The sequence below is a fragment of the Rhodovulum iodosum genome, from assembly GCF_041020385.1.
Lineage (GTDB): Bacteria > Pseudomonadota > Alphaproteobacteria > Rhodobacterales > Rhodobacteraceae > Rhodovulum > Rhodovulum iodosum.
This window is the reverse complement of the sequence record NZ_JBEHHI010000003.1, coordinates 1-53764: the sequence shown is the minus strand read 5'-3', so window position 1 is coordinate 53764 and position 53764 is coordinate 1. Positions and strand designations below refer to the sequence as shown.

Below are 53764 nucleotides of genomic sequence, written 5' to 3'. Positions count from 1 at the left end.
CTGATCCGGCATTTCAGGGGCGAGATCGAAGATCGCATCAAGGCCCGCAAGACCGGCCGCCCCAGCGCGGTGGCGGCTGAATAAAAATGCGTCTGCTGGGGCACATATCGGCCGCGGCGGCGCTGGCCGGGGCGCTGACGCTGGGCACCGGCCCCGCGGCGGCGGCCGAGGGCCTGCCGCCCCTGCGCGAAAACGCCCATGTGTGGAATTCGCTCTTCGCCGCGGCGGTGGGCGACGAGATACGCAAGAACTGTCCCACAATGTCGGCCCGCATCTTTCGGGCATTGCGGGGCGCCCATGAGTTGGAGGAACATGCGCTGTCGCTCGGCTACACCGAAGAACAGATCGAGGCGTTTCTCGACTCCGACGACGAACAGGATCGCATGCGCGCCCAGCGCGACGCCTACCTCGCCCGCCACGGCGTGAAAGAGGGCGATGCCGAGAGCTATTGCCGCCTGGGCCGCGAGGAAATCGCCAGGGGCAGCCTGACGGGCTGGCTGTTGCGCGAAAAACGATAGGGATGCCCGCCCGACCGGGCCGGCACAGCAAGGTAAGATCATGGCAGAGCTACGCAAGATCATCATCGACGGCCAGGAGATCGAGGTCGAACCGGCCATGACTCTGCTCCAGGCGTGCGAGGCGGCGGGCATCGAAGTGCCGCGGTTTTGCTATCACGAGCGGCTGTCGATCGCCGGCAACTGCCGGATGTGCCTGGTCGAGGTGGTGGGCGGCCCGCCCAAGCCCGCGGCATCCTGCGCGATGCAAGTCAAGGATCTGCGCCCGGGCCCCGAGGGCGCACCGCCGGTGGTGAAAACCAACTCGCCCATGGTCAAGAAGGCGCGCGAGGGGGTGATGGAGTTCCTGCTCATCAACCATCCGCTCGACTGCCCGATCTGCGACCAGGGCGGCGAATGCGACCTTCAGGACCAGGCCATGGCCTATGGCGTCGATTTCAGCCGCTACCGCGAACCCAAGCGCGCCGTGGTCGACATGGATCTCGGGCCGCTGGTTGGCACCTGCATGACGCGCTGCATTTCCTGCACCCGCTGCGTGCGCTTCATCACCGAGGTCGCGGGGATGCCCGAGCTGGGCCAGACCGGGCGCGGCGAGGATGCCGAGATCACCGCCTATCTGGGCCAGACGCTCGACAGCGAGATGCAGGGCAACATCATCGATCTTTGCCCGGTCGGCGCGCTGACCTCGAAACCCTACGCCTTCACCGCCCGCCCGTGGGAGCTGACCAAGACCGAGACCATCGACGTGATGGACGCCCTGGGCAGCAGCATCCGGGTCGACACCAAGGGCCGAGAAGTGATGCGCATCCTGCCGCGCAACCATGACGGCGTAAACGAGGAATGGATTTCCGACAAGACCCGCTTTGTCTGGGACGGGCTGCGGCGTCAGCGGCTGGACAAGCCCTATCTGCGCGAAAACGGCAAGCTCAGGCCCGCCAGCTGGCCCGAGGCGCTGGCCGCCGCGGCCAAGGCGCTGAAAGGCAAGAAGGCAGCCGGGCTGGTGGGCGACCTGGCCCCGGTCGAGGCGGCCTTTGCCCTGAAACAGCTGATCGAGGGGCAGGGCGGCCAGGTGGAATGCCGCACCGACGGGGCCAGGCTGCCCGCCGGCAACCGCTCGGCCTATGTCGGCACCGCGGCCATCGAGGATATCGACGCGGCGGGCGACATCTGGCTGATCGGCACCAACCCGCGCGCCGAGGCGCCGGTTCTCAACGCGCGCATCCGCAAGGCGTGGATACGCGGCGCAGAGGTGCACCGGGTCGGACCGGTGGTCGATCTGACCTATGACGTGCACGAAGCGGGCACCGACCGCGCCGCGCTGAGCGCGCTGGTCTCGGCCGCCGCACCGACCGAGCGGCCCGGCGTGGTGATCGTCGGCCAAGGCGCGCTCACCGAGGCCGATGGCGCGGCGGTGCTGTCCCAGGCGATGGCGCTGGCCGACAAGACCGGCGCAAAGCTTTTGGTGCTGCACACCGCCGCGGCGCGGGTCGGCGCGATGGATGCCGGCTGCACCGCCGAGGGCGGCATGGAAAAGGCCATCGAGGGCGCCGAGGTGATCTACAACCTGGGCGCCGACGAGGTGGACATCGCCGAGGGGCCGTTTGTCATCTACCAGGGCAGCCATGGCGACCGCGGTGCGCACCGGGCCGACATCATCCTGCCCGGCGCCGCCTATACCGAGGAACAGGGGCTTTTCGTCAATACCGAGGGCCGGCCGCAGCTTGCCCTGCGCGCGGGCTTTCCGCCCGGCGAGGCGAAGGAAAACTGGGCGATCCTGCGCGCGCTCTCGGGCGAGATGGGCGCGGTGCTGCCCTATGACAGCCTGGCCCAGCTTCGCCAAGCGCTGGTGGCCGCCGCGCCGCATCTGAAAGAGATCGACCAGGTGCCGGAAAACGAGTGGCAACCGCTCACGCCGGCCGCGCCGGCCAAGGCCGAGTTCCGCTATTCGCTCGCCGATTTCTACCTGGCCAACCCGATCGCGCGCGCCTCGGCCCTGATGGCCGAGCTTTCGGCCAATGCCCGCGCGCGCCGCGCCGCGCCGCTGGCGGCGGAATAGGCCCGGCGATGATCCGTCTTCGTTCTCTCGTCGCGCCGCTCGCCGCGCTCGCCCTGACCGGCGGGGCGGCGGGCTGCACCCCCACCGAGGGGCCGGACGACCGGGCCGCGGCGCCGGTCTATCTGGGCGTCGAGACGCGGCTTTTGCAGGACGACCTGGTCAATTTCGTCGTGGCGCTCGAACGCGCCGACGGCCCCGAAGCGGTGGATGACTACGCCCGCTGCGCGGCGGCGCAATACGCGCTGATCCGCGGCTACGGCTTTGCCCGCCACGTCCGCACGCGGCTGGCCCAAGAGGGTGGCATTTGGAAGGCGGATGCTGTTTACACGATTTCACCCGCGCTGCCGAGGGGCGCGCTGACCATCGACGCCGAAGTGGTGGTGGATCAATGCCGCCGGGACGGAATACCGACGGTTTGAGGAACAAGGGGCGACATGGCTGATTTTCTGGACACAGGCTTGGGAACCGCGCTGCTGATCATGACGCAGGGCGTGATGCTGATCGCCTTCGTGATGATCTCGCTGTTGTTCCTGGTCTATGGCGACCGCAAGATCTGGGCGGCGGTGCAGATGCGCAGGGGGCCCAACGTCGTGGGCGCCTTCGGCCTGCTGCAGACGGTGGCCGACGCGCTGAAATACGTGGTCAAGGAAATCGTCGTGCCCTCGGGCAGCGACAAGATCGTGTTCCTGCTGGCGCCGCTGATCTCGTTCGTCATGGCGATGGCGGCCTGGGCGGTCATTCCGTTTTCCGACAGGCTGGTGCTGGCCGATCTCAACGTGGCGCTTCTCTATGTCTTCGCGATTTCATCGCTCGAGGTCTACGGCGTGATCATGGGCGGTTGGGCGTCGAACTCGAAATACCCCTTTCTGGGCAGCCTGCGCTCGGCCGCGCAGATGATCTCTTACGAGGTGTCGATCGGCCTGATCATCATCGGGGTGATCCTGTCCACCGGCTCGTTGAATTTCGGCGACATCGTGCATGCGCAGGATGGCCGGTTCGGGCTGTTTTCCTGGTACTGGCTGCCGCATCTGCCGATGGTGGTGCTGTTTTTCGTCTCGGCGCTGGCCGAGACCAACCGCCCGCCCTTCGACCTGCCCGAGGCGGAGTCGGAACTCGTGGCCGGATACCAGGTGGAATATTCCTCCACGCCGTTCCTGTTGTTCATGGCCGGCGAATACATCGCCATCTTCCTGATGTGCGCGCTGATGAGCCTCTTGTTCTTCGGCGGCTGGCTGTCGCCCATTCCGGGCCTGCCCGACGGCGCGGTCTGGATGGTCGGCAAGATGGCGGTGTTCTTCTTCCTCTTCGCGATGGTCAAGGCCATCGTGCCCCGTTACCGCTACGACCAGCTGATGCGGCTGGGCTGGAAGGTGTTCCTGCCGCTCAGCCTGCTGTGGGTCGTCGTTGTGGCCTTTTTTGCCCAGTATGATCTTTTCGGCGGCGCCTATGCGCGCTGGCCTGTTGGAGGCTGACATGAACGAATTGTCCCGCGCCATTCTCGACGTGAAATACCTCGACCTGATGGATCTTTCGAGCACGGTCCTGGCCGAGCTGGACAAGCGCCTCGCCCAGGGCGGCACGGTGCGCGAGATGACCCAGGAGGATCTCGCGGCCTGTATCTTCGCCTGGGCGGCGCGCAATATCGACGAGGGCAAGACATGACCGCGATCGACTGGAAACGCGCCGGAAAATACTTTCTGATGGTCGATTTCATCGACGGTTTCCGGCTGGGGATGAAGTATTTCTTCGCCCCCAAGGCGACGTTGAACTACCCGCACGAAAAGGGCCCGCTGAGCCCGCGTTTTCGTGGCGAGCACGCGCTCAGGCGCTATCCCAACGGCGAGGAACGCTGCATCGCCTGCAAGCTGTGCGAGGCGATCTGCCCCGCGCAGGCGATCACCATCGACGCCGAGCCGCGCGCCGACGGCAGCCGCCGCACCACGCGCTACGACATCGACATGACGAAGTGCATCTACTGTGGCTTTTGCGAGGAGTCCTGCCCGGTGGACGCCATCGTCGAGGGACCGAATTTCGAGTTCGCCACCGAGACGCGGGAAGAGCTGTTCTACGACAAGGACAAGCTGTTGGCCAACGGCGAACGCTGGGAGGCCGAGATCGCCCGCAACCTGGAACTGGACGCGCCGTACCGATGAGCGATTTCGCAAAACTCTTCGAGCAGATGCTGGAGCAGAGCCACCGCATGGCCCGCACCTTCAACCCCGCACTGGAGACCTTCCAGGCGCAGGGCTTCGACAAGCTGATGCCGACCATGCCCAAGGATTTCATGGACATGATGTGGGGCAACGCCTTCAACCCCGAGGGGCTGGACGCCAAGACCCGTCTCCTGGTTGTTATCGCGGGGCTGACGGTGCTGGGCGCGCAGGCGGATGCGCAGTTCAAGCTGACCGTGCGCCACGCGCTGGAGGCGGGCGCCAGCGAGAAGGAAATCGGCGAGGTGATCTACCAGATGGCGATGCTGGGCGGCATCCCGGCGATGAGCCGGGCGCTGGGCCTGGCTCAGGCCGTCTTCGACGAGACCGAGGAGAGTGACGGATGACCGTGGCCGATATCGCATTCTACAGCTTTGCCACCGTGGTGGTCGCGTCGGGCCTTTTCGTGGTGCTGGCGCGCAACCCGGTGCATTCGGTGCTGTGGCTGATCCTCGCCTTCATCTCGTCGGCGGGGCTCTTCGTGCTGCTTGGCGCCGAATTCGTGGCGATGCTGCTGGTCATCGTCTACGTGGGCGCGGTGGCGGTGCTGTTTCTCTTCGTCGTGATGATGCTCGACGTCGATTTCACCGAACTGAGGGCCGAGATGGTCAGCTACCTGCCGGTGGCCGCGCTGATCGGGGTGATCTTCCTGATCCAGCTCGCCATGGTTTTCGGCGTCTGGCAAAGCGCGGACGGCGCGATGGCGCTCAGGGGCGCGGTGGCCCCGTCCCCGGACGAGGCGCATAACACCGCCGCGCTGGGTGCTCTGATCTACGACGATTACCTGCACCTCTTCCAGACGGCGGGCCTGATCCTGCTGGTCGCCATGATCGGCGCCATCGTTCTGACGTTGCGCCACCGGCCCAACATCAAGCGCCAGGACATCCTGGCCCAGATGTACCGCGACCCGGCCAAGGCGATGGAACTGAAGGATGTGAAGCCGGGGCAGGGGCTGTGAGCACGGACGCCGCGAGTTGGACAGCGGTCGCCATCGGCATCGTGGCCGCCTTGCCGGTGGCCATGGGGATAACTGACTGAGGCCCCGCCGGGGTCGAGAGGGACGGAATGATCGGACTTGAACATTACCTGACGGTGGCCGCAGCGCTCTTCGTCATCGGCATTTTCGGGATCTTCCTGAACCGCAAGAACGTGATCGTCATCCTGATGTCGATCGAGCTGATGCTCTTGGCGGTCAACATCAATCTCGTCGCCTTCTCGGCCTTCCTGGGCGATCTGGTGGGGCAGGTCTTTACCATGTTCGTCCTCACCGTCGCCGCCGCCGAGGCGGCCATCGGCCTGGCGATCCTGGTCTGCTTCTACCGCAACCGCGGGTCGATCGCGGTCAAGGACATCAACATCCTGAAAGGGTAAAGAGCCATGGAAAAGATCATCCTCTTTGCCCCGCTTCTGGGCGCGCTTCTGTGCGGGTTCACCTGGCGGCTGATCGGCGAAAAGGCGGCGATGTGGACGGCGACCGTGCTGGTCTTCGTCTCGATGGTGCTGTCCTGGGTCGTGTTCTTCGGCTTCGACGGCGAGATGCGCCAGGTCGAGGTCTTTCGCTTTATCGAAAGCGGCACCTTCACCGCCGACTGGGCGATCCGCATCGACCGGCTGACCGCGATCATGCTGATCGTCGTGACCACGGTCTCGGCCTTCGTCCATCTCTACAGCTTTGGCTACATGGACCATGACCCCCAGTGGCAGGAAGAGGAACATTACAAGGCGCGGTTCTTCGCGTACCTGTCGATCTTCACCTTCGCGATGCTGGCGCTGGTCACCGCCGACAACCTGATCCAGATGTTCTTCGGCTGGGAGGGGGTGGGCCTCGCGTCTTACCTGCTGATCGGCTTTTACTTCAAGAAACCCTCGGCCAACGCGGCGGCGATGAAGGCGTTCATTGTCAACCGGGTGGGCGATTTCGGCTTTGCGCTGGGCATCTTCGCGCTCTACTTCCTGGTCGACAGCGTGAACTTCACCGATGTCTTCGCCGCCGCTCCCGAGATCGCCGAGACCGAGCTGAGCTTCCTGAACGGAAGCTGGAACGCCGCCAACCTGATCGGGATCCTGCTGTTCATCGGGGCGATGGGCAAGTCGGCGCAGCTCTTGCTGCACACCTGGCTGCCGGACGCGATGGAGGGCCCGACGCCGGTGTCGGCGCTGATCCACGCGGCGACCATGGTGACGGCGGGGGTGTTCCTGATCTGCCGGATGTCGCCGCTGATCGAATTCGCGCCGCAGGCCCAGACGATGATCGTGGTCGTCGGCGCGGCCACGGCGTTTTTCGCCGCCACGGTGGGGCTGGTGCAGAACGACATCAAGCGGGTCATCGCCTATTCGACCTGTTCGCAGCTGGGCTACATGTTCGTCGCAGCGGGCGTCGGCGTTTACTCGGCGGCGATGTTCCACCTGCTGACCCACGCCTTTTTCAAGGCGCTGCTGTTTCTCGGGGCGGGCTCGGTCATCCACGCGATGCATCACGAGCAGGACATGCGAAATTACGGCGGGCTGAAGGACAAGATCCCCTACACCTTCTACGCCATGCTGATCGGCACGCTGGCGATCACCGGGGTGGGCATTCCGCTGACCTCGATCGGATTTGCCGGGTTCCTGTCGAAGGACGCGATCATCGAAAGCGCGTTCGGATCGGGCGATACCTGGGCCTTCTGGACGCTGGTGATCGCGGCCGCGATGACCAGTTTCTATTCCTGGCGGCTGATGTTCATGACCTTCTGGGGCACGCCGCGGGGCGACAAGCACACCCACGAACACGCCCATGAAAGCCCGCGCAGCATGCTGATTCCGCTGGGCGTGCTGGCCTTTGGCGCGGTCTTTGCGGGCATGGCCTGGTACGGCAGCTTTTTCGGCGACCATGACCGGGTGAACCGCTTCTACGGTATCCCCAGCCACGAGGTCGCGGCGACGGCAGAGGCCGGCCACGGCGAAGAGGCCGCGGCGACCGACGAGGCGGGTGACGGCGAAGAGGCCGCCCACGACACCGCGGCGGCCGGTTATGCCCTGCCGGGCGAAGGGGCGATCTACATGGCCCCCGACAACCACGTGATGGACGAGGCGCACCACGCCCCCCAATGGGTCAAGGCGGCGCCGTTCCTGGCGATGCTGCTCGGGCTGGGCCTGGCCTACCAGTTCTACCTCGTCAGCCCGTCGGTGCCCGGTCAACTCGCGCGGCAGTTCCGGCCTGTCTACCTGTTCCTCCTGAACAAGTGGTATTTCGATGAGCTTTACGACGCGATCTTCGTGAACCCGGCGCGCAATATCGGCCGCGCGCTGTGGAAGGGGGGCGATGGCAGCCTGATCGACGGGGCGATCAACGGGCTGTCCATGGGTTTCGTGCCGTTCCTGACGCGGCTGTCGGGGCGGATGCAATCGGGCTACCTGTTCCACTACGCCTTCGCCATGGTGCTGGGGATCGCGCTCCTGGTCACGTGGATGTCGCTGGGCGGGGGAGCGAACTGATGGACAACCTGCTTTCCATTGTCACCTTCATCCCGCTGATCGCGGCCTTCATCCTGATGGCCTTTCTGCGCGGCGACGACGCGGCGGCACGGCGCAACGCAAAGTGGCTGGCGCTGATCGCCACCACCGCCACCTTCCTGGTGTCTCTTTTCGTCCTGGCCGAGTTCAACCCGGCCGATCCGGGCTTTCAGCTTGTCGAGGAGCGCGACTGGCTCTTGGGGCTGAAATACAAGATGGGGGTCGACGGCATCTCGGTGCTGTTCGTGATGCTGACCACCTTCCTGATGCCGCTGACCATCGCCGCCTGCTGGGACGTCGAACACCGGGTCAAGGAATACATGGCCGCCTTCCTGGTGCTCGAGACGCTGATGCTGGGTGTCTTCACCGCGCTCGACCTGGTGCTCTTTTACCTGTTCTTCGAGGGCGGGCTGATCCCGATGTTCCTGATCATCGGCATCTGGGGCGGCAAGGAGCGGATCTACGCGACCTTCAAGTTCTTCCTCTACACCTTCCTCGGTTCAGTGCTGATGCTGGTGGCGATGCTGGCGATGTATGTCGACGCGGGCACCACGGACATCCCGACCCTTCTGAACCACGAGTTCAGCGCGGCCAGCATGACGTTTGCGGGCCGCGAGATCATGGGGGGCATGCAGACGCTCTTGTGGTTTGCCTTCTTCGCCAGCTTCGCGGTCAAGATGCCGATGTGGCCGGTGCATACCTGGCTGCCCGACGCCCACGTGCAGGCGCCCACCGCGGGGTCCGTGGTGCTGGCGGCGATCCTGCTGAAGATGGGCGGCTACGGCTTCCTGCGCTTCAGCCTGCCGATGTTCCCGGTGGCCTCGGACCTTTGGGCGCCGCTGATCCTGTGGCTGTCGGCCATCGCCATCGTCTACACCTCGCTGGTGGCGCTTGCGCAATCGGACATGAAAAAGCTGATCGCCTATTCCTCGGTTGCGCATATGGGATACGTGACCATGGGCATCTTCGCGGCCAACCAGCAGGGCGTCGAGGGCGCGATCTTCCAGATGCTGAGCCACGGCTTCGTCTCGGGCGCGCTGTTTCTGATCGTCGGCGTTATCTACGACCGGATGCACACCCGCGAGATCGACGCCTATGGCGGGCTGGTCAACCGGATGCCGGCCTATGCGCTGATCTTCATGCTGTTCACCATGGCCAATGTGGGCCTGCCCGGCACCAGCGGATTCATCGGCGAATTCCTGACGCTCGTCGGCGTGTTCCAGGTCAATACCTGGGTGGCCGTCGTGGCCACCACCGGTATCGTCCTTTCGGCGTCCTATGCGCTGTGGCTCTACCGCCGGGTGGTCCTGGGCGACCTGATCAAGGAATCCCTGCGCTCGATCACCGACATGACCGCGCGCGAGCGGGCGATCTTTGCGCCGCTGGTGGCGATGACGCTGGCGCTGGGCGTCTACCCGGCGCTGGTCACCGACATCACCGGGCCGTCGGTCGCCGCGCTCGTCGCCGGCTATGAGACGGCCCTGGCCGAGGTCGATACCGCGCTCCGGCTGGCGCAGAACTGAAGGGACCCGCGATGAACCTTGCCGAACTTTCCGTTCTGATCCCCGAGATCGCGCTGGCGGCCTATGCCATGGTCGCGCTGCTGGTGGCCGTCTACACCGGCAAGGACCGGATGGCGCCGCTTCTGGTGTGGACCACGGCGCTTGTGATGTTCGCGCTGGCCTTCTGGGTAGGCGCCTCGGCGGGCGGCGTGGACACCGCGTTCAAGGGCGCGGTGATCGACGACGGCTTTGCCCGCTTTGCCAAGGTGGTGATCCTGCTCTCGGCGGGCGCGGTACTGCTGATGGGCAAGGACTACATGAAGCGCGCCAACGTGCTGCGCTTCGAGTTTCCGGTGCTGGTGGCGCTGTCGGTCGTGGGCATGATGCTGATGGTGTCGTCGGGCGATCTGATGACGCTTTACATGGGGCTGGAGCTGCAATCGCTGGCGCTTTACGTGGTCGCAGCGCTCAGGCGCGACAGCTTGCGCTCGACCGAGGCGGGGCTGAAATACTTCGTCCTCGGCGCGCTGTCGTCGGGCCTGCTGCTTTACGGCGCGTCGCTGATCTACGGTTATGCGGGCACGACGCTGTTCTCGGGCATCCTGTCGACGCTGGGCGAGGGCGACATGCCGCTGGGCCTTCTCTTCGGGCTCGTCTTCCTGATCACCGGCCTTGCCTTCAAGGTCTCGGCGGTGCCGTTCCACATGTGGACGCCGGATGTCTACGAAGGCTCGCCGACCCCGGTGACCGCGTTTTTCGCCACCGCGCCCAAGATGGCGGCGATGGCCCTTTTCGCGCGGGTGCTGCATGACGGGTTCGGCACGGTGCCGGGCGACTGGGGGCAGGTGCTGGCGGTGCTGGCGCTCTTGTCGATGGCGCTGGGCGCGGTCGCGGGGATCGGCCAGCGCAACATCAAGCGGCTGATGGCCTATTCCTCGATCGCCCATATGGGCTTTGCGCTGATGGGGCTGGCCGCGGGCACCGCGGGCGGCGTGCAGGCCATGCTGATCTACATGACCATCTACACGGTGATGAACGTGGGCACCTTCGCCTTCATCCTGTCGATGGAAAAGGACGGCCAGCCGGTCACAGACATCAACAGCCTCAACATGTTCTCGCAGCGCGAACCGATGAAGGCGCTGGCGATGATGGTGCTGTTGTTCAGCCTGGCGGGCGTGCCGCCCTTCGTGGGCTTCTTCGGCAAGTTCTACGTGATCAAGGCGGCGGTCGACGGCGGGCTGGTGTGGCTGGCGGTCGGCGGCGTGATCGCCTCGGTGATCAGCGCCTTCTATTACCTGCGCATCGTCTACTACATGTATTTCGGCGAAGAGACCGACACCGCCATCGACGGGACGATGCCGCGGGTGCTGTGGGTCTTCATGATGGTCTCGGCCTTCGCGATGGTCGGGGGCGTGGTCAACCTCTTCGGGGTCGAGGGGCTGGCGCTGGCTGCGGCAGAAACCCTTGTCAACTGACGCTTCGGGCTGGCACTGGCCGACCGGGCACGACCTGATCCTGCTCGACGAGGTCGACAGCACGATGGCCGAGGCGCGCCGCCATGCGCCTCTCGTCCGCCCGACCTGGTTCGCCGCGCGGCGCCAGACGGCGGCGGTGGGTCGGCGTGGCAGGGCCTGGGCCGCGCCCGAGGGCAACCTGTCGGCGACGCTGGCGATGGTGCCAGATTGCCCGCCGGCCAAGGCCGCGCTCTATTCCTTCGTCGCGTCCTATGCGCTTTACGCCACGCTGCTGGCCTATGTGGACGACCGCGCTGCGATCGCCCTGAAATGGCCCAACGACGTGCTGCTCGACGGGCGTAAGCTGGCCGGCATCCTGCTGGAATCCTCGGGGCAGGGCAAACGCATCGACCGGCTGTCGATCGGCATCGGCGTCAACCTCAACACCGCGCCCGCCGACGCGGCGATCGAGCCCGGGCGGATCGCGCCCGTCACCCTCGCCGAGGTCACGGGCGAGGCCGTCGATCCGCTGGAATTCCTCGCCTTCCTGGCCGAACACATGGCCCACCAGGACCAGTTCTTTCGTATCCACGGCTTTGGCCCGCTGCGCCGCGCCTGGCTGGAGCGCGCGGCGAGGCTGGGCGAGACGATCACCGCGCGAACCGGCGCCGACGAGGTGACCGGACGCTTCGAGACAGTGGACGAGGACGGCCAGCTTGTCCTAGAGACGCCGGGCGGGCGGCGTGCCATAGCCGCGGCGGACGTGTTTTTCTAAGGGAGGCGGCCATGCTTCTGTGCATCGACTGCGGCAACACCAATACCGTCTTTTCCATCTGGGACGGGCAGAGGTTTCTCTGCACCTTGAGGACGGCGACCGAACATCAGCGCACCGCCGACCAGTATTACGTCTGGTACTCGACCCTGATCGAGCATCACGGCATCGACGCCGAGATCACCGACGTGATCGTGTCGTCCACCGTGCCGCGGGTTGTGTTCAACCTGCGCGTCTTTTCCGACCGCTATTTCAAGACGCGCCCGCTGGTCGTCGGCCGGCCCGATTGCGTGCTGCCCCACAACCCCCGCGTCGATTTCGGCACCCATGTCGGGCCGGACCGGCTGGTCAACACCGCCGGCGCCTATGACCGGCATGGCGGCGACCTGATCGTCGTGGATTTCGGCACCGCCACCACCTTCGACGTGGTCGCCCATGACGGCGCCTATGTGGGCGGCGTGATCGCGCCGGGGGTCAATCTCAGCCTGGAGGCGCTGCACTCGGCGGCCGCGGCGCTGCCCCATGTGGATGTGACGATGCCGCAGAAGGTTATTGGCACCAATACGGTTGCCTGTATGCAGTCGGGTGTGTTCTGGGGCTACGTAGGGCTGGTGCGCGGCATTACCGAGCAGATTCGCGCCGAATACGAAACCCCCATGAAGATCATCGGCACCGGCGGGCTGGCGTCGCTCTTTGCCCAGGGCGACGTGCTGTTCGACACGATCGAGGACGACCTGACGATGCACGGCCTGACCGTTATCCATGCCTATAACACACAAAACGAGGCGACATGAGCAGCGACAACCGACTGATCTACCTCCCCCTCGGCGGCGCCGGGGAAATCGGCATGAACGCCTATGTCTACGGCTATGGCCCGGCCGGCCGCGAGCGGCTGATCCTGGTCGATCTGGGCGTGACCTTTCCCAACATGGATGGCACGCCGGGGGTCGATCTGATTTTTGCCGACATCGCGTGGCTTGAGCAACGCCGCGACCGGCTGGAGGCCATCTTCATCACCCACGCCCACGAGGACCATGTCGGCGCACTGGGCCATCTGTGGCGTCGGCTGAAGGCGCCGGTCTACGCGCGCGCCTTTACCGCCAACCACGCCGCCCGAAAGATGGACGAACAGGGCAACGACCCTGAAGAGGTGCGCGTGACCGGCCCCTGGCCGCACCAGGTCGAGGCCGGGCCGTTCAAGGTGGGCTTCCTGCCGGTCTCGCACTCGATCCCCGAAAGCTCGTCGATGGTGATCGACAGCCCGGCGGGGCGTATCGTGCATACCGGCGATTTCAAGCTGGATGTCACGCCCGTGCTGGGCGAGCCCTTCGACCGCGCGCTCTGGGCCGAGGTGGCCGCGCCGGGCGTCAAGGTGCTGACCTGCGATTCCACCAACGTCTTCTCGCCCCAACCGGGCCGGTCCGAGGCGACGGTGGGCCCGGCCATTACCCAGCTCGTGCAAAGGGCCGAGGCGATGGTGGTGGCCACGACATTCGCCTCGAACATCGCGCGGGTGAAGACGCTGGCCGAGGCCGGTCATGCCGCGGGCCGGTCGGTCTGCCTGCTGGGCCGGGCGATGCGACGGATGATCGAGGCGGGGGTCGAGTCTGGCATCCTGACCGATTTCCCCACGACGGTGCCGCCCGAAGAGGCCGCCGAGATCCCACGCGAGCATCTGATGCTGATCGTCACCGGCAGCCAGGGCGAACGCCGCGCGGCCTCGGGGCAGCTGTCGCGCGGGCGCTACATGGGGCTGGAGCTGAAGGCGGGCGATCTGTTCCTGTTCTCGTCGAAAACCATCCCCGGCAACGAGCGCGAGGTGCTGCGCGTCGTCAACGCCCTGTCCGAGATTGGTGTCGACGTGGTCGACGACGCGGCCGATCTCTACCATGTCTCGGGCCACGCCAACCGGCCCGACCTCTCCGAGGTGCACCGGCTGATCAACCCCGAGGTGGTGGTGCCGATGCACGGCGAACACCGGCACCTGCGCGAACATGTGAAACTGGCGGCCGAGAATGCGCTGCCGGCGGTTCTGGCGCCCAATGGCAGCATGGTCGAGCTTTCGCACACCCCGCCCCGCGTGGTCGACGTGATCGAGGCCGGCCGCACCTATCTGGATGGTGCCGTGCAGATCGGCGCGCTGGACGGTGTGGTGCGCGATCGGATGCGCATGGCGCTGAACGGCCACGCGATGGTGACGCTGATCCTCGATGAGGAGGGCGAGCCGCTGGGCGAGCCCTGGGTCGAGTTGATGGGCCTGCCTGAAACGGGGCGCTCGAATGCGGCGCTGGCCGAAGTGCTGGAGGCCGATCTCGACCAGTTCATGCGGCGGGCCGAGGACAAGACGCTGGCCGATGACGACAAGCTTGAGGATGCGCTGCGCCGGATCGTGCGGCAAGGCGCGCAGAACGAGATCGGCAAGAAACCCGAGGTGACGGTGGTGATCAGCCGGCTGAGCGCCTAGCGGCAGCGACGGCCGGCGGCGGCGCGCCTTGAGGGGCAGGCCGCTGCCTGCCGCCCGCCCGGATCAAATCGGGGCCGCGGTGTTCGGCTTGGGGGAGAGGCGCAACGCCGCCCCGCGCTGCGTCAGTGACAATGAGGGGCGCCCGGCAGTGGTCTGCCCGAGCGCCCGTTCCTGTCCAGCGCTCAGTCGGCGTCGGCGGTTTGCGATTCGGGCGCCGGTTCGGCCTCGGGCTCGCTGCGGGTGTCGGTTTTCGGCTTGAACGACCGGGTGAGGAAGGCGGGCATATGATCGCCCATGCCGACCACCGGCTCGTCGCGCCCGCCGCCGCCGCCGCGCCCGCCGCGTTTGCCGCGGCCCGACTTGCGCTCGCCCCGGTCGCTGCGGTCGCCACGCTCGGCCCGATCACTGCGTTCGGGCTTCGGCTCGGCCGTGTCACGGGCGGGGGCAGGGGCAGGGGAAGACGCTGCCTCGGCCGCTTCCGTCTTGGGCTGGCGCCCGCGCGGACTGCTGTTCGGCTTGTCTTCGTCGGACAGGCCCTTGAGCGGGCTTTCGACCCGCGGAATTCCCTTTTCCACCAGGGCCTCGATCGCGCTGAGCCATTTCTCGTCATGCGGCACGCAGATTGTCAGCGCCTTGCCCAGGCGCCCGGCGCGGCCGGTGCGGCCGATGCGGTGGACGTAATCCTCGGCATGGCTCGGAACGTCGTAGTTGAACACGTGGCTGACCGCGGGGATGTCGAGCCCGCGCGCGGCCACGTCCGAGGCCACCAGAAGCCGCAGCCGCCCGTCGCGGAAGGATTCCAGCGTTCGCGTTCGCTGGCTCTGGTCCAGGTCGCCGTGGATCGGTGCCGCGTCGTAGCCGTGTTTCTGCAGCGACTTGGCGACGGTATCGACCTCGGTCTTGCGGTTGCAGAAGATGATGGCGTTCTTGCAAGCCTCGCCCTCGCTGTCGATCAGCGCGCGCAGCAACTCGCGCTTTTCCTTGGCCTGGCGGTCCTTGCGGGTGGCGGTGTAGCGCACCACGCCCTGTTCGATGCTTTCGGCGGCGCTGGCGCGCCGGGCGACCTCGATCTTGGCGGGCGCCGAAAGGAAGGTCGAGGTGATGCGCTCGATCTCGGGGGCCATGGTGGCGCTGAAAAACAGCGTCTGCCGGGTGAAGGGGGTCAGCTGGAAGATGCGCTCGATATCGGGGATGAAACCCATGTCGAGCATCCGGTCGGCCTCGTCCACCACCATGATCTGCACGCCGGTCAAAAGCAGCTTGCCGCGCTCGAAATGGTCCAGCAGGCGGCCGGGGGTGGCGATCAGCACGTCCACGCCCTTGTCGATCAGCGCGTCCTGTTCCTTGAACGACACGCCGCCGATCAGCAGGGCCTTCGTCAGCTTGGTCTTCTTGGAATAGGTGTCGAAGTTCTCGGCCACTTGGGCGGCCAGTTCCCGCGTGGGGGCCAGCACCAGGCTGCGCGGCATGCGCGCCCGGGCGCGTCCACGCCCCAAGAGCGTGATCATCGGCAGCACGAAGCCGGCCGTCTTGCCGGTACCGGTCTGGGCGATGCCCAGAACGTCGCGCCCTTCGAGAGCCGGGGGAATCGCCCCGGCCTGAATCGGCGTCGGCGTTTCGTAGCCGGCGTCGGCGATAGCGGAAAGCACCTTGGGGTCCAGCCCCAAATCGGCGAATGTCGTCATGAAGACCCTTGCTTTTGCGGCTTCTGTTCGGCCGCATGTCCCGCGCGGCCCGACCGGCCGGATTGCCGATCATGATGTCGATCGCGCGTTTCCTTACGGGATGCCGGGGCCTGCGTCAAGCTGACGGGGCGGCGACCGAACAGCGCGGTCAGGTCAGCAGCCGCCAGATGATCACCAGTTCGGGCAGCAACAAGGCGTAGCCCACCAGCCCGAGCACCCCGTCGCGCGACGACACCGCGATGCCCAGCACCAGCACATGCATCGACATCAGGAAGGGCAGGCCGGGGATGAATCCGATCAGGATGTTCACCGCGCCGGTGGCCATCAGGATGATCGCGATCACCCTGAGCATCACGTCGCTTTCCACAAGATAGGGCAGGCGCGGGGCCACCAGCGGGCGCAGCCACAGCACCGCGGGCTGGGCACGGGCGACCGACGAGACCAGCAGGCGCGCGGGCAGGGTCACCCGGCGCAGCCTTTCGGGCAGCCAAAGCTGCGTGCTGCCCACCGCCATGCGCGACCCGATAAGGATGAGGAAGAGCCCGACAATGCCGGGCATGCCCGGAACCATGCCTACCGGCAGGATGAGAAAGGCAGACAGCACCACCAGCAGCGGCCCGAATCCGCGCGCTCCCAGCGTGTCGACAAGCTCGCCCAGGCTGACCTTGTCGCGGGCCACGGCCAGCGCCGACACGTCATCCAGAAGCGTGGCGATCACCCAATCGTCACGATGTTCGCTCATCGCTACGGCCAGTCCCGCGGGGCGCCGGCGGCCCCGACGCAGTTGGCGGTCGCGCCGGGGCGCGACCCTTGCCTTGCATTACTTGTCAGGGGGCGGCGCGATTGCAAGGGTTACGCGCGCCGAAGGCCCGGCGCGCGGCCTCACCCCTCGGGGCTGAAATCGCCGTAGGCGCCGCCGGCAAAGACCAGCGGCGGCCCCTCGCGGCGCGCGACCTCTTCGACGTGGCCCACCACGATGGCGTGGTCGCCCGCCTCGTGCACCGCGGCCCGCGTGCACAGGAACCGCGCGATCCATCCCTCGTCGATCAGCGGCGGATCATTCGCGCCCTCCATCGCCAGCCCCTCGAACGCGCCGCCGGACCGGGCAAAGCGGTTTGCCAGGGCGTGCTCGCCCGCGCCGAGCACATGCACGGCAAATCGGCCGGCCCCGGCCATCGCGGCGTAGCGGCTCGATGCGCGCGCCGGCGACCACAGGATCAGCGGCGGGTCGAGAGAGACCGAGGCGAAGCTGTTGGCGGTCATTCCCACCGGCCCCAACGGGCTGGCGGCCGTCACCACCGTCACCCCTGTGGCGAAACAGCCGAGCGCATCGCGATAGGCGCGCTGGGTTTCGGCTGTCGGTCTGAAACGGTGCATCTTGCGCCTTTCTCTCGCTTCGGGCGGGCGCAGAATGCGCCAGATGGCCGGCGGCGGCAACCGCCCCGCGCGGCCCGGCCCACGGGCCGGCGACCGTCACAAAAGCTTCGGCAAAATGCAACAAACCCGTCGCGCGCCGCCGATACGAGGCGTGGAAACCGGCAACAGGGGGCGAAATGTCGCTAGAGGTCGAAAAGGTGACCAAGGTGTTCGGCCAGAACACCGCCGTCGACAATGTCAGCTTTGCCGTGGACCGCCCCGGATTCATCGGGATCATCGGGCGGTCCGGCGCGGGCAAATCGACCTTTCTGCGCATGATCAACAGGCTGACCGATGCCAGCATGGGCGCGATCCGGTTCGAGGGGCGCAACGTGCTGGAGCTGCGGGGCAGCGCCAAGCGCGCGTGGCAATCCGACTGCGCGATGATCTTTCAGCAGTTCAACCTTGTGCCCCGGCTCGATGTCGTCTCGAACGTGCTGCACGGCACGCTCAACCGCCATTCGGCGCTGACCACGTTCTTCAATCTCTACCCGAGCGCCGACATCCACCGCGCCATCGACATCCTCGACCGGCTGGGCATCGCCGAGCAGGCGCCCAAGCGCGCCGAGGCGCTGTCGGGCGGGCAGCAACAGCGCGTGGCCATTGCCCGCGCACTGATGCAGGACCCCAGGATCATCCTCGCCGACGAACCTATCGCCAGCCTCGACCCGATGAACGCCCAGGTGGTGATGGACGCCCTGCGCCGCATCCACGAGGAAGACGGCCGCATGGTGATCGCCAACCTGCACACGCTGGATACCGCCCGGCGCTATTGCGACCGGGTGATCGGGATGCGCGACGGCCGCGTGGTGTTCGACGGCACCCCCGACCAACTGACCACCGGCGCGGCGCGCGACATCTACGGCGCCGACGCCTCTTTTTCCGAGGCGTCGACCTCCACGTCCATCAATGCGCTGGACGAAACCTCCCGCGCAATGATGGAGGAGGCCGAGCTGCTCTGAGCATCCCGAGAGTTTTCATCTGCACTCCCGGGCGCCTCCCGGGGGGCAAAACCAACCTGGAGAGAAACGATGAAGCATCTGCTGACCGCCCTTGTGGCCACCACCGCCCTTGCCGCCCCGGCCATGGCCCAGAATATCGACGAATTTCGCATCGGCATCCTCGGCGGCGAGAACGCGCAGGACCGCCTGACCAGCCACGAATGCCTGAAGACCTACACCGAAGAGGCGCTGGGCGTCCCGGTCAAGCTGTTTGCGCCCGCCGACTATAACGGTGTGATCCAGGGCCTTTTGGGCGGCACCATCGACATGGCCTGGCTGGGCGCCTCGGGCTACGCCAAGACCTACCTCGAAGACCCCGAAGCGGTCGAGCCGGTGCTGGTCAAGATCAACCTCGACGGCTCCTACGGCTACCACTCGATCGGCTTCGCCCGCAAAGACAGCGGCATCGCCTCGCTGGACGACATGCAGGGCCAGAAATTCGGCTTCGGCGACCCGAACTCGACCTCGGGCTACCTGATCCCCTCGATCGAGATCCCCGAGGCGACCGGCGCCTCCATGGAGTCGGGCGACTACTTCGGTGAGGTCGTCTTTACCGGCGGCCACGAGCAGACCATCGTCGCGGTCAACAACGGCGACGTGGACGGCGGCGTGACCTGGGCCGACGGCCAGGGCGACTGGGAAGACGGCTACAACTCGGGCGCCCTGCGCAAGGCGGTGGATGCCGGCCTGATCGACATGAACGACCTGGTCGAGATCTGGCGTTCCAAGCCGATCCCGGAAGGCCCGATCGTGTTGCGCAAGGCGCTTCCGCAAGAGGTCAAGGCCGAGATGACCGCGCTGATCGACGGCATGTACGATGCCGACAAGGAGTGCACCTACAACATCTCGGCCGGTGAATCGCTGGGCTTCGACCCGATCACCCACGACGCCTACCTGTCGATCATCGAAGCCCGCAGGTCCAAATCGAACTAAGCGCCTATCGGTGCAGGGGCGGGCCCGGACGATCCGGGCCCGCCTTACGTTTCAGGGAAAGCCCAGATGGCAGACACGATTACCGCGGGCCCGGCCACCGGGGCGGGCGACATACGCGGCCACTACATGGCCCTCACACAGCGGCGTCGGCTTTATTCCGGGCTGGCTCTGACGATTTTCGCCGCGCTGATGACCTCGGGCTTCATGGTCTCGAACGCGCGCAACGCTGGCGGCTTCTGGGACGGGCTGCACAACATATTCGATTTCCCCGCGCTGGTGGTGGACGAGGCGGCGGCCAAGGTCGCGCTTTTGCCCGCGCACCTGGTGCATTTCTTCCCCGCGCTGATCGAGACGATCAACATCGCCGCGGTGTCGACCCTGGTGGGCGGCATCCTCGGGCTGGTGCTGTCGCTGCTGTCGACCCGGGGCCTTGCGCGGTTCCCGCGGCTGATCCCGCTCTTTCGGCGCGTCATGGACATCATGCGCGCGGTCCCCGAGATCGTTATCGCGCTGGTGCTGATCTTCGTGCTCGGCGGCGGGCCGGTGCCGGCGATGATCGCCATCGCCTTTCACACCGGCGGCGCGCTGGGCAAGCTCTTTTCCGAGGTGAACGAGAACGCCGACATGAATCCCCTCGACGGGCTCGCCTCGGTCGGCGCCACCTGGATTCAGCGCATGTGGCTGGGGGTGATCCCGCAGGTCGCGCCCAACTATCTCAGCTACGCGCTTCTTCGCTTCGAGATCAATATCCGCGCCTCGGCGATTCTGGGCTTCGTCGGCGCGGGCGGCATCGGCTACGAGCTGAAAAACGCCATGTCCTGGGGGCAGGGCAAGTTCGACGAGGCGGCGGCGATCTTCATCCTGCTGTTCGCCGCCATCGTCTTCTTCGACCAGCTTTCCAGCCATTACCGTAACCGCCTGACCCGCGGGAGGGCCCCGGCATGAGCCTCGCCGCCACCGACATCCAGAAGGCCGCGGCCGAGCGCAGTTTTGTCCGCCGCCGGCTGGTCAGTTTCGGCCTGCCCGCGCTGGTGCTGGTCTATCTCGCCTATATCGCGGTTGCCTTCGGCATTCCCGGCCTGGCCGAACGGGCCCGCTGGGACAACGGTCGCGCGCTGGTCGCCGACAGCTACAGCTACAAGACCCACGTCACCCGCGACAACCGCTCGGGCGAGCTGAGCGTCGCCATCGAGGGCGAGCGCAAGGGCACCTACGCGCCCGACGCTCCGCCCGACTGGGTCACCCGCACCGGCGCCGAAACGGTGATCGACCTCGGCGGCGGCCATGTCGTCACCTATACCGAGAACGGCATGGTGTACGATGTGCCCGGCTACGGTGTGATCGAGGCGATGCCCAGCCGCGCCCGCGGCGTCGAGACCAACCTTGCCGGTGACGTGCCCGATTGGATCAGCGTCTCGAAAAACCGGCTGGCCATCACCACCGAGGCCGGCCGCGTCAGCGTCACCCGCAACCGGACCGAGGTATTTCGCTATTTCCGGGGGTGGGAGCTGTTCTTCTTCACGCTCGACAGCCCCTATCACGGCCATTCCCTGACCGAGATCCTGCTGGGCCCCCGGATCGACCCCGCGCGCGGCAATCTCGCCGGCGCCTGGCACGATTTCTGGACCAACGCCATGTGGCGCCACGCCGAGGTCCTCTGGGCGATCTTCGAGACGATCCTGATGGCGTTTCTCGGCACGATGGGCGCGGCCATGGTGGCGCTGCCGCTGGCCTTCGTGGCGGCCAAGAACTTCACGCCGGTGAGGGGGCTGCGTCTCGGTATCCGCCGTGTCTTCGACTTTCTGCGCGGGGTCGACGCGCTGATCTGGACGATCGTTCTGGCCCGCGCCTTCGGCCCCGGCCCGCTGACGGGGGCGCTGGCGATCCTGTTCACCGATACCGGCAGCTTCGGCAAGATGTTCTCGGAGGCGCTGGAAAACGTTGACGACAAGCAGATCGAGGGGGTGCAATCCACCGGCGCGCCGGTGCTCGGCCGCTACCGCTTCGGCGTGATCCCGCAGATCACCCCGGTGCTCTTGTCCCAGGTCCTCTACTACCTGGAATCCAACACCCGCAGCGCCACCATCATCGGCGCGATCACCGGCGGCGGCATCGGCTTGCTGCTGACCCAGGCGATGATCACCCAGAAGGACTGGGAGGAGGTCAGCTATTACATCGTGTTGATCATCCTCATGGTGATGCTGATGGACTGGATCTCGGGTATCCTGCGCCGCCGCCTGATCAAGGGCGTCTAGCCCGCCATTTCTTCTGGCCTCAAATATCCCCGCCGGAGGCGAAAACTCCGGCACAACGGAGCCGCCCCATGCCACGCCTGAGCGAAGAGCCCGTCGTCCACCCCGATTGCGAGATCGCCGCCTCCTGCTTCGGCCGCTATGTCGAGATCGGCCGCGGCAGCCGGATCGCCGATTCCGAGCTTGGCGATTATTCCTATTGCGACCGCTACGCCGACATCGCCAACACCACCGTGGGCAAGTTCGCCAATATCGCCAGCTTTGCCCGGATCGGCCCGACAGACCACCCGATGCAGCGCGCCAGCCTGCACCATTTCCTCTACCGCTCGGCCGATTACTGGGACGACGCCGAGGCCGACCCCGCGTTCTTCGCCCATCGCAAGAGCCGCCGCACCACGATCGGGCACGACACCTGGATCGGCCATGGCGCGATCATCCGGCCAGAGCTCAGCGTGGGCGATGGCGCGGTGGTGGCCGCCGGTGCCGTCGTCACCCGCGACGTGGCGCCCTACATGATCGTGGCGGGCCTGCCCGCGGTGCCGCTGCGGCCGCGCTTTCCGGCGGAGATTGCCGAGCGGCTCATGGGGCTGGCATGGTGGGACTGGCCGCACGCGGCGCTTCGCGCGGCGCTGGCCGATTTCCGCAGCCTCGATATCGAGGCGTTTCTCGAGAAATACGAGGGCGCCGCGCCGCAGGAATGAGCGCCCGCAAGAATAAGGGATGGCCCATCGGACCATCCCTTTTCTCGCAAAAAAGTACTCGTTTAAAATTCGCGGTCACCTTGCGGCGCTACGGACAATATGTCGCACACGAATGTGTCGAAAGCATATCAATTCGCCGGCATCTCGCAGGAAATGTCGCGGCCTTACTCGGCGGCCATGTCCAGCGCGGCGATGCGATGGGCAAAGCGGTGTGCGGCCTCGCCGGCGAGATAGGTCAGCCGCCCGCCCGCGATCGTCATCTCGACCGTTCGGGTCTCGGCGTTTACCACGCACAGATCCGCCCCGCGCCCGACATCCAGCCGGCCCCGGTCGGGCAGGCGCAGGATCTCGGCCGGTTTTTCGGAAATCATCGCCCAGGCGCGGGGCAGGCCCATCAGCCCCATGTCGACCAACCGCCAGGCGGCACGAGCGAGCGCCGGGTAGTAGTAATCTGACACCAGCGCGTCGCAGAACCCCTGGGCGATCAGGTCGGACGCCGCGACATTGCCCGATTGCGAACCGCCCCTGGCCACGTTGGGCGCCCCCATCAGCACCGGGTCGCCCATCGCCTTGGCCGCGGCGGCGGCCCGGCGAGAGGTGGGGAACTCGGCGATCCGCGCCCCGATCATCGAGTAATGCTCGCGCGTCTCGCCGTCGGGGTCGTCATGGCTGCCGTAAAGCACGCCCATCTCGTCGAACGCGTCGGCCAGGCGGCACAGGTGGCGCGGCACCTCGCGCGACCGGGCCGCGGCCGTCTTGATCTGATCGACATATTGCTCGGGCGTGCGGCCCGCCTGCCGCGCCCAGTGATGGATCACCTCGGACTGTTCGCGGGCATGGTCCACCGCCTCGTCGAGGTGGTTGTTGAACACCACGTAGTCGATCCGGTGCCGGCGCACGGCGTCGAGCAGGCGCGGACCGGTGTCGACCATATGGGTCTCGCAGCGGACCTGGATACGCAGGTCGGTCAGGGCGCGCGGGCGATAGGCGTCGAGCGCGGTCATCAAAGCCTCGGCATGGTCGGGTCCGCGATGCCCGCCCTCCCAAGACCAGCTTTGCGCCAGCCAGGCGGTGGTCACGCCGTTGGCGGCGGCGTCGCGGTCGGTGCCGGCCAGACCGGTTTCCATGTCGAACGGCGCCGAGGGGCGCGGCGCGATGTGCCGCTCGAAAGCGTCGCCGTGCAGATCGACGATGCCGGGCAGGATCAGGTAGCCCGAAAGGTCGACCTCGGGCAGGGGGCCTCTGGTGATGCGCCCGTCCGCAATCGCCAGCGAGCGCTGCTGCATCTCGCCGTCACGAAGGATTGTCGCGCCGGTAAAACGCAAGGGCTGAAGCATCGTGGGCATGGAACCTGCTCGCCAGTGATTTTGAGTTCTGTGGATAACCCGGCTCTGTATCGCCGATATGACAGAAACCGCGTGTTTTATTATTATTCCGGCGCGACGGTGAGGCTGATCCTGTCACCGGCAAACCAGGTATGGCCGTATTCGACAGGCTGGCCGTTTGCGTCGACATTCACGCTGACCGTGCGCAGGATCGGGGCGCCCTCGCCGACCTGCAGGTGCAGCGCCTGCGTGGCGGTTGCGAGCTTGGCGGTGAGCCGGGTGGAGGCGCGCGTGTAATCGGTGACACCCAGGCGGGCCAGGGCCGCGGTGATCGAGCGGGTCTCGTCCAGCACCGGCAGAAGCCCCGCAAAGCGCGCCGCGGGAAAGACGCTGCGGAAAAGACCGAGCGGCACGCCGTCAGCCAGCGATATCCCTTCGAACACGTGCACCTCGGCCCCCGATGGCAGGGCGAGCGCCTCGGCCTCGCGCGCGTCGGCCAGCCGGGTTTCCAGCAAAAGCACCTTTCGCGTGGGGCTTTGCCCGGCGGCCTTGAGGTTTTGGTGAAAGCGCACGCGCCGGCCCAGCGGGTAATCGGTGGGTTTGGCCGCCACGAAAACGCCGGCGCCGCGTCGCGCGTGGACGAGGCCGGCCTCGGCCAGCGCCGCCAGCGCCCGGCGCACGGTGTGCCGGTTGACGCCGAAGCGTTGCGCCAGTTCCGCCTCGGTGGGCAGCTTGTCGCCCGGCCGGTAGCGGCCGGTACCGATCTCGGCGGTCAGGGTCTCGTAGATCGATGTCCAGATCGGGGTGCGGGCCATGTCACTGAAACTTCACGTTGGGGCGGCTTGCGCGACTCGGGGCAAAGGCGTAATGATTTGTCTAGTTGTATAGAAACCTAGACAAATCGGCAAGCTGTCTACATGAGCGAGATCGACACACGAAAGGGCTGGATGGGCCTTCTGGCCAAGGCCCCGGCAGAGCGCCTGGCGGCGCTTTGGGCGGGCTTCGGCCCCGAGCCCGGCTTTTCCTGGCTGCGCGCGCCCGAGGTGGGCGGCGTGATGGTGCGCGGCCGCATGGGCGGCACCGGCGCGCCGTTCAACATAGGCGAGATGACGGTGACGCGCTGTGCGCTGCGGCTGGAGACCGGCGAGGTGGGCCACGGCTACGTGCAGGGCCGCGACAAGGAAAAAGCCCGTCATGCGGCGCTGGTAGATGCGCTGATGCAGACCGGGCAGGCCGACCGGGTGCGCGCCGCGATCCTGGCGCCGCTGGCGCAGGAAATGGCCGCCGCCCGCACCGCCCGCGCGGCCAAGGCTGCGGCGACGAAGGTCGAGTTCTTCACGATGGTCCGCGGAGAGGATTGAGCGATGCAGACAAACGCCCTGACCGGCGGGTTCGCCGACGCCCCCGTCGATGCCGCTCACGCCTTTCGCGCCGCGCTCGAAGCGATGGCCCGGCCCGGGCGGATTTTCCAGATCGCCGGGGCCGCGCCCCCGGCGCCACTGTCCGCCGCCGCCGGTACGCTGCTCTTGACGCTGGCCGATGGCGACACGCCGCTTTACCTTGCGGGGGGCTGGGATACGCCGGCCCTGCGGGAGTGGCTCACCTTTCATACCGGCGCGCCGCTCACGCGGCCAAGGGACGCCGCCTTTGCAGTCGGTGACTGGGCGGCGCTTGCACCGCTTGGCGCCTACCGGGCGGGCGTGTCCGAATACCCCGACCGCTCGGCCACGCTGATCGTCGAGATGCCGGCGCTGGAAAAGGCCGGCGCGCGTCTGACCGGGCCGGGGATCGAGACCGAAGAAAGCCTCGGCCTGCCCGAGATCGACGCCTTTCGCGCCAACGCGGCGGGCTATCCGCTGGGGCTCGACTTCTTCTTCACGTCGGGCAACCGGCTGGCCGCGCTGCCGCGCAGCACCAGGGTGGAGGCCGCCTGATGTATGTCGCGGTGAAAGGCGGTGAGCGCGCCATCGACAACGCCCATGACTGGCTCGCCGAGGAACGGCGCGGCGATCCCGGCATCGCCGAGCTGAGCGTGGCGCAGATCCGCGAGCAGCTGGCCCTCGCGGTCAACCGGGTTATGGCCGAGGGCTCGCTTTACGACCCCGACCTTGCGGCGCTGGCGATCAAGCAGGCCCGCGGCGATCTGATCGAGGCGGTGTTTCTGATCCGTGCCTACCGCACCACGCTGCCGCGGATCGGGGCCTCGCGGCCCGTCGATACCGGCGCGATGGTCTGCGACCGGCGCATCTCGGCGACCTTCAAGGACGCGCCGGGCGGGCAGGTGCTGGGGCCGACCTTCGACTACACCCATCGCCTTCTGGATTTCAAACTGGCCGCCGAGGGCGAGGCGCCCGAGGCGCCCGCATCGGCGCCGCAAACCGCGCCGATGCCGCGCATCACCGAGTATCTCGACCGCGACGGGCTGATCCAGCGCGAAGAGCCGGCCGAGGACACGCCCCCCGACCTGACCCGCGCGCCGATGGAGTTTCCCGCCAATCGCGCCCTGCGGCTACAGGCGCTGACGCGGGGCGACGAGGGGTTCGTGCTGGGCATGGCCTATTCGACCCAGCGCGGCTACGGGCGCAACCATCCCTTCGTTGGCGAACTCAGGATCGGCGCGGTCAGCGTCGAGATGGACATCCCCGAGCTGGGCTTTGCCATCGAGATCGGCGAGGTGCGGCTGACCGAATGCGAGACGGTCAACCAGTTCACCGGCTCAAAGACCGAACCGCCGCAATTCACCCGTGGCTATGGCCTGGCTTTCGGCCAGACCGAGCGCAAGGCGATTTCCATGGCGCTGGTCGACCGGTCGCTCAGGTGGGAAGAGTTGGGCGAGGACGACACCGGCGCCCCGGCGCAGGACGCAGAATTCGTGCTTTATCACTGCGACAACATCCAGGCGTCAGGGTTTCTGGAGCATATCAAGCTGCCCCACTACGTGGATTTCCAATCCGAATTGGAGTTGATCCGAAAGATCAGGGCCGAGGCCGAGGCGGCCATGGCCCGGGCGGCGGCGGAATGAGCCTAGCGGCCCCTGTCGCGGCCGTCGTCGAACCGGTCGTGGTCGGCCCAGTGGCCGCTATCCGTCCCGCGGGGGTTCGGCGTGCGCGCGTCGCGCTTCTGGGCGAGGATGACGATCTGATGCAGTCCGACCGCGGCCAGCACGAGCAAGAGGCCGTGGCCCCAGCTCGTCGTCGTGAGCATGTGCCAGAGCGTGTCCATGGATCAGTCTTCGGGCTGGGTGTCGATCAGCCAGCCGCCCGGTCCGGCAATGGTGTCGGGCAGGGCAAAGACCATGCCTTCGCGGATCAGTCCGAGCATCAGGATGCTGTAGGCCAGTTGGTCGAAGGTGATGGTGGAAATCCAGTCCATGACGGGCGCTCCTCATTCGCTACGAGGACTGTTTGCAGGGGAATCGGGGCCGAAAGATGACGAAAACGGACCATTATAACTTCGCTTACCTCGATGAGCAGACAAAGCGGATGATCCGCCGGGCATTGTTGAAGGCTCTGGCCGTTCCAGGCTACCAGGTGCCCTTTGCCAGCCGCGAGATGCCCATGCCCTATGGCTGGGGTACCGGCGGCGTGCAGGTCTCGGCCGCGGTGCTGACGCCAGAGGACCGATTCAAGGTGATCGACCAGGGCGCCGACGACACCACGAACGCGGTGTCGATTCGCAAGTTCTTCGGCCGGGTGGCGGGGGTGGAGGCGACCGAGCGCACCGCCGAGGCCACGGTGATCCAGACCCGCCACCGTATCCCCGAAGAGCCGCTGATCGAGGGGCAGATCCTGGTCTACCAGGTGCCCATCCCCGAACCCCTGCGCTTTCTCGAACCGCGCGAGACGGAGACGCGCAAGATGCACGCCCTTCAGGAGTACGGGCTGATGCATGTGAAGCTTTACGAGGACATCGCGCGCCACGGCCATATCGCCACCGCCTATGCCTACCCGGTCAAGGTGGCGGGGCGCTACGTGATGGACCCCTCGCCGATCCCGAAATTCGACAATCCGAAAATGGAGATGGCGGCGATCCAGCTGTTTGGTGCGGGGCGCGAGCAGCGCATCTATGCGGTGCCGCCCTACACCAGCGTGGTCAGCCTCGATTTCGAGGATTACCCGTTCCAGCGGATGAAGGCCGAAAAGCCCTGTGCCCTCTGCGGGGCCGAGGACAGCTATCTCGACGAGGTGATCGTCGACGATGCGGGCGGGCGGATGTTCGTCTGTTCGGACACCGATTACTGCGCCACGCGCCGGGACGACGGTCATGTCGGCGCGATGGGCGCGCCTTACGAGGAGGGACAGGCATGAGCGTGCAAAATGCTTCGCAAGAGTCGTGCCGGGATTGTTCCGAAAGGTCTTGGGCGGCGGCGGAGCCGTTGCTTTCCGTTCGGGGCGTGTCGAAGTTCTACGGGGCCCGGATCGGCTGTGCCGATGTCAGCTTCGACCTTTACCCCGGCGAGGTGATGGGGATCGTCGGCGAGAGCGGGTCGGGCAAGTCGACGCTGCTGAACTGCCTCGCCGGGCACCTGGCGCCCGATGCGGGCGAGGTGCAGTTCGACACCCGCGCCGAGGGGCTGAAGGACACCGTCACGATGAGCGAGCCCGAACGGCGCATGCTGGGGCGCACCGACTGGGCCTTCGTCCACCAGAACCCGCGCGACGGGCTGAGGATGGGCGTTTCCGCAGGCGGCAATGTGGGCGAGCGGCTGATGGCCGTGGGCGCGCGGCATTACGGGGCGATCCGCGAAAGTGCGCTCGACTGGCTGGGCCGGGTCGAGATCGAGGCCGACCGGGTGGACGACCGGCCCTCGGCCTTTTCCGGCGGCATGCAGCAGCGGCTGCAGATCGCGCGCAACCTGGTGACCGGCCCGCGGCTGGTGTTTATGGACGAGCCCACGGGGGGGCTGGACGTCAGCGTGCAGGCACGGCTGCTGGACCTGATGCGCGGGCTGGTGCGGCAGATGGGGCTGAGCGCGATCATCGTCACCCATGACCTGGCGGTGGTGCGACTGCTGGCCGACCGGTTGATGGTGATGAAATCGGGCCATGTGGTCGAGACCGGGCTGACCGACCAGGTGCTGGACGACCCGCAGCATGCCTATACGCAATTGCTGGTGAGTTCGGTTCTGCAGGTGTGACACGGCGGATTATGGGTATTTTCACCAAGAAGAAGGGGCTTGGGGGATGATCGAGATCGACGGGCTGTCAAAGAGCTTTGTGCTGCACAACCAGGGCGGCGCGGTGATCCCGGTGATGGAAGGCGGGCATCTGAGCGTCGCGGCCGGGGCGTGCGTGGCGCTGACCGGGGCCTCGGGCGCGGGCAAGTCCACCCTGATGCGGATGATCTATGGCAATTACCTGGCAGAGGCCGGCCATATCCTGGTGGGCGGGGTCGACGTGGCGCGCGCCGAGCCGCGCGAGATACTGGCGCTGAGGCGGCACACGCTGGGCTATGTCAGCCAGTTCCTGAGGGTGGTGCCGCGGGTGCCGACGCTTGACGTGGTGGCCGAGCCGCTGCTGGCTGTGGGCGCCGACGACGGGGTGGCGCGGGACCGCGCGGCGGCGCTGTTGGAGCGGCTGAACATTCCGCGCACGCTGTGGGGGCTGAGCCCCACCACCTTTTCGGGGGGCGAGCAGCAGCGGGTGAACATCGCGCGGGGCTTTGCCTACGATTACCCGGCCCTTTTGCTGGACGAGCCGACGGCGAGCCTGGATGCGGCAAACCGCGAGGTGGTGCTGGATCTGATCGACGAGGCCAAGGCGCGGGGCGCGGCGATCGTGGGGATCTTTCACGACGTCGCGGCGCGGGCGCGGGTGGCCGACCGCGAGGTGGACGTGACCGGCTTCACGCCGAGGGCGGCGTGATGGCGGGCCGGCTGTTTGCGGTGGTGGGCCCCTCGGGGGCGGGCAAGGACACGCTGATGGCCGAGGTCGCGGCGCGGCGGCCGGGGCTTTATCTGGTGCGCCGGGCGATCACCCGGCCCGAAGAGGCGGGCGGCGAGCCTTTCGAAGGGATCAGCGAGGACGCGTTCGGGCGGCGGCTGGCCGCCGGCGCCTTTGCGCTGTCGTGGCGGGCGCATGGGCTGGCCTATGGCATTCCGGCCGCGATCGACGCGGTGCTGGCCGAGGGGCGCGATGTGCTCTTCAACGGCTCGCGCGCGGTGCTGGGCGAGGCGGCGGCGCGCTATCCCGGTCTGGTGGTGCTGCATGTGACGGCGCGCCCCGAGACGCTGGCGCGGCGCCTTGCCGGACGGGGGCGGGAGAGCGCCGAAGAGATCGCCCGGCGCCTGGCGCGGGCCGATTACGCGCTGCCCGCGGGTCTGACGGTGCGGCGCATCGACAATGACGGGGCGCTCGATGACGCGGTCGCGGCGATGCTGGCCGCGCTTCAGCCCGAGAGGGTGTAGCGGTGCAGGTTGCGAAAGCGCCCGTCCTCGGCCTCGCCGAAAAGGCACAGCGTTCGGATGCGCAAGGGGCCCGCGATGAGCGGTGCCACCACCGGGGCGAGGGCGGCGCGGGTCGCCTCGGCCTCGGCGTCCTCGAGGGGGCCGGTCAGCGTGAGATGAAAGCGGAACTCTTCCATCACGTAGGGGTAGCCCCAGCGCTGCAAGAGCTTGTTTTGCCGCGCGCTCAGCCGGTCGGGGTTGCGCTTGGCGATCTCGGCCTCGCTCGGCGCGGCGCGGAACCCGTCGAGTGCGTCGACCACGCTGCCGGCCAGCGCGCCCAGATGCGTGGTGTCACCGCGCGGCGTGAGCGCCAGGAACCCGCCCAGTCGCGAAAGCTGCAGCCCGTCGAGCAGCACCGGCTTGAGCTGACCCGCCAGCGCCGAGGCCGCCCGGTGAAGCAGCGCGATATCGCTGCCCTCGACCAGCCGGAAGGGCGGTTTGACGGTGCCGTGAAAGCCGTATCTGCGAGGCTGCGCGGTCAGATCGGCCACCGGCCGCGGCAGGCCGTGCACCACCGGCCGGGCACGCTCTTGCCCCGCTTCGGCATCCCAGCCCAGCCAGGCCGCGCCGAAGGCGGCCAGCGGTCCGGGCTCGGGCGCGTAGTAGATCGCGTAACGCTTGTAGCCTTCCATGGGATGCTCCAGAACCGGGGCGCCGTGCCTGTTGGCCTCTCTCCTGCCGCAAAGCGCGGCGCGCATCAAGGAGCCCGTCATGCCTGAGACCGTGCTTGCCAACGCCACGCTTGTGTTGGCCGAGGAAACCGTCACCGGCTCTGTCAGGGTCGCGGGCGGCGAGATCGCGGCCGTCGACACCGGCGGGGCGGTGCCCGAGGGTGCCGTGGATTGCGGCGGCGACATGCTGATGCCCGGCCTGATCGAGCTGCACACCGACAACCTGGAACGCCACATCCAGCCGCGTCCGCGGGTCGACTGGCCCCACGCCAGCGCGCTGATCGCCCATGACGCGGAACTGGCCAGCGTCGGCATCACCACCGTGTTCGACGCGCTGCGGGTGGGCTCGGTCGTGTCGAACGACCGCACGAACTACCGCAAATACGCGCGGCAACTGGCCAGCGAGTTGCTGGACCTGCGCGCAAAGGGCGCACTCAGGATAAGCCATTTCATCCACCTGCGCGCCGAGGTCTGTTCCGAGACGCTGATCGAGGAGTTGGACGAGTTCGGCCCCGAGGACCGGGTCGGCATCCTGAGCCTGATGGACCACACGCCGGGGCAGCGGCAGTTTTCGGATCTCTCCAAGCTCAGGACCTATGTGCAGGGCAAGCACGGGCTGTCGGACGCCGAGTTCGACGCCCATGTGGAAAACCAGCGCGCATTGCGCGACCGGCTGGGCGCGGCGCATGAGGCCCGCGCGGTGGCGGCGGCGAGGGCCTGGGGCGCGGTGCTGGCCAGCCACGACGATACCACCGAGGACCATGTGGCGGTCTCGGCGGCCCATGGGATCGAGCTGGCCGAGTTTCCCACCTCGGTCGAGGCCGCGCGCGCCTGCCGCGCCAGCGGCATCGCGGTGATGATGGGGGCGCCCAACCTGATCCGCGGCGGGTCGCATTCGGGCAACGTGGCGGCGGCCGATCTTGCCGAGGCCGGGCTTTTGGATATCTTGTCGTCGGATTACGTGCCCTCGGCGCTGTTGATGGCGGCGGTGATGCTGGGCGATATCTGGGACGACATGGCGCGCGGCATCGCCACGGTGACTTCGGCACCCGCCCGCGCCGCGCACCTGCCCGACCGGGGGCGGATTGCGCCGGGCGCGCGGGCCGACCTGATCCGCGTGGCGCGGATCGACGGCGCGCCGATGGTGCGCGGAACCTGGGTCAAGGGCGAACGGGTCGGCTGACCGGCGCGCCCCGGCCCGATGACGGAGAGACGACAGATGGCGACGCAGGAGACACACGACAGCGACACCGACAGCCCCATCGCCGCCCTGACCGGGGCGCAGGCCGAGGGGCTGGGGCTGATGGCGTGGCTGGGCACGGCGACGTTGCAGAACATGCGCATCCTGGGCGCCGAGATGGCCAATTTCACCGCCGACCGGATGGGCAAGGATCTTCGCGCGCAGCAGGCGCTGTGGAACTGCCGCAACCCCGAGGACGTGGTGGCGGTGCAGGCCGGCTATGTGGAAGAGACGCTTTCGGACTACGCCGATGCGGCAGGCCGGCTGGCCGAGATGGGCGGCGACATGTTCGACAAGGCGCTGGAGCGGGCGCGCTGAGGCTCAGGCCGGGCGGGTGAGCTGGGGCGCGAGCCCCTCCAGCATGTCGAGGCAGCGGCCCAACTGGTCGAACGTGACGTATTCGTCGGGCTTGTGGGCCTGGGCGATGGCGCCGGGCCCGCAGACCACCGCCGAACAGCCGATCGACTGGAAAAGCCCGGCCTCGGTGGAAAACGGCACCGACTTGGCGTGATGCTGCCCGGTCAGTTCGGCCACCAGCGCCCGTGCGGCGCTGTCGCGCATCGGCTTCAGGCCGGTGACCTCGCCGATCACGTGGGTCACGATGTCCGCCGTGGGCTGGACCGCGCGCATCTCGGGCAAAAGCGTGCCCTGGCAAAGCGCCTCCATGCGCGATTTCACGAAATCGATGTCGTCGGGATGGACCGGTCGCATTTCCCACGCGACCTCGGCCTTGCCGACGATCACGTTATGGGCGTGCCCCCCGGCGATGCGGCCGAGGTTGATGGTGGTGTAGGGCGGGCGGAACGGGCTGCCCGCCGGCGCCCGGGCACGCAGCGTCTCGCGCAGAGCCAGCAGATGCGCGACATAACGCACCGCGTATTCGGCGGCGTTCACGCCTGCGCCGGGGTCCGAGCCGTGGCCTTCGAGCCCGGTGAACTCGACGGTGTATTCGCAGCACCCCTTGTGCGCCTCGACCAGTTGCATCCCGGTCGGCTCGCCGATGATCGCGATGTCGGGGCGGATGCCGCGCGCGGCCAGTTCGGCCACCAACGCCTGACCGCCGAGACAGCCGGTTTCCTCGTCATAGGTAAAGGCGAAATGCAGCGGTCGCGCGAGGTCGAGCGCGGCGAAATCGGGCGCCATGGCCAGCGCCGCCGCAATGAACCCCTTCATGTCGCAGGTGCCGCGCCCGTAAAGCCGCCCATCGGCCTCGTGCAGCCGGAACGGGTCGGACGACCAGTCCTGATCGGTCACCGGCACCACGTCGGTATGGCCCGACAGCACGATGCCGCCCGGCGCGTCCTGGGGGCCCAGCGTGGCGAAGAGGTTGGCCTTGTGTCCCCCCTGGTCGTGAAACAGATCGACCCGCGCGCCGAGATCGCCGAGCAGGGCGGCCATGTGCACGATCATCTCCAGGTTCGAGTCCGACGACACGGTGGGAAAGGCCACCAGATCGGCCAGGATCGCGCGGGTATCTTCAAGCGTTGCCATCAGTCCTTCACGTATAGCTTGCGGGGGCGGTCGCAGAAACATTCGGCCGGGCCGTCCTCGCGGATGAGGATCGGCTCGGTGATCTCAAGCCCCCAGTTCTCCATCCACAGGCCGGGCATGAAGTGGAAGGTCATGCCCGGTTCCAGCACCGTTTCGTCCTCGGGGCGCAGCGAGATCGTGCGCTCGCCCCAGTCGGGCGGGTAGGAAAGGCCGATGGGATAGCCACAGCGCGCGCCCCGCTCGATACCCGCGCGTTCCAGCGGCGCGGCCAGCGCGTTGGCCACGTCGCAGGCGCGGTTGCCCGCCTTGGCGGCCCAGAGCCCGGCCTCGATCCCCTCCAAGAGCGCCGCCTCGGCCTCGCGCATGTAATCGGGGGGCGTGCCGAGGAAGATCGTCCGGCAGAAGGGCGCGTGATAGCGCCGGTAGCAGCCCGAGATTTCAAAGAACGTCGCTTCGCCCGTCGCGAATTCCCGCCCGTCCCAGGTCAGGTGAGAGGCCGAGGCGTCCTTGCCCGAGGGCAAGAGCGGGACGATGGCCGGGTAATCGCCCCAGTCGCCATCGGCCCCGGTCAGCGCGTCGCGGAAAAGCTCGGCCACCAGGTCGTTCTTGGCCATGCCGGGCTCGATCCGCTCGACCACGCCGTCGATGATCTTTTCCGAAATCCGCGCGGCGCGGCGCATGAAATCGAGCTCTTCGTCGGATTTCACCGCCCGCTGCCAGTTGACCAGCGCCGTGGCGTCGATGATTTCGGCCTCGGGCAGCGACTCGCAAAGCGTCACGTAAGCTTTTGCGGAGAAATAATAATTTTCCATCTCCACCCCGATCCGCTTGGCCCCGTAGCCGAGGTCGCGGATGATGCTGGCGAGCTGCTGCATCGGGTGGCGTTCGGTCGACTGCACGTAATGGTCGGCATAATGGGTGATGTGCACGCCCGCCATCCAGACCGTCCGGACCGCACCGTTCGCGTCCTGCTGGCGGCCCCACCACATCGGGTCGGCGTCGTGAAAGACCAGCACACCCTGGTGCACGTAGAACGACCAGCCGTCATAGCCCGTCAGCCACGCCATGTTGGACGGGTCCTCGACAAAGAGGATGTCGATGCCCTTCTCCTCCATCGCGCGGCGCACCTTGCCGATGCGGCGCTCGTATTCGCCCAGAGAGAACGGGGCACGGCCCTCGGTGGCGTAGCCGAACTGGACGATTTCATCGGTCATGGGCGGCGTGGCTCCTTGGGGGCTGCCGGGGCGGTCGGCTTGACGGGGGGCGCTGGGGCGTGGTGCTGTGGAAAACGTGCCTATCTGACAGGATGGCGCCGGTTTACGTCAAGTGTCGGCCGGGTGCGACGACAAATTGCAGAAGAGCGACAAGGAGATGGCGGATGGGCCTGACGCTGGCCGACATCATGCAGGCGCGCGCGCGCATCGCGTCGCTGGCGGGTGGCACGCCGCTGGTGCCCTCGCCGTTTCTGTCCGGCGTGGCCGGCGCCGAGGTGCTGCTGAAGCTTGAGATCGCGCAGCCCATCGGCGCCTTCAAGCTGCGCGGCGCCCTCAACGCCGTCTCGGCGCTGGACGAGGACGTGACCGGCGTCACCTGCTGTTCCACCGGCAACCACGGGCGCGGCGTGGCCTTTGCGGCGCGGGTCCGCGGGCTCAGGGCGGTGATCTGCATGTCGCGGCTGGTGCCCGAGGCCAAGGTCGCCGGCATCCGCGCGCTGGGCGCCGAGGTGTGCATCGCGGGCGACAGCCAGGACGACGCCCAGGCCGAGGCCGCGCGGCTGGTGGCCGAGGAGGGGCTGGTGGACATCTCGCCTTTCGACGATGCGCGCGTCATCGCCGGGCAGGGCACGATCGGGCTGGAGATGCTGGAGGCGCGGCCCGATATCGGCACGATCCTGGTGCCGCTTTCGGGCGGCGGGCTGGCCGGGGGCGTGGCGGTGGCGGCCAGGGCGATCCGCCCGGACATCCGCGTCGTCGGCCTGACGATGTCCCGCGGCGCGGCGATGCACGCGTCGCTGATCGCCGGGCGGCCCGTCGAGGTGGCCGAGGTGCCCAGCCTGGCCGATTCGCTGGGGGGCGGTGTCGGGATGGCGAACCGGCTGTCCTTTCCGCTTTGCCGCGACTATCTGGACGAGACCGTTCTGGTCAGCGAAGAGGATATCTATCTTGCCATGCAGGCACTTTTTTACGAGGACCGTCTGGTGGCCGAGGGCGCCTCGGTCGTCGGCATCGCGGCGATGATGGCCGGCAAGGTCGACCTCGCGCCGGGGCCGGTGGCCACGATCCTGACCGGGCGCAACCTGGATATGGCGCTGTTTGCCCGCGTGGTGACGGGGCGCGACGTGGTGCTGGGGGACTACATCGTGGAAGGAAGACCCTATGCCCCATGAGGTGCTGATCGTCACCGAGGCCGAGCTGCGCCGCGCCGTGCGGCTGGACCTTGCCGCCGTCGAGGTAGTCGAGCGCGCCTTTGCCGCGCTGGCCGCGGGCGGCGTCGTGATGCCCCCGGTCATGTCGATGGAGCTGGAGGCCGCCAATGGCGAGGTGGACGTCAAGACCGCCTACCTGCCCGGCTTTGACGGGTTCGCGATCAAGGTCAGCCCCGGCTTTTTCGACAACCCCGCGCTGGGCCTGCCCAGCCTCAACGGGCTGATGATCCTGTTCTCGGCGAAAACCGGGCTGGCCGAGGCGCTGTTTCTCGACAACGGCTATCTGACCGACCTGCGCACCGCCGCTGCCGGGGCGGTCGCGGCGAAATGGCTGGCGCCCGAACGGGTGGAAACGGCGGGCGTTATCGGCACCGGCGTGCAGGCGCGGCTGCAGATCGAGGCGGCGCACCTTGTGCGCCCCTTCGGCCGCGTGCTGGTCTGGGGGCGCGATGGCGCCAAGGCCGCGACCTGCGCCGCCGATCTGGCGGCCTCGCTGGGCGTGGCGGCAAGCGCGGTGGACGACCCGGCCGCCTTGGTGGCAGACAGCCAGCTCGTCGTGACGACGACCCCGGCGCGGGAGCCGGTGCTCAAGGCCGACTGGCTGCACCCGGGCCTGCACGTCACCGCCATGGGCGCCGACCAGTCGGGCAAGAACGAGATCGAGGCCCGCGCGCTGGCCCAGGCCGACCTCTACGTTGCCGACAACGCCGCCCAATGCGCGCGGCTGGGCGAGCTGCGCGCGGCCGAGCGGGCGGGGCTGTGGCAGGCCGGGCTGCCCGCCGAGCTGGGCCAGATCGTCACCGGCGCGCGGCCCGGGCGCGGCGCCGCCGGCGATGTCACGATCTGCGACCTCACCGGCACCGGCGCGCAGGACACCGCCATCGCCACCCACGCGCTGGCCGCCGTTCGCGCGCTGGGCGCCGGCATCAGAATAGCGACGTAGCGCCATGGTCAGGCTCGACGACCGCGACCTCGCGATCCTGCGCATCCTCTCGGCCGAGGGGCGCATCACCAAGGCAGAGCTTGCCCAGCGGATCAACCTGTCGGCCACGCCCGCATGGGACCGGCTGAAGCGGCTGGAACAGGCGGGGCTGATCGCCGGCTACCGGGCCGAGATCTCGCTCAAGGCGCTGGGGCCCCATGTGGTGGTCTTCGTCGCGGCGGAACTGGCCGACCACACGGCGGCGACCCTTCGCATTTTCGAAGAGGCGGTGGCGCGCCATGACGAGATTGTCGCCTGCTGGGCGCTGGGCGGCGGGTTCGACTACCTGATGCAGGTCGTCACAATCGACATCGACAGCTACCAGCGGCTGATCGACACCCTGCTGGAGGCCCGCGTGGGGCTGGCGCGCTATTATACCTACATCGTGACCAAGCCGGTAAAGGGCCCGGCGCCGCCGCCGCTGGATCTGTTGGCCGGCTTGCAGAAGGATTGACTGCCAGCGTCCGCGCCGGCAGGCGGATCGTCTGTTCGAGCGGTGGTTTTCAGGCCCCTTGTCTGGCGCTTCCGCCCGAGTCTTGACGTGAAGCGACCACCGGCAACCCCATGTTCTTGCTGCCCGGCGTGACCGCCCGGGCGGGACGGCAGAGCCGTGGCGCAAGAGATGCCCAGCGACTTTAGAGGAGGTCAGCCATGACCCTGCACCACACCCTGTCCAAATCCCCGCTTGCCGGGCTTTCCGACCCGCGGCTGGTGCGCAGCTTTGCCTATGTCAACGGCAAGTGGGCGGGCAGCAGCGCCGGCGACAGTTTTGCCGTCACCGACCCGGCGACGGGCGATTGCCTGGGCGAGGTGGCCGCGCTGACGGCCGGCGACTCGGCCGCCGCCGTCGAGGCTGCGCAATCCGCCTTTCCCGGCTGGGCCGGTCTTTTGCCGCAGGACCGCTCGGCCCGGCTGCGCCGCTGGTTCCGCCTGGTGGAAGAGCACCGCGAGGACCTTGCCCGGCTGATGGTGCTGGAGCAGGGCAAGCCGATCTCGGAGGCGCGGGGCGAGATCGACTATGCCGCCTCCTTCCTGGAATATTACGCCGAAGAGGCCCGGCGCCCGAATATCGAGGGCATCACCAGCCACCTGCCCGATGCCGAGATGGAGCTCTGGCGCGAGCCGGTGGGCGTGGCCGCGCTGATCACGCCGTGGAATTTTCCCTCGGCCATGCTGACGCGCAAGGCGGGCGCGGCGCTGGCCGCCGGCTGCACCGTGGTCGCCCACCCCTCGGCCGAGACGCCGTTCTCGGCGCTGGCGCTGGCCGAACTGGCCGAGCGCGCGGGCCTGCCCGCGGGCGTGTTCAACGTGGTCACGGGCGATGCCGCCACCGTGGTGGCCCCCTGGCTGGAAGACCCGCGCGTGCGCGCGCTGTCCTTCACCGGCTCGACCGAGGTGGGCCGGCTGCTCTACCGCCAATCGGCGGAGACGGTCAAACGGCTGGTGCTGGAGCTGGGCGGCCACGCGCCCTTCATCGTCTTTGCCGATGCCGATCTCGACATTGCGGTCGAGGAGGCGGTGAAGGCCAAGTTCGCCACCTCCGGCCAGGATTGCCTGGGCGCCAACCGTTTCTACATCGAGGCCCCGGTTTACGACGCGTTCTGCGCCCGCTTCGCCGAGGCCACGGCGGAGCTGGGCGTCGGGCCCGGCCTGGACGACCCCGATATCGGCCCGCTGATGAACGAAAAGGCCATGGCCAAGCAGGAAGAGCATGTCGCCGACGCGCTGGAGCAAGGCGCCAGGCTGCTGACCGGGGGCACGCGCGATGCCGCCGGGCCGCTGTTCTACCGGCCCACGGTGCTGGCCGACGTGCCCGACGGTGCGAAGATCATGCGCGAAGAAACGTTCGGCCCGGTCGCCGCGCTGAGCTCGTTCGAGACCGAGGACGAGGTGCTGGCACGCGCCAACGCGACCGAGTACGGGCTCGTCGCCTATCTGCACAGCCACGACCCCCGGCGCATCTACCGCTGCGCGCGCGCGTTGAGCTTTGGCATGGTGGCGGTGAACCGCACCAAGGTGACCGGCGCGCCGATCCCGTTCGGGGGCATGAAGCAATCGGGGATCGGGCGCGAGGGCGCAAGGCTGGGGATGGAGGCCTTCACCGAAGTGAAGTATGTGTGCCGCGACTGGGGGTGAGCCGGGACCGGCGCCCGGGGCGCCGGTGCCTCCGGCGGAGGTATTTGGACCAAGAAGAAGGGCAGGGCGGCGCGAGGCCGCCGGGGCCCGTGGAAAGGACGGACGTCGATGCTGAGAAACGACATGCTGGAGCAGTGGGACCGGGAGAATTTCTTTCACCCCTCGACCCACCTGGCGCAATTTGCCCGCGGCGAGGCCCCCGAGCGGGTGGTGAAGGGCGGCGAGGGCTGCTTTATCGAGGATCGCGACGGCAACCGCTTTCTCGACGCCTTCGCCGGGCTTTACTGCGTCAACGTGGGGTACGGGCGCAGCGAGATCGCCGAGGCGATCGCCGAGCAGGCGCGGGAGCTGGCCTATTACCACGCCTATGTCGGACACGGCACCGAGGCCAGCATCACGCTGTCCAAGATGGTTCTGGACCGCGCGCCCGACCACATGTCCAAGGTCTATTTCGGGCTTGGGGGGTCGGACGCCAACGAGACCAACGTCAAGCTGATCTGGTATTACAACAACATCCTCGGCCGGCCCGAGAAGAAGAAGATCATCTCGCGCTGGCGGGGTTATCACGGCTCGGGGCTGGTCACCGGATCGCTGACCGGGCTGCACCTGTTCCATAACAAGTTCGACCTGCCGCTCGACCGCATCCTGCATACCGAGCCGGCCTATTTCTACCGCCGCCCCGATCCCGAGATGGATGCGGCCGCCTATGTCGCCCATTGCGTGGCCGAGCTGGAGGCGATGATCGAACGGGAGGGCGCCGACACCATCGCCGCCTTCATCGGCGAGCCGGTGATGGGCACCGGCGGTATCGTGCCGCCGCCCGAGGGCTATTGGGCGGCGATCCAGGCGGTGCTGGAGGAACATGACATCCTGCTGATTGCCGACGAGGTGGTCACCGGTTTCGGCCGCCTGGGCAGCATGTTCGGCTCTGACCATTACGGGCTGAAACCCGACCTGATCACCATCGCCAAGGGGCTGACCTCGGCCTACGCGCCGCTTTCGGGCTCGATCGTGTCCGAAAAGATGTGGGCGGTGCTCGAGCAGGGCACAGACGAGAACGGTCCCATCGGCCATGGCTGGACCTATTCGGCCCATCCCATCGGCGCCGCCGCGGGGGTTGCCAACCTCAAGCTGGTCGACGACCTGGGGCTGGTCAAGAACGCCGGCGAGGTGGGCGGCTATTTCACCGCCGCCATGGCCGACGCGCTGGCGGGCCACGCCCATGTGGGCGAGGTGCGCGGCGAAGGGATGCTTTGTGCGGTGGAGCTGGTCGAGGACAAATCCGCGCGGCGTTTTTACGACCCCGTCGGCAAGGTGGCCGGGGCGGTGGTGGCCGAGATGGGAAAGCAGGGCGTGATCGCCCGCGCCATGCCGCAGGGCGACATCATCGGCTTTGCGCCGCCGCTGTGCCTGACCCGCGAAGAGGCCGACCGGGTGGTCGCCGCGACCGCCCAGGCGGTGAAGGTCGCGCTGGGCTGAGCGCGGCGCGCCCGCAGGCCCGGCGGAGCGGCAATTTTTCACGCGGCGCAAGGGCGCGTGCGCGGATTTCGCGCTCGCCTTTTGCCGCGACTGCGTTACGCTAAGGGCCACCCGACCCAGAATCATGAGGGATACCCATGTCGCTGATTTTTGGAAACTGGCAGCCGCTGCTCAAGAAAGATCGTGTCCTGACCGATGTCGAGGCGCACGGCCGTGAGGGGCACGACCCCAATACGCCGTTCTCGTCGATTTTCGGCTGGCCGCTTCTGAGCAACCGCAAGCCGAATGTTGAGTTGCAGACCGACGACGCCACCCCGCTCTCGTCCAAGATGGGCTGGCCGCTGCTGAGCGACCGCGAGACCAAGGTCGAGCTGTCGGACAGTGCCACGCCGTTTTCGGCCAAGATGGGCTGGCCGCTGCTGAGCGACCGTGAGACCAAGGTCGATCTGTCGACCGACGAACCCACGCCGCTGTCCTCGAAGATGGGTTGGCCGCTTCTTTCGGAAAAGAAGGCCTGATCCCAGGGCTTTGACGTGCCCGCCCGCCCCGGGGCGGGCGGAGTGACGATCTCTGAAACCGCTATCCGAAATCCTTTGAATGGATCTTGGAAGCGGTTTCTTTTCCTCTACCAACACGACAAACATGCGCGCCGACGGCTTGGGTGTATTATTCCGCGGCGATCTTCTGAAAGGTCATGTCGGGCCCGGCCAGGTATTCCCGGCCGCGGAACATGCCCTGCCAGTAGATCGGCGGCAGCATCCGCTCTTTCAGGAACCAGGCCCGGCGCGACGGTTTCGTGCCGTCGATCAGCCACTCGGGGAAGCTGGGCATCAGCTTGCCGCCATAGCCGAACTCTGCCAGCACGATCTTGCCCTTCGCCACCGTCAGCGGGCAGGAGCCGTAGCCGTCGTAGCGCGCGACCAGGTCCTTGCCGTCGAGCACCCTAAGCGCGTTGACCGCGGCGACGGGGGCCTGCTTGCGCACCGCCGCGGCGGTTTTGGCGTTCGGCGTCGAGGCGCCGTCGCCAAGACCGAAGATGTTGGGATAGCTCTTGTGCTGCAGCGTGGTCTGGTCGACGTCGATCCAGCCGGCATCGTTGGCCAGCGGCGACGACGTGATGAAGTCGAGCCCGGTTTGCGGCGGGCAGACATGCATCATCTCGAACTCTCTCTCTACACGGCTGGTTTCGCCGTCCGGCCCCGTGACCTCGAAGATGGCGGTCTTGCCGGGCCCGTCGACGGCAACGAGGTTGTGCTTGTAAGAGAGCGTGGCGCCGTATTTCTCGACATAATCCATCAGGGCCGGCACGTAGTCGGGCACCCCGAACAGCACGTCGCCGGCCAGGCAGAACTCGATGTCGATCGCCTTGAGGCGCCGGGTTCTCCGCCAGTGGTCGGCGGAGAGGTACATCGCCTTTTGCGGCGCGCCGGCGCATTTGATCGGCATCGGCGGCTGGGTGAAGAGCGCTTTGCCGGCGCTGACAGACTGCACCATCTCCCAGGTGTAAGGGGCCAGATCGTAGCGGTAGTTCGAGGTCACGCCGTTCTTGCCCAAGGTGTCGCGCAGGCCGGTGACCGCGTCCCAGTCGAGCTTTAGCCCGGGGGAGAGCAGCAACACCTCGTAGCCGTAGCGCGCCCCGTCCTCCAGGATCACCTCGTTCTTTTCGGGCTGAAAGGTGGCCACGGCGCCGCGAATCCATTTCACGCCGCCCGGCAGGACATCGGTCATCGGGCGGCGGGTGTGGGCGGGGGAAAACACGCCCGCGCCCACCAGCGTCCAGCCCGGCTGATAGTAGTGCTCCTGGCGCGGCTCGATGATCGCCACCTTGGTGCGGGGCCGGCGTTTCAGCAACGAGGCCGCCGCGGCGACCCCGCCGGCGCCGCCGCCGACGATCAGCACGTCGTATTGTTCGGGGCGGGTGTTGTAGACATCGGTGCCGAAGGCCTCTTCCATCATCGGGCGCAGGCCGGCCAGATCGTAGCCCGCCTTGGCCGTCGCCGACAGGATCGCATCGGGCGACAGCATCTTGGCGCGCGTGAGCGACCAGAGCGAGGCCGAGCGGTTGCCGGTGCGGCAATAGGCGAGGATCGGGCCCTTGCAGGTCCTCAGCACATCGTCGAGCGAGGCCATCAGCTCGGGCGTCAGGCGGCCGGGCTGGACGGGAAGGTAGCGAAACTCGACCCCCGCCTCGCGGCAGGCCTCGGCGATTTCGACCGCGCGGGGCTGGTCGTCGGCCTCGCCATCGGGGCGGTTGCAGACGATCGTCTTGTAGCCGGCCTGCACGGCGCGCGCGACATCGGCGGGCCGGATCTGCGGCGAGGCCGCAAAGCTCGGCGCGATTGGCTTGATTTCCATGGGGCTCCCTCCCGAGTCGGCCGCCCGCCTTTTGACGGTGCGTCGTCATGGAAGAGAAACATACGAAATCTTGAATATTTTGCAAGCGGGAGCTTGCGCCGTGCGCTAAGTCAAGCGGTCAATTCCGCGCGCTCAGCCGGCCAGCGCGGCGGCCAGCGGCGCGGGCCAGTGCGCGCGTTCGAGCGAGGGCAAAATCTGCGCGGCGCCGGAATGGTCTTCGTGGTCGGTGTAGACGCTGGGGGTCATCACCACCGCCAGCCCCGCGCCCCGGGCCGAGATCAGGCCGTTGCGGCTGTCCTCGAAGGCGATGCAGTCGGCGGCGGGCAGGCCCAGCCGGTCGAGCGCGGCGAGGTAGACATCGGGCGCCGGTTTCTTTTCCGCCACCTCGTCGCCCGCGGCGATCACATCGAAGACGGCATCGGCGGGCCGGCCCCAGCAGCATCGGGTCAGCGCCTCGACATTGGGGCGGTTGGTGGTGGTGGCCACGGCCAGTTTCAGCCCCGCCGCGCGGGCGGCCTCGATCAGCTCGGCCACGCCCGGCCGCAGCGCCAGGTCGCCCGCGGCGAGGATCTCGCCGTAGCGGGCGGTCTTGCGCTTGTGCAGCGTGGCAATCTCTTCGTCGCTCAGCCGCCGCGCGCCGGCGGGCAACCCGTCCTGGTAGGCGCGCATCCGCTCCTTGCCGCCGGTGGTCTTCAGCAGCTCGCGGTACGCCTCCCGGCTCCAGCACCAGTCGAGCCCACTGGCGGCGAAGCTGTCGTTGAACGCCGCGCGGTGGGCCTCCTCGGTTTCGGCAAGCGTGCCGTCGACGTCGAAGATCAGCGCCTTCAGCGTCATCTGAGCTCGTCGGCCAGCCGTGCCACGATCGCCACCAGAACGTCGAAATCAGAAAACCGTGCATCCTGCGGGATGTCGTCGACATCGTCGGCCTTGTGGTAGCCCTCGGTGAACAGGGCAAAGCGCATCTTGGCCTTCCACGCGCATTCGGCGTCGATTTCGCTGTCGCCGACATAGACCGCGGCATCGGCCCCCAGCTGGTCCTTGACGGCCAGCGCCATCGCGGGGTCGGGCTTGTTAACCTCAAGCGTGTCGCCGCCCACGATCGAGCCGAAATAGTGGTCGATGCCGAAGGATTTCAGGATGTCGCGGCTGGGGCCTTCGGGCTTGTTGGTGCAGACGCCCATGGCCCAGCCCTCATCCTTGAACTGCTCCAGCGCATCCTCGACCCCGGGATACAGCGTGGTCAGCGTCGCCGGATCGGCCTCGTAATGGCCTAGGAATTTCTCCAGCAGCTCGCCGTGTCGGTCGGCCGGCAGCCCACGCGCCGCGATCACGCGCTCGATCAGCACGTGCACGCCGTTGCCGATAAATCCGCGCACGTCCTCCAGCGGCAATGCGCCGTCGCCGGTCTCGGCCAGGGTCTTGTTCACGGCGGCATGGATATCGGGCGCGCTGTCGATCAGCGTGCCGTCGAGGTCGAAGATGATGGCCTTCACGCGGCGTCCTTCCATTTGATCGAACAGCCCATCGAGGGGATCTGCTCTTTCGGTCCGTGGCCCGTCTCGGCCACCTGTTTCATCGCCTCGTAAAGATCGCGGCGCAGGTCGGGCGGCCCGGCCTCCTTGCGCGAGGCATCCAGACGGCCGCGATACTGCAACCCCAGATCGGCGTTGAAGCCGAAGAAATCCGGGGTGCAGATGGCATCGTAGGCCTTCGCCACCGACTGGTCCTCGTCATAAAGATAGGGAAAGGGAAGCGCCAGATCCTCGGCGACCTCTTTCATCTTTTCAAAGCTGTCCTGCGGGTAGGTCTCGGCGTCGTTCGAACTGATGGCGACCACGCCGATGCCAAGGCCCTGCAACTCTTTCGCATCGCGGATGATGCGGTCGCGCACCGCGATCACGTAAGGGCAGTGGTTGCAGATGAACATCACCAGCGTGCCCCTGGGGCCGGCGATGTCCTCCAGGGTGTAGGTCTTGCCGTCGGTGCCGGGCAGGGAAAAGCCCGGCGCCTTCCAGCCGAAATCGCAGACAGGGGGAGAGACAGCCATTATTCGAACTCCATTTCCGTGTAGACGACGCCCGCGTTCTTGGTCGCCAACTCTTCATATGTGTCGAGAAAGGCCCAGTTCGACTGGTCCACGTAATAGGCGTCGTCCAGCGCGCCGCCATTGTCGAGATGTTCGCCGATCTTGGCGCGCAGATCCTTCACGTAGTCCATCGTGTGATGCTCGACCTGCGCCAGGTTGGTGGGGTAGCCGTGGCCGGGGATGATGTAGGTGGGCGCGAGCGGTGCAAAGGCCGTTTCCCACGTCTCGATCCAGCAACTGGTGCAGGTGTCCGAAAAGATCGGCGGCATCCGGCCGTTGAAGGCCATGTCGCCGGCGATCATCAGGCCGAGATCGGGCAGCCAGACCTGCGTATCGCCCGGCGAATGCGCGGGGCCAAGATGCAGCACCTCGATATGCATGTCGCCCATGTCGATGACGTATTCGTCCTCGAAGGTGATCGTGGGCTCGACCAGCTCGGTGCCCTCGGCGTTTTCTTTGGCGTAGGTCTGCATGCCGGCGATGATCTGGGCGTTGTAATCGGCAAACTCCTCGGCGGCCTCCACATGGGCCAGCACGTCGATGCCCTGCTCGGTCCAGTAGTTGTTGCCCAGCATCGCGTGGCCCTGGCCGTTCTCGTTGATTACGAGCTTCACCGGCTGGTCGGTGACTTCCCTGATCTCGGCATGCAGCGCCTCGGCCAGCTTGTAGTTGGCCCCGCCGTTGATCACGATCACCCCGTCGCCGGTGACGAGAAAGCTGAGGTTGTTGTTGTGGCCTGCGTTCTCGTAGGTCGGCGGGGCGGTGGCGCCGATGGCCGACCAGACGTTCGGGATCACCTCGAAGGGTTTGTCGTAGAGTACCGATTGCGGGTACTTGTCGGCGATTTCCTCGCTGGCGAGCGCGGGGCCGGCCAGCAGCGTGGCGATGACGATTGTGCGGATCATGGTTTCGGTCCTCCCTTTCGTCCGAAACATAGACGCATTCATATCCTTGGGGCCAGAGGGCAGGGGCCTTTGAGAGCGTATCCCGAGGCGTTCGGCGCGCCGCTCCGGCCCGGGGCCTCCAAAGGCGGCCGCTGCGCTATTCCCTCGGCAGCGGCCGCAGGCGCGCGGAAGCCTTTCCTTCAGGCCGCCTGCTGCGCCCCTTCGGCCGCATCGCGGATCGCGCGGATATTGGCGCCGTAGACCTCGGGGTTGTCGACCGATCCGCCCTTGAACACCGCCGAGCCCGCCACCAGGCAATCGGCCCCGGCCGCGGCCACCAGCGGCGCGGTTTCGGGCGTGACGCCGCCGTCGATCTGGATGTGGATCGGGCGGTCGCCGATCATGGCGCGGATCTTGCGGGTCTTTTCCACGCCGGAATGGATGAATTTCTGCCCGCCGAAGCCGGGGTTGACCGTCATGATCAGCACCATGTCGCAAAGATCGAGCACATCCTCCACCGCCTCGGCCGGGGTGCCGGGGTTCAGCACCACGCCGGCCTTGACGCCCTGCGCCTTGATCGCCTGCAGCGTGCGGTGAATGTGCGGGCCGGCCTCGACATGGGCGGTGATCATGTCGGCGCCGGCCTCGGCATAGGCCTCGATATAGGGGTCCACCGGCGCGATCATCAGGTGCACGTCCATGAAGGTTTTCACATGCGGACGGAACGCCTTTACCGCGGGCGGGCCGAAGGTGAGGTTGGGCACGAAATGCCCGTCCATCACGTCGACATGCACCCAATCGGCGCCCTGTGCCTCGATTGCCCTTATCTCCTGCCCGAAATTGGCGAAATCGGCAGACAGGATCGACGGGGCGATCTTGATCGAACGGTCAAAGCTCATTTCTGTTCTCCGGTGTGCATGGGGCGGTCCACGTCGAGCCCCCCTTGGAAGACACGGCTGGCGCGGATGTCCTCTTCGCCGATGGCCGATAGCTGCTCGGCGTCGAGCGGCCCCCTGGCGCTGGTGAAAAGGCGGTTGGCCTGCCGCAGGCGCGCCCGGTCCAGCGCGTTGCGGATCGAGCGGGCATTGGCGAAATGGGGCTGCTGGCGGCGCAGCGAGATGTACTCTTTCATCGCCGCGCGCGCGGCCTCGTCGAGGTGGTAGTTCTGCCCGTCCAGCATCTGCTCGGCGATCCTCAACAGCTCTTCGTCGCTGTAGTCGGGGAACTCGATGTGATGGGCGATGCGCGAGCGGAAGCCGGGATTGGCCGAAAAGAACTTGTCCATCTTGTCGGCGTAGCCGGCCATGATCACCACGAGGTCGTCGCGGTTGTTCTCCATCACCTGCAGCAGGATCTCGATCGCCTCCTGGCCGTAGTCGCGTTCGTTGTCGGGCTTGTAGAGGTAATAGGCCTCGTCGATGAACAGCACGCCGCCCATCGCCTTTTTCAGCACTTCCTTGGTCTTGGGCGCGGTGTGGCCGATATACTGGCCCACCAGGTCGTCGCGGGTGACGCTGACCAGGTGGCCCTTGCGGACATAGCCCAGGCGGTGCAGCAGCCCGGCCATCTTCAGCGCGACTGTGGTCTTGCCGGTGCCGGGGTTGCCGGAAAAGCTCATGTGCAGGGTCGGGGTCTCGTGGCTGAGCCCCATGGATTTGCGCGCCCGGTCGACCAGCAACAGCGCCGCGGTCTCGCGGATGCGCTGCTTGACCGGCTCCAGCCCGATCAGCTCCTCGTCAAGCTCGCGCAGCACCTCGGCCACGCCCGAGGCTTCGTACTCGGCGGCCAGATCCACGCTGGTGGGCAGCTCCTTGCTCTCTTCGCTGGTCTCGGTGGTCATTGCGCGTCTCCCTGGTTCTTCCTGGGGGGCAAATACCCCCGGGGGGTGCCGCTGCCGCGCCATCGGTCAGGACGACATCGGCGACGGGGGGACCCCGTCTCTGAAGAGGTGCGCCGGGCGTCGCGGCCCGGCGCACCGTCTTTGTTACTTGCGCACGTCCCAGGCGTATTTCTGGGCGCGGTCGACGAAGTCGGTGCGCTGCATGTGGATCTTCGGCTCTTCGGCCGGGCGGTTGACGATGAAGGACATCATCACCGTCTCGAACCCGCGGGTGCTGTCGAAGGCGTTGATGCGGATGTACTTGTCACCATGCGCCTTGCGGCAGTCGTCGAGTTCCATCATCACGCCCTTGGCGTCGTGCAGGTCGAACATCGGGTGGCCCCACATGTCCCAATAGGTGTTCCGCGGATGCGGGTCGTCGGTGTATTCGATGCCGATCGCCCATTCGCGGCCCAGGCAATATTCGATCTGGGCCGTGATCTGCACATCGTCCAGATCGGGCAGGAACGAGAAGCAACCTTGAGTGATACGCATATCGTTTTCTCCTTGTTCGCGCTTGATCAGGCCAGCGGGGTTTCGCTGACGACGTAATCCGAGGTGTCGGTCGAGGTGTAGTTGAAGGTGATGTTGCCCCAGGTATCCAGTGCGGCCTCCAGCGGCTTGCACCACTTGGCGGCCTCGCGCAGGATCTCGGGCCCTTCGTTCTTGATGTCGCGGCCTTCGTTGCGGGCCAGCACCATCGCCTCGAGCGCCACCCGGTTCGCCGTTGCGCCCGCCTGGATGCCCATCGGATGGCCGATCGTGCCGCCGCCGAACTGCAGCACCACGTCATCGCCGAACAGCGACAGCAGCTGGTGCATCTGCCCGGCATGGATGCCGCCCGACGCCACCGGCATGACCTTCTTGGTGTCGGCCCAGTCCTGCTCGAAGAACAACCCGCGGGGCAGGTCGACCTCGTTGAAGGGTTCGCGGCAGACGTTGTAGTAGCCCTGCACGGTCAGCGGATCGCCTTCCAGCTTGCCCACGGCGGTGCCGGTGTGCAGGTGGTCGACGCCGGCCAGGCGCAGCCACTTGGCGATCACGCGGAAGCTGATGCCGTGGTTCTTCTGGCGGGTGTAGGTGCCGTGGCCCGCACGGTGCATGTGCAGGATCATGTTGTTGTCGCGGCACCATTTCGAGATCGACTGGATCGCGGTCCAGCCGATGATGAGGTCGACCATCACGATGACCGAGCCAAGCTGCTTGGCGAACTCGGCGCGGGCGTACATCTCTTCCATGGTACCCGCGGTGATGTTCAGGTAGTGGCCCTTGATCTCGCCGCTTTCGGCCGACGCCTTGTTGACGGCCTCCATGCAGTAGAGAAAGCGGTCGCGCCAATGCATGAAGGGCTGCGAGTTGATGTTCTCGTCGTCCTTCATGAAGTCGAGACCGCCCTTGAGGCCCTCGTAGACCACCCGGCCGTAGTTCTTGCCGGACAGGCCCAGCTTGGGCTTGGTGGTGGCGCCCAGCAGCGGCTTGCCGAACTTGTCCAGCCGTTCGCGCTCCACCACCAGGCCGGTCGGCGGCCCGGCGAAGGTCTTCACGTAGGCCACCGGGAAGCGCATGTCCTCAAGGCGGGCGGCCTTGAGCGGCTTGAACGAAAACACATTGCCGATGATCGAGGCGGTGAGGTTGGCGATCGAGCCTTCCTCGAACAGGATCAGGTCGTAGGCGACGTAGCAGAAATACTGGCCTTCCTGACCCGGCACCGGCTCGACCTTGTAGGCCTTGGCGCGGTAGTTCTCGGCCGCGGTCAGACGGTCGGTCCAGACCACCGTCCAGGTCGCGGTCGAGCTTTCGCCGGCCACGGCCGCCGCGGCTTCGATCGGGTCCACGCCTTCTTGCGGCGTGATGCGGAAGAGCGCCAGGACATCGGTGTCCTTCGGCTCGTAATCGCCGTCCCAATACCCCATCTGGGCATATTTTAGGACACCGGCTTTGTACCGCTCCTTGCCCTTGATCTCTTTCTTTGTGTCTTCGCTCATGCCGTTTCCTCCTTGGCTGTTATTCCGCGGCCACAACGTCCTTCAGCTTCTCGCGCCAGCCCGGGAACAGGGTGTCGGCGTCATGCGGGAAGCTTTCGAACGCGCGGGCGAGTTCCCTGTGTTCCCGTGCATACTCGATCAGATCGACGCCGGACTTCCAGGCATCCTGGGCCTGGCGCAGCGATTTCGCCCCTGCGGTGCCGCCATCGAGATGGCCGAAGGCGCCGCCACCCGAGGTCTGGATGATGTTGGAATGGCCGAGGTTGTCGAAGAAGCCCGGCAGCCGCAGCGCGTTCATGCCGCCCGAGATGATCGGCGTCGTGGGCTTCATCCCCAACCATTCCTGGGGGTAGAAGGGCCCCTCGGCGCTGTCCTGTTCCAGCATGAAGGCCATGTCCTTGTCGGCCGCGTCGCCCTCCATCTTGCCAAAGCCCATGGTGCCGGTATGGATGCCGCTGGCACCCTGCAGGCGGGACATCTTGGACAGCACGAAGGCGGTGTAGCCGCGCATCGACTGGGGCGAGGTCACGGCGCCGTGGCCCGCCCGGTGATAATGCAGGAACTGGCCCGGGAACTGCCGGCGGCAGGTGGTGATCGCGGCCGGGCCGGTCACGTAGCCATCCACCAGGAATGCCACGTGGTCGGCGTTGGGGCCGAAGGTTTCAAGGATGTACTCGCCGCGGGCGATCATCTCGAACGGGTCGTCGGCGGTGATGTTGGCCGAGAAAAGCTTGGCCTCGCCGGTCTCGTCCTGGGCGCGCTTCATCGCGTCGGCCACGAGCGCGATCGTCTCTTTCAGCGGCGCAAAGGTCTGGTTGCCCTGGGGTTCGTCGTTCTTGATGAAATCGCCGCCCAGCCAGAATTCATAGCAGGCATCGGCAAAGGGCTTCGGGCGCAGGCCCAGCTTGGGCTTGATGATGGTGCCCACCACCATGCCGCCATGGGTGACGTCGCGGCCCAGCACGCGCCACATATCGGCGATGTTCATCGCGGGGCCGTCGAACAGGCGCAGATAGGCGGGCGGCACGTAGAAATCGTGCATCTTGGCGTACTCGACGTCGCCCATGCCCTGGTTGTTGCCGATGGTCAGCGTCAGGAAGGAACAGATCATCGCCCGGCCGTCGGTGATGTTGCGGTCGAACAGCTCGACCGGATAGGCGATCTTCATGATCTCCTTGTCGGGGTCGATCTCGTAGACCAGCGCATCGACGCCGCGGGTGAAATCGTCGGTCGTGGAGACCTCGACATTGGTGCCGGTGGAGCTTTCGGCGGCGAAATGGGCCGCGGTGGACAGGTATTCATACCCTGCCTTCGGCTTCATGATGTAGGCGCAGAGAACGTGGCGGCCATCTGCGATGAGCTGCTTCTCGTCGAGGTCGAGACGCGCGTAGCGATTAGACTGGTCCATTTCTGGGGCCTTCCTGTGCTTGCTTGACGGGGGTGTTCGCGCGTTTCCGTTTTCCTGCCCTCGCGCCCGACCGTTTCCACCTGGTCGGGCGCGACGTGTGGTCGTGGTCTTAGTTGGTCTTGGGGTCGAGGCTGCCGTCGGCATAGCGCTTGGCCATGTCGTCGATCGGGATCACCTTGATTTTCGAGGCGTTGCCCGCGGTGCCGAAGCGTTCGAAGCGGTCCTTGCAGAGCTTGGTCATCTCGTCCATGGCCGGCTTGAGGAACTTCCGCGGGTCGAATTCCGAGGGCTTTTCCTTGGCGATGCGGCGGAAGGTGCCGGTCATCGCCATTCGGTTGTCTGTGTCGATATTGACCTTGCGCACGCCGTGCTTGATGCCGCGTTCGATCTCTTCGACCGGCACGCCGTAGGTCTGGGGCATCTCGCCGCCGTTCTCGTTGATCAGGTCCTGCAGGTATTGCGGCACCGAGGACGAGCCGTGCATCACCAGGTGCGTGTCCGGCAGCTTGGCGTGGATCCGCTCGATCACGTCCATCGCCAGCGTGTCGCCGGTCGGCTTCTGGGTGAACTTGTAGGCGCCGTGGCTGGTGCCGCAGGCGATCGCCAGCGCGTCGACCTTGGTCTTGGCGACGAAATCGGCCGACTGGTCGGGGTCGGTCAGCAACTGGTCGCGTGAGAGTTCCCCCTCGGCGCCGTGGCCGTCCTCGGCCTCGCCCATGCCGGTTTCGAGGCTGCCCAGGACGCCCAGCTCGCCCTCGACCGAGGCACCGACCCAATGGGCCATCTCCGACACGCGCCTGGTGATGTCGACATTGTACTCGTAGGAGGCCGGCGTCTTGCCGTCGGCCTCAAGCGAGCCGTCCATCATCACCGAGGTAAAGCCGTGGCGGATCGCCGACATGCAGGTGGCCTCGTTGTTGCCGTGGTCCTGGTGCATGCACAGCGGGATGTCAGGATAGATCTCGGCCAGCGCCTCGATCATCTTGGCCAGCATGATGTCGTTGGCGTAGTTCCGCGCGCCGCGCGACGCCTGCATGATGACCGGCGCGTCGCTGGCCTTGGCGGCCTCCATGATCGACAGGCCCTGTTCCATATTGTTGATGTTGAAGGCGGGGACGCCGTAGCCGTGCTCGGCCGCGTGGTCCAGAAGTTGCCTCAGGGTGATCAGTGCCATGAATACCTCCGTCAGGCTGCGTGTTCGGTGCGCTCGAGCGCGGCGATGCCGGGGAGCCTGCGGCCCTCCAGCCATTCGAGAAAAGCCCCACCGGCAGTGGAGACATAGGTGAAATCGTTGGTGACGCCGGCCCGGTTCAGGGCGACGAGCGTGTCGCCGCCGCCCGCGACCGAAACGCAAAGACCCGCCCGCGTCAACTCGGCCACGCTTTGGGCCAGCGCATTGGTGGCCGTGTCGAAAGGCGGGGTTTCGTAGGTGCCCAGCGGACCGTTCCACAGGATCGTGCGCGCACCGCGCAGGATCTCGCGGTAGCGCTCCACCGTGTTGGGCCCGATATCGAGGATGCGCCCATTGGCCGGACAGCCGGCAAGGGGCAGGGCGCGCGCCTCGGCGCCGGGGTACTGCACGCTGGCCACGACGATGTCCTCGGGCAGCACGATCTCGCAGCCCGACACCATGGCCAGCGCCGCGATTTCCAGTATCTCGTCGGCCAGTTCGGTCTCGATATAGGACCGGCCGATCCCGTAGCCCTTGGCAAACAGCAAGGCATTGGCCAGCCCGCCCCCCACAAGGATCGTGTCGAGCTTGCGCACCAGCCGCTTCAGCACGCCCAGGCGCGGCGCCACGCTGCCGCCGCCAATCAGCGCGACCGAGGGGTATTGCGGATCGACCAGCGCGCCCTCGAGCGCGGCCAGTTCTTCCATCATCAGCGGGCCTGCCGCGGGGCGCGCCGCGGCCTGGATCGCCGAGGTGGTCGAGGCATGCGCCCGGTGCGAGCAGGAAAACGCGTCGTTGACGTAGATGTCGCCGAGCGCGGCAAGCTGCTGGCCGAGGCGCGGATCGTTGCGCTCTTCGCCATGTTCAAAGCGCAGGTTCTCGCACAGCAGCACCTGTCCGGGTTCCAGCAACTCGCTGGCCCGCTCGGCCATCGCCCCGGCGGCGGTTTCGTTGAAGATCACCGGGCGGCCCAGCGCCTCGGCCAGCGCGCCCTTGATCCGGCGCAGCGACAGCGCCGGGGTCATGTCGCCGTTTGGCCGGCCCAGGTGGCTGAGAACGATCAGCCGGGCGCCCTCGTCCAGCAGGGGGATCATCCCCTTGGCGAAGCGGGCGATGCGCGTGGCATCGCCCACGCCCGTTTCGGTCAGCGGCACGTTCAGGTCGGCACGCACCGCAAGGCGCCTGCCCGAAACATCCAGCGATGTCAGGGGCGTCAGTGCCATCAGATCAGCGCGCCCATTGCGACGGCGGTATCGGACATGCGGCTCGAGAAGCCCCATTCGTTGTCGTACCATGTCAGGATGCGGACCATGTTGCCGTCCATGACCTTGGTCTGGTCCATGTGGAAG

At 67.0% G+C, this 53764-nt stretch carries 58 protein-coding genes and 1 pseudogene (1 of these 59 cut by a window edge); 36 read left to right on the top strand and 23 right to left on the bottom strand.

Going from position 1 to position 53764, the window contains the following annotated elements; all coding sequences use genetic code 11:
• From nuoF to Ga0609869_RS14245, 16 genes are all read left to right on the top strand, one after another.
• Positions 1 to 84 carry the 3' end of an NADH-quinone oxidoreductase subunit NuoF gene (gene nuoF, locus Ga0609869_RS14320; RefSeq protein ID WP_125403853.1) on the top strand. The gene continues 1212 nt to the left of window position 1, outside the view, so 84 of the gene's 1296 nt are visible here — the last part of the coding sequence; its start codon lies beyond the left edge, outside the window; its stop codon occupies positions 82 to 84.
• A 2-nt stretch (positions 85 to 86) separates the two neighbouring features.
• Positions 87 to 518, top strand: coding sequence for a DUF5333 domain-containing protein (locus Ga0609869_RS14315; protein ID WP_125403852.1), 432 nt, complete (start codon positions 87 to 89; stop codon positions 516 to 518).
• 40 nt (positions 519 to 558) lie between these two features.
• Entirely contained in the window at positions 559 to 2571 is a 2013-nt protein-coding gene (nuoG, locus tag Ga0609869_RS14310) for an NADH-quinone oxidoreductase subunit NuoG (protein ID WP_125403851.1), read from the top strand.
• 8 nt (positions 2572 to 2579) lie between these two features.
• Positions 2580 to 2990 carry a YNQ4 family lipoprotein gene (locus Ga0609869_RS14305; protein ID WP_125403850.1) on the top strand — a complete coding sequence of 137 codons (411 nt, stop codon included), beginning with the start codon at positions 2580 to 2582 and terminating at the stop codon, positions 2988 to 2990.
• A 15-nt stretch (positions 2991 to 3005) separates the two neighbouring features.
• Positions 3006 to 4043 carry an NADH-quinone oxidoreductase subunit NuoH gene (nuoH, locus tag Ga0609869_RS14300; RefSeq protein WP_125403849.1) on the top strand — a complete coding sequence of 346 codons (1038 nt, stop codon included), beginning with the start codon at positions 3006 to 3008 and terminating at the stop codon, positions 4041 to 4043.
• Position 4044: 1 nt separating this feature from the next.
• On the top strand, positions 4045 to 4233 hold the full coding sequence (locus Ga0609869_RS14295; RefSeq protein ID WP_125403848.1) for a hypothetical protein: 189 nt from the start codon (positions 4045 to 4047) through the stop codon (positions 4231 to 4233).
• Positions 4230 to 4724 carry an NADH-quinone oxidoreductase subunit NuoI gene (gene nuoI / locus Ga0609869_RS14290; RefSeq protein ID WP_125403847.1) on the top strand — a complete coding sequence of 165 codons (495 nt, stop codon included), beginning with the start codon at positions 4230 to 4232 and terminating at the stop codon, positions 4722 to 4724. Before Ga0609869_RS14295 ends, nuoI begins: the two co-directional genes overlap by 4 nt.
• Complete coding sequence (locus tag Ga0609869_RS14285) at positions 4721 to 5128, top strand: carboxymuconolactone decarboxylase family protein (protein WP_125403846.1); 408 nt, start codon at positions 4721 to 4723, stop codon at positions 5126 to 5128. The genes nuoI and Ga0609869_RS14285 overlap by 4 nt, the downstream gene beginning before the upstream one ends.
• On the top strand, positions 5125 to 5739 hold the full coding sequence (locus tag Ga0609869_RS14280; RefSeq protein ID WP_125403845.1) for an NADH-quinone oxidoreductase subunit J: 615 nt from the start codon (positions 5125 to 5127) through the stop codon (positions 5737 to 5739). The genes Ga0609869_RS14285 and Ga0609869_RS14280 overlap by 4 nt, the downstream gene beginning before the upstream one ends.
• Before the next feature lie 107 nt (positions 5740 to 5846).
• Entirely contained in the window at positions 5847 to 6152 is a 306-nt protein-coding gene (gene nuoK / locus Ga0609869_RS14275) for an NADH-quinone oxidoreductase subunit NuoK (RefSeq protein WP_125403844.1), read from the top strand.
• Between the two features lie 6 nt (positions 6153 to 6158).
• Positions 6159 to 8255: an NADH-quinone oxidoreductase subunit L gene (gene nuoL / locus Ga0609869_RS14270; RefSeq protein ID WP_125403843.1), complete on the top strand. Its 2097-nt coding sequence runs from the start codon at positions 6159 to 6161 to the stop codon at positions 8253 to 8255.
• On the top strand, positions 8255 to 9796 hold the full coding sequence (locus Ga0609869_RS14265) for an NADH-quinone oxidoreductase subunit M (protein ID WP_125403842.1): 1542 nt from the start codon (positions 8255 to 8257) through the stop codon (positions 9794 to 9796). The genes nuoL and Ga0609869_RS14265 overlap by 1 nt, the downstream gene beginning before the upstream one ends.
• Positions 9797 to 9807: 11 nt before the next feature.
• A complete protein-coding gene (gene nuoN, locus Ga0609869_RS14260; RefSeq protein ID WP_125403841.1) occupies positions 9808 to 11250 on the top strand; it encodes an NADH-quinone oxidoreductase subunit NuoN in 1443 nt (480 codons plus the stop codon).
• Positions 11240 to 12004: a biotin--[acetyl-CoA-carboxylase] ligase gene (locus Ga0609869_RS14255; RefSeq protein WP_125403840.1), complete on the top strand. Its 765-nt coding sequence runs from the start codon at positions 11240 to 11242 to the stop codon at positions 12002 to 12004. Before nuoN ends, Ga0609869_RS14255 begins: the two co-directional genes overlap by 11 nt.
• An 11-nt stretch (positions 12005 to 12015) precedes the next feature.
• Positions 12016 to 12795: a type III pantothenate kinase gene (locus Ga0609869_RS14250; RefSeq protein ID WP_125403839.1), complete on the top strand. Its 780-nt coding sequence runs from the start codon at positions 12016 to 12018 to the stop codon at positions 12793 to 12795.
• Positions 12792 to 14465, top strand: a complete 1674-nt coding sequence (locus tag Ga0609869_RS14245; RefSeq protein WP_125403838.1) for a ribonuclease J — start codon at positions 12792 to 12794, stop codon at positions 14463 to 14465. The genes Ga0609869_RS14250 and Ga0609869_RS14245 overlap by 4 nt, the downstream gene beginning before the upstream one ends.
• Before the next feature lie 182 nt (positions 14466 to 14647).
• Here the strand turns inward: Ga0609869_RS14245 and Ga0609869_RS14240 are convergent, their stop codons facing one another.
• The 3 genes from Ga0609869_RS14240 to Ga0609869_RS14230 form a co-directional block, all read right to left on the bottom strand.
• On the bottom strand, positions 14648 to 16150 hold the full coding sequence (locus tag Ga0609869_RS14240) for a DEAD/DEAH box helicase (RefSeq protein ID WP_125403837.1): 1503 nt from the start codon (positions 16148 to 16150) through the stop codon (positions 14648 to 14650).
• A 148-nt stretch (positions 16151 to 16298) separates the two neighbouring features.
• Entirely contained in the window at positions 16299 to 16892 is a 594-nt protein-coding gene (locus tag Ga0609869_RS14235; RefSeq protein ID WP_125403836.1) for an exopolysaccharide biosynthesis protein, read from the bottom strand.
• A gap of 140 nt (positions 16893 to 17032) precedes the next feature.
• Complete coding sequence (locus Ga0609869_RS14230; protein WP_125403835.1) at positions 17033 to 17527, bottom strand: flavin reductase family protein; 495 nt, start codon at positions 17525 to 17527, stop codon at positions 17033 to 17035.
• Between the two features lie 176 nt (positions 17528 to 17703).
• Here Ga0609869_RS14230 and phnC point away from each other — a divergent pair, with 176 nt between their 5' ends.
• From phnC to Ga0609869_RS14205, 5 genes are all read left to right on the top strand, one after another.
• Positions 17704 to 18528, top strand: a complete 825-nt coding sequence (phnC, locus tag Ga0609869_RS14225; protein WP_125403834.1) for a phosphonate ABC transporter ATP-binding protein — start codon at positions 17704 to 17706, stop codon at positions 18526 to 18528.
• Positions 18529 to 18597: 69 nt separating this feature from the next.
• A complete protein-coding gene (gene phnD / locus Ga0609869_RS14220; protein ID WP_125403833.1) occupies positions 18598 to 19500 on the top strand; it encodes a phosphonate ABC transporter substrate-binding protein in 903 nt (300 codons plus the stop codon).
• Positions 19501 to 19566: 66 nt separating this feature from the next.
• Positions 19567 to 20445 (top strand): phosphonate ABC transporter, permease protein PhnE, encoded by an 879-nt coding sequence (gene phnE / locus Ga0609869_RS14215; protein WP_125403832.1) that lies wholly within the window; start codon positions 19567 to 19569, stop codon positions 20443 to 20445.
• Entirely contained in the window at positions 20442 to 21755 is a 1314-nt protein-coding gene (gene phnE / locus Ga0609869_RS14210) for a phosphonate ABC transporter, permease protein PhnE (RefSeq protein WP_125403831.1), read from the top strand. Before phnE (Ga0609869_RS14215) ends, phnE (Ga0609869_RS14210) begins: the two co-directional genes overlap by 4 nt.
• Before the next feature lie 68 nt (positions 21756 to 21823).
• Positions 21824 to 22453 (top strand): LbetaH domain-containing protein, encoded by a 630-nt coding sequence (locus Ga0609869_RS14205; RefSeq protein ID WP_125403830.1) that lies wholly within the window; start codon positions 21824 to 21826, stop codon positions 22451 to 22453.
• Positions 22454 to 22617: 164 nt separating this feature from the next.
• On the opposite strand, the gene Ga0609869_RS14200 is transcribed toward Ga0609869_RS14205, so the two are convergent.
• Positions 22618 to 23799, bottom strand: coding sequence for an alpha-D-ribose 1-methylphosphonate 5-triphosphate diphosphatase (locus tag Ga0609869_RS14200; RefSeq protein WP_125403829.1), 1182 nt, complete (start codon positions 23797 to 23799; stop codon positions 22618 to 22620).
• 83 nt (positions 23800 to 23882) lie between these two features.
• Positions 23883 to 24593: a phosphonate metabolism transcriptional regulator PhnF gene (gene phnF / locus Ga0609869_RS14195; protein ID WP_125403828.1), complete on the bottom strand. Its 711-nt coding sequence runs from the start codon at positions 24591 to 24593 to the stop codon at positions 23883 to 23885.
• A gap of 102 nt (positions 24594 to 24695) precedes the next feature.
• Here phnF and phnG point away from each other — a divergent pair, with 102 nt between their 5' ends.
• From phnG to Ga0609869_RS14180, 3 genes are read left to right on the top strand one after another with little or no spacing between them, the layout of a single operon-like run.
• Positions 24696 to 25139, top strand: coding sequence for a phosphonate C-P lyase system protein PhnG (gene phnG / locus Ga0609869_RS14190; protein ID WP_125403827.1), 444 nt, complete (start codon positions 24696 to 24698; stop codon positions 25137 to 25139).
• A gap of 3 nt (positions 25140 to 25142) precedes the next feature.
• Positions 25143 to 25712, top strand: coding sequence for a phosphonate C-P lyase system protein PhnH (gene phnH / locus Ga0609869_RS14185; RefSeq protein WP_125403826.1), 570 nt, complete (start codon positions 25143 to 25145; stop codon positions 25710 to 25712).
• Positions 25712 to 26800 carry a carbon-phosphorus lyase complex subunit gene (locus tag Ga0609869_RS14180; RefSeq protein WP_125403825.1) on the top strand — a complete coding sequence of 363 codons (1089 nt, stop codon included), beginning with the start codon at positions 25712 to 25714 and terminating at the stop codon, positions 26798 to 26800. Before phnH ends, Ga0609869_RS14180 begins: the two co-directional genes overlap by 1 nt.
• Positions 26801 to 26802: 2 nt before the next feature.
• On the opposite strand, the gene Ga0609869_RS14175 is transcribed toward Ga0609869_RS14180, so the two are convergent.
• On the bottom strand, positions 26803 to 26982 hold the full coding sequence (locus tag Ga0609869_RS14175; RefSeq protein ID WP_125403824.1) for a hypothetical protein: 180 nt from the start codon (positions 26980 to 26982) through the stop codon (positions 26803 to 26805).
• 21 nt (positions 26983 to 27003) lie between these two features.
• Positions 27004 to 27150 (bottom strand): hypothetical protein, encoded by a 147-nt coding sequence (locus Ga0609869_RS14170; protein ID WP_170168772.1) that lies wholly within the window; start codon positions 27148 to 27150, stop codon positions 27004 to 27006.
• 56 nt (positions 27151 to 27206) lie between these two features.
• On the opposite strand from Ga0609869_RS14170, the gene Ga0609869_RS14165 reads away from it, so the two are divergent.
• The 4 genes from Ga0609869_RS14165 (at position 27207) to phnN (ending at position 30184) form a co-directional block, all read left to right on the top strand.
• Positions 27207 to 28085, top strand: coding sequence for an alpha-D-ribose 1-methylphosphonate 5-phosphate C-P-lyase PhnJ (locus tag Ga0609869_RS14165; RefSeq protein WP_125403823.1), 879 nt, complete (start codon positions 27207 to 27209; stop codon positions 28083 to 28085).
• 68 nt (positions 28086 to 28153) lie between these two features.
• Positions 28154 to 28915, top strand: a complete 762-nt coding sequence (phnK, locus tag Ga0609869_RS14160) for a phosphonate C-P lyase system protein PhnK (protein WP_281273253.1) — start codon at positions 28154 to 28156, stop codon at positions 28913 to 28915.
• Between the two features lie 46 nt (positions 28916 to 28961).
• On the top strand, positions 28962 to 29642 hold the full coding sequence (phnL, locus tag Ga0609869_RS14155; RefSeq protein ID WP_125403821.1) for a phosphonate C-P lyase system protein PhnL: 681 nt from the start codon (positions 28962 to 28964) through the stop codon (positions 29640 to 29642).
• Positions 29642 to 30184: a phosphonate metabolism protein/1,5-bisphosphokinase (PRPP-forming) PhnN gene (phnN, locus tag Ga0609869_RS14150; RefSeq protein ID WP_125403820.1), complete on the top strand. Its 543-nt coding sequence runs from the start codon at positions 29642 to 29644 to the stop codon at positions 30182 to 30184. The genes phnL and phnN overlap by 1 nt, the downstream gene beginning before the upstream one ends.
• On the opposite strand, the gene Ga0609869_RS14145 is transcribed toward phnN, so the two are convergent.
• A complete protein-coding gene (locus tag Ga0609869_RS14145; protein WP_125403929.1) occupies positions 30166 to 30855 on the bottom strand; it encodes a DUF1045 domain-containing protein in 690 nt (229 codons plus the stop codon). The two genes, phnN and Ga0609869_RS14145, sit on opposite strands and share 19 nt — an antisense overlap.
• Positions 30856 to 30934: 79 nt before the next feature.
• Here Ga0609869_RS14145 and Ga0609869_RS14140 point away from each other — a divergent pair, with 79 nt between their 5' ends.
• Together Ga0609869_RS14140 and Ga0609869_RS14135 are read left to right on the top strand one after the other, a co-directional pair.
• Positions 30935 to 32077 (top strand): alpha-D-ribose 1-methylphosphonate 5-triphosphate diphosphatase, encoded by a 1143-nt coding sequence (locus Ga0609869_RS14140; protein WP_125403819.1) that lies wholly within the window; start codon positions 30935 to 30937, stop codon positions 32075 to 32077.
• A 36-nt stretch (positions 32078 to 32113) separates the two neighbouring features.
• On the top strand, positions 32114 to 32452 hold the full coding sequence (locus tag Ga0609869_RS14135; protein ID WP_170168771.1) for a phasin family protein: 339 nt from the start codon (positions 32114 to 32116) through the stop codon (positions 32450 to 32452).
• A 3-nt stretch (positions 32453 to 32455) separates the two neighbouring features.
• Here the strand turns inward: Ga0609869_RS14135 and argE are convergent, their stop codons facing one another.
• Both argE and Ga0609869_RS14125 read right to left on the bottom strand, forming a co-directional pair.
• Positions 32456 to 33625 carry an acetylornithine deacetylase gene (argE, locus tag Ga0609869_RS14130; protein WP_125403817.1) on the bottom strand — a complete coding sequence of 390 codons (1170 nt, stop codon included), beginning with the start codon at positions 33623 to 33625 and terminating at the stop codon, positions 32456 to 32458.
• On the bottom strand, positions 33625 to 34839 hold the full coding sequence (locus tag Ga0609869_RS14125) for a M24 family metallopeptidase (RefSeq protein WP_125403816.1): 1215 nt from the start codon (positions 34837 to 34839) through the stop codon (positions 33625 to 33627). Before Ga0609869_RS14125 ends, argE begins: the two co-directional genes overlap by 1 nt.
• A gap of 164 nt (positions 34840 to 35003) precedes the next feature.
• Here Ga0609869_RS14125 and eutB point away from each other — a divergent pair, with 164 nt between their 5' ends.
• From eutB to Ga0609869_RS14095, 6 genes are all read left to right on the top strand, one after another.
• The gene (gene eutB, locus Ga0609869_RS14120) at positions 35004 to 36011 is read left to right on the top strand and encodes a hydroxyectoine utilization dehydratase EutB (protein WP_125403815.1); all 1008 of its coding nucleotides are present in this window, start codon (positions 35004 to 35006) and stop codon (positions 36009 to 36011) included.
• Positions 36001 to 36993 (top strand): cyclodeaminase, encoded by a 993-nt coding sequence (locus tag Ga0609869_RS14115; RefSeq protein ID WP_125403814.1) that lies wholly within the window; start codon positions 36001 to 36003, stop codon positions 36991 to 36993. Before eutB ends, Ga0609869_RS14115 begins: the two co-directional genes overlap by 11 nt.
• A gap of 4 nt (positions 36994 to 36997) precedes the next feature.
• Positions 36998 to 37486: an Lrp/AsnC family transcriptional regulator gene (locus Ga0609869_RS14110; RefSeq protein WP_125403813.1), complete on the top strand. Its 489-nt coding sequence runs from the start codon at positions 36998 to 37000 to the stop codon at positions 37484 to 37486.
• A gap of 197 nt (positions 37487 to 37683) precedes the next feature.
• Positions 37684 to 39168 (top strand): NAD-dependent succinate-semialdehyde dehydrogenase, encoded by a 1485-nt coding sequence (locus Ga0609869_RS14105; protein WP_125403812.1) that lies wholly within the window; start codon positions 37684 to 37686, stop codon positions 39166 to 39168.
• Positions 39169 to 39276: 108 nt separating this feature from the next.
• A complete protein-coding gene (locus Ga0609869_RS14100) occupies positions 39277 to 40647 on the top strand; it encodes an aspartate aminotransferase family protein (protein WP_125403811.1) in 1371 nt (456 codons plus the stop codon).
• Positions 40648 to 40784: 137 nt separating this feature from the next.
• Positions 40785 to 41165, top strand: a complete 381-nt coding sequence (locus Ga0609869_RS14095; protein ID WP_125403810.1) for a hypothetical protein — start codon at positions 40785 to 40787, stop codon at positions 41163 to 41165.
• A gap of 148 nt (positions 41166 to 41313) precedes the next feature.
• Here the strand turns inward: Ga0609869_RS14095 and Ga0609869_RS14090 are convergent, their stop codons facing one another.
• The 13 genes and pseudogenes from Ga0609869_RS14090 to Ga0609869_RS14030 all read right to left on the bottom strand — a co-directional run.
• The gene (locus Ga0609869_RS14090; protein WP_125403809.1) at positions 41314 to 43002 is read right to left on the bottom strand and encodes a bifunctional protein tyrosine phosphatase family protein/NAD(P)/FAD-dependent oxidoreductase; all 1689 of its coding nucleotides are present in this window, start codon (positions 43000 to 43002) and stop codon (positions 41314 to 41316) included.
• A 132-nt stretch (positions 43003 to 43134) separates the two neighbouring features.
• Positions 43135 to 43836 (bottom strand): HAD family hydrolase, encoded by a 702-nt coding sequence (locus Ga0609869_RS14085; protein ID WP_125403808.1) that lies wholly within the window; start codon positions 43834 to 43836, stop codon positions 43135 to 43137.
• Complete coding sequence (gene gph, locus Ga0609869_RS14080; protein ID WP_125403807.1) at positions 43833 to 44495, bottom strand: phosphoglycolate phosphatase; 663 nt, start codon at positions 44493 to 44495, stop codon at positions 43833 to 43835. Before gph ends, Ga0609869_RS14085 begins: the two co-directional genes overlap by 4 nt.
• Positions 44492 to 45049: a thioredoxin family protein gene (locus Ga0609869_RS14075; RefSeq protein WP_125403806.1), complete on the bottom strand. Its 558-nt coding sequence runs from the start codon at positions 45047 to 45049 to the stop codon at positions 44492 to 44494. Before Ga0609869_RS14075 ends, gph begins: the two co-directional genes overlap by 4 nt.
• Positions 45049 to 45993, bottom strand: a complete 945-nt coding sequence (locus tag Ga0609869_RS14070) for an MBL fold metallo-hydrolase (protein ID WP_125403805.1) — start codon at positions 45991 to 45993, stop codon at positions 45049 to 45051. The genes Ga0609869_RS14075 and Ga0609869_RS14070 overlap by 1 nt, the downstream gene beginning before the upstream one ends.
• Before the next feature lie 179 nt (positions 45994 to 46172).
• On the bottom strand, positions 46173 to 46871 hold the full coding sequence (rpe, locus tag Ga0609869_RS14065) for a ribulose-phosphate 3-epimerase (protein WP_125403804.1): 699 nt from the start codon (positions 46869 to 46871) through the stop codon (positions 46173 to 46175).
• Positions 46868 to 47812 (bottom strand): CbbX protein, encoded by a 945-nt coding sequence (gene cbbX, locus Ga0609869_RS14060; protein ID WP_125403803.1) that lies wholly within the window; start codon positions 47810 to 47812, stop codon positions 46868 to 46870. The genes rpe and cbbX overlap by 4 nt, the downstream gene beginning before the upstream one ends.
• A 144-nt stretch (positions 47813 to 47956) precedes the next feature.
• A complete protein-coding gene (locus Ga0609869_RS14055) occupies positions 47957 to 48346 on the bottom strand; it encodes a ribulose bisphosphate carboxylase small subunit (protein WP_125403802.1) in 390 nt (129 codons plus the stop codon).
• A 26-nt stretch (positions 48347 to 48372) separates the two neighbouring features.
• Positions 48373 to 49836 (bottom strand): form I ribulose bisphosphate carboxylase large subunit, encoded by a 1464-nt coding sequence (locus Ga0609869_RS14050; RefSeq protein WP_125403801.1) that lies wholly within the window; start codon positions 49834 to 49836, stop codon positions 48373 to 48375.
• 19 nt (positions 49837 to 49855) lie between these two features.
• Entirely contained in the window at positions 49856 to 51244 is a 1389-nt protein-coding gene (locus Ga0609869_RS14045; protein WP_125403800.1) for a ribulose-bisphosphate carboxylase, read from the bottom strand.
• Between the two features lie 109 nt (positions 51245 to 51353).
• Positions 51354 to 52418: a class II fructose-bisphosphate aldolase gene (fba, locus tag Ga0609869_RS14040; RefSeq protein ID WP_125403799.1), complete on the bottom strand. Its 1065-nt coding sequence runs from the start codon at positions 52416 to 52418 to the stop codon at positions 51354 to 51356.
• A gap of 11 nt (positions 52419 to 52429) precedes the next feature.
• Positions 52430 to 53638 (bottom strand): phosphoglycerate kinase, encoded by a 1209-nt coding sequence (locus Ga0609869_RS14035; protein WP_125403798.1) that lies wholly within the window; start codon positions 53636 to 53638, stop codon positions 52430 to 52432.
• A pseudogene (locus Ga0609869_RS14030) lies at positions 53638 to 53764 on the bottom strand (glyceraldehyde-3-phosphate dehydrogenase); the annotation flags it as partial. The gene Ga0609869_RS14035 and the pseudogene Ga0609869_RS14030, both read right to left, overlap by 1 nt.

What these genes read in the sequence shown, in the direction of transcription:
- Ga0609869_RS14315 (WP_125403852.1), top strand. Translation starts at nt 87, where the DNA reads ATGCGTCTGCTGGGGCACATATCGGCCGCGGCGGCGCTGGCCGGGGCG.
- nuoG (WP_125403851.1), top strand. Translation starts at nt 559, where the DNA reads ATGGCAGAGCTACGCAAGATCATCATCGACGGCCAGGAGATCGAGGTC.
- Ga0609869_RS14305 (WP_125403850.1), top strand. Translation starts at nt 2,580, where the DNA reads ATGATCCGTCTTCGTTCTCTCGTCGCGCCGCTCGCCGCGCTCGCCCTG.
- nuoH (WP_125403849.1), top strand. Translation starts at nt 3,006, where the DNA reads ATGGCTGATTTTCTGGACACAGGCTTGGGAACCGCGCTGCTGATCATG.
- Ga0609869_RS14295 (WP_125403848.1), top strand. Translation starts at nt 4,045, where the DNA reads ATGAACGAATTGTCCCGCGCCATTCTCGACGTGAAATACCTCGACCTG.
- nuoI (WP_125403847.1), top strand. Translation starts at nt 4,230, where the DNA reads ATGACCGCGATCGACTGGAAACGCGCCGGAAAATACTTTCTGATGGTC.
- Ga0609869_RS14285 (WP_125403846.1), top strand. Translation starts at nt 4,721, where the DNA reads ATGAGCGATTTCGCAAAACTCTTCGAGCAGATGCTGGAGCAGAGCCAC.
- Ga0609869_RS14280 (WP_125403845.1), top strand. Translation starts at nt 5,125, where the DNA reads ATGACCGTGGCCGATATCGCATTCTACAGCTTTGCCACCGTGGTGGTC.
- nuoK (WP_125403844.1), top strand. Translation starts at nt 5,847, where the DNA reads ATGATCGGACTTGAACATTACCTGACGGTGGCCGCAGCGCTCTTCGTC.
- nuoL (WP_125403843.1), top strand. Translation starts at nt 6,159, where the DNA reads ATGGAAAAGATCATCCTCTTTGCCCCGCTTCTGGGCGCGCTTCTGTGC.
- Ga0609869_RS14265 (WP_125403842.1), top strand. Translation starts at nt 8,255, where the DNA reads ATGGACAACCTGCTTTCCATTGTCACCTTCATCCCGCTGATCGCGGCC.
- nuoN (WP_125403841.1), top strand. Translation starts at nt 9,808, where the DNA reads ATGAACCTTGCCGAACTTTCCGTTCTGATCCCCGAGATCGCGCTGGCG.
- Ga0609869_RS14250 (WP_125403839.1), top strand. Translation starts at nt 12,016, where the DNA reads ATGCTTCTGTGCATCGACTGCGGCAACACCAATACCGTCTTTTCCATC.
- Ga0609869_RS14245 (WP_125403838.1), top strand. Translation starts at nt 12,792, where the DNA reads ATGAGCAGCGACAACCGACTGATCTACCTCCCCCTCGGCGGCGCCGGG.
- Ga0609869_RS14240 (WP_125403837.1), bottom strand. Translation starts at nt 16,150, where the DNA reads ATGACGACATTCGCCGATTTGGGGCTGGACCCCAAGGTGCTTTCCGCT.
- Ga0609869_RS14235 (WP_125403836.1), bottom strand. Translation starts at nt 16,892, where the DNA reads ATGAGCGAACATCGTGACGATTGGGTGATCGCCACGCTTCTGGATGAC.
- Ga0609869_RS14230 (WP_125403835.1), bottom strand. Translation starts at nt 17,527, where the DNA reads ATGCACCGTTTCAGACCGACAGCCGAAACCCAGCGCGCCTATCGCGAT.
- phnC (WP_125403834.1), top strand. Translation starts at nt 17,704, where the DNA reads ATGTCGCTAGAGGTCGAAAAGGTGACCAAGGTGTTCGGCCAGAACACC.
- phnD (WP_125403833.1), top strand. Translation starts at nt 18,598, where the DNA reads ATGAAGCATCTGCTGACCGCCCTTGTGGCCACCACCGCCCTTGCCGCC.
- phnE (WP_125403832.1), top strand. Translation starts at nt 19,567, where the DNA reads ATGGCAGACACGATTACCGCGGGCCCGGCCACCGGGGCGGGCGACATA.
- phnE (WP_125403831.1), top strand. Translation starts at nt 20,442, where the DNA reads ATGAGCCTCGCCGCCACCGACATCCAGAAGGCCGCGGCCGAGCGCAGT.
- Ga0609869_RS14205 (WP_125403830.1), top strand. Translation starts at nt 21,824, where the DNA reads ATGCCACGCCTGAGCGAAGAGCCCGTCGTCCACCCCGATTGCGAGATC.
- Ga0609869_RS14200 (WP_125403829.1), bottom strand. Translation starts at nt 23,799, where the DNA reads ATGCCCACGATGCTTCAGCCCTTGCGTTTTACCGGCGCGACAATCCTT.
- phnF (WP_125403828.1), bottom strand. Translation starts at nt 24,593, where the DNA reads ATGGCCCGCACCCCGATCTGGACATCGATCTACGAGACCCTGACCGCC.
- phnG (WP_125403827.1), top strand. Translation starts at nt 24,696, where the DNA reads ATGAGCGAGATCGACACACGAAAGGGCTGGATGGGCCTTCTGGCCAAG.
- phnH (WP_125403826.1), top strand. Translation starts at nt 25,143, where the DNA reads ATGCAGACAAACGCCCTGACCGGCGGGTTCGCCGACGCCCCCGTCGAT.
- Ga0609869_RS14180 (WP_125403825.1), top strand. Translation starts at nt 25,712, where the DNA reads ATGTATGTCGCGGTGAAAGGCGGTGAGCGCGCCATCGACAACGCCCAT.
- Ga0609869_RS14175 (WP_125403824.1), bottom strand. Translation starts at nt 26,982, where the DNA reads ATGCTCACGACGACGAGCTGGGGCCACGGCCTCTTGCTCGTGCTGGCC.
- Ga0609869_RS14170 (WP_170168772.1), bottom strand. Translation starts at nt 27,150, where the DNA reads ATGGACTGGATTTCCACCATCACCTTCGACCAACTGGCCTACAGCATC.
- Ga0609869_RS14165 (WP_125403823.1), top strand. Translation starts at nt 27,207, where the DNA reads ATGACGAAAACGGACCATTATAACTTCGCTTACCTCGATGAGCAGACA.
- phnL (WP_125403821.1), top strand. Translation starts at nt 28,962, where the DNA reads ATGATCGAGATCGACGGGCTGTCAAAGAGCTTTGTGCTGCACAACCAG.
- phnN (WP_125403820.1), top strand. Translation starts at nt 29,642, where the DNA reads ATGGCGGGCCGGCTGTTTGCGGTGGTGGGCCCCTCGGGGGCGGGCAAG.
- Ga0609869_RS14145 (WP_125403929.1), bottom strand. Translation starts at nt 30,855, where the DNA reads ATGGAAGGCTACAAGCGTTACGCGATCTACTACGCGCCCGAGCCCGGA.
- Ga0609869_RS14140 (WP_125403819.1), top strand. Translation starts at nt 30,935, where the DNA reads ATGCCTGAGACCGTGCTTGCCAACGCCACGCTTGTGTTGGCCGAGGAA.
- Ga0609869_RS14135 (WP_170168771.1), top strand. Translation starts at nt 32,114, where the DNA reads ATGGCGACGCAGGAGACACACGACAGCGACACCGACAGCCCCATCGCC.
- argE (WP_125403817.1), bottom strand. Translation starts at nt 33,625, where the DNA reads ATGGCAACGCTTGAAGATACCCGCGCGATCCTGGCCGATCTGGTGGCC.
- Ga0609869_RS14125 (WP_125403816.1), bottom strand. Translation starts at nt 34,839, where the DNA reads ATGACCGATGAAATCGTCCAGTTCGGCTACGCCACCGAGGGCCGTGCC.
- eutB (WP_125403815.1), top strand. Translation starts at nt 35,004, where the DNA reads ATGGGCCTGACGCTGGCCGACATCATGCAGGCGCGCGCGCGCATCGCG.
- Ga0609869_RS14115 (WP_125403814.1), top strand. Translation starts at nt 36,001, where the DNA reads ATGCCCCATGAGGTGCTGATCGTCACCGAGGCCGAGCTGCGCCGCGCC.
- Ga0609869_RS14110 (WP_125403813.1), top strand. Translation starts at nt 36,998, where the DNA reads ATGGTCAGGCTCGACGACCGCGACCTCGCGATCCTGCGCATCCTCTCG.
- Ga0609869_RS14105 (WP_125403812.1), top strand. Translation starts at nt 37,684, where the DNA reads ATGACCCTGCACCACACCCTGTCCAAATCCCCGCTTGCCGGGCTTTCC.
- Ga0609869_RS14100 (WP_125403811.1), top strand. Translation starts at nt 39,277, where the DNA reads ATGCTGAGAAACGACATGCTGGAGCAGTGGGACCGGGAGAATTTCTTT.
- Ga0609869_RS14095 (WP_125403810.1), top strand. Translation starts at nt 40,785, where the DNA reads ATGTCGCTGATTTTTGGAAACTGGCAGCCGCTGCTCAAGAAAGATCGT.
- Ga0609869_RS14090 (WP_125403809.1), bottom strand. Translation starts at nt 43,002, where the DNA reads ATGGAAATCAAGCCAATCGCGCCGAGCTTTGCGGCCTCGCCGCAGATC.
- Ga0609869_RS14085 (WP_125403808.1), bottom strand. Translation starts at nt 43,836, where the DNA reads ATGACGCTGAAGGCGCTGATCTTCGACGTCGACGGCACGCTTGCCGAA.
- Ga0609869_RS14075 (WP_125403806.1), bottom strand. Translation starts at nt 45,049, where the DNA reads ATGGCTGTCTCTCCCCCTGTCTGCGATTTCGGCTGGAAGGCGCCGGGC.
- Ga0609869_RS14070 (WP_125403805.1), bottom strand. Translation starts at nt 45,993, where the DNA reads ATGATCCGCACAATCGTCATCGCCACGCTGCTGGCCGGCCCCGCGCTC.
- rpe (WP_125403804.1), bottom strand. Translation starts at nt 46,871, where the DNA reads ATGAGCTTTGACCGTTCGATCAAGATCGCCCCGTCGATCCTGTCTGCC.
- cbbX (WP_125403803.1), bottom strand. Translation starts at nt 47,812, where the DNA reads ATGACCACCGAGACCAGCGAAGAGAGCAAGGAGCTGCCCACCAGCGTG.
- Ga0609869_RS14055 (WP_125403802.1), bottom strand. Translation starts at nt 48,346, where the DNA reads ATGCGTATCACTCAAGGTTGCTTCTCGTTCCTGCCCGATCTGGACGAT.
- Ga0609869_RS14050 (WP_125403801.1), bottom strand. Translation starts at nt 49,836, where the DNA reads ATGAGCGAAGACACAAAGAAAGAGATCAAGGGCAAGGAGCGGTACAAA.
- Ga0609869_RS14045 (WP_125403800.1), bottom strand. Translation starts at nt 51,244, where the DNA reads ATGGACCAGTCTAATCGCTACGCGCGTCTCGACCTCGACGAGAAGCAG.
- fba (WP_125403799.1), bottom strand. Translation starts at nt 52,418, where the DNA reads ATGGCACTGATCACCCTGAGGCAACTTCTGGACCACGCGGCCGAGCAC.
- Ga0609869_RS14035 (WP_125403798.1), bottom strand. Translation starts at nt 53,638, where the DNA reads ATGGCACTGACGCCCCTGACATCGCTGGATGTTTCGGGCAGGCGCCTT.